Origin of the sequence: Pseudomonas sp. PS1(2021) (assembly GCF_020405165.1) — a bacterium.
GTDB lineage: Bacteria > Pseudomonadota > Gammaproteobacteria > Pseudomonadales > Pseudomonadaceae > Pseudomonas > Pseudomonas aeruginosa.
This window is the reverse complement of record NZ_CP084484.1, coordinates 1119215-1176287: the sequence shown is the minus strand read 5'-3', so window position 1 is coordinate 1176287 and position 57073 is coordinate 1119215. Positions and strand designations below refer to the sequence as shown.

General features: G+C 56.8%; 52 protein-coding genes, 1 tRNA gene and 5 pseudogenes (2 of these 58 cut by a window edge). 23 read left to right on the top strand and 35 right to left on the bottom strand.

Annotated features, from left to right (window positions below):
- A protein-coding gene (locus LE197_RS05845; protein ID WP_096426390.1) for a DUF3085 domain-containing protein crosses the window boundary here: on the top strand, positions 1-257 show its 3' portion. Its footprint begins 109 nt before the window's first position; only the last 257 of its 366 coding nucleotides appear in the window; its start codon lies beyond the left edge, outside the window; the stop codon is at positions 255-257.
- 706 nt (positions 258-963) lie between these two features.
- Entirely contained in the window at positions 964-1902 is a 939-nt protein-coding gene (locus LE197_RS05840) for an ArdC family protein (protein WP_226033876.1), read from the top strand.
- 86 nt (positions 1903-1988) lie between these two features.
- Here the strand turns inward: LE197_RS05840 and LE197_RS05835 are convergent, their stop codons facing one another.
- On the bottom strand, positions 1989-2354 hold the full coding sequence (locus LE197_RS05835; RefSeq protein WP_096426393.1) for a histone-like nucleoid-structuring protein, MvaT/MvaU family: 366 nt from the start codon (positions 2352-2354) through the stop codon (positions 1989-1991).
- 127 nt (positions 2355-2481) lie between these two features.
- Positions 2482-2676, bottom strand: a complete 195-nt coding sequence (locus LE197_RS05830; RefSeq protein ID WP_096426394.1) for a hypothetical protein — start codon at positions 2674-2676, stop codon at positions 2482-2484.
- 221 nt (positions 2677-2897) lie between these two features.
- Here LE197_RS05830 and mobH point away from each other — a divergent pair, with 221 nt between their 5' ends.
- The 3 genes from mobH (at position 2898) to LE197_RS05815 (ending at position 8456) form a co-directional block, all read left to right on the top strand.
- Positions 2898-4616, top strand: a complete 1719-nt coding sequence (gene mobH / locus LE197_RS05825; protein WP_226033875.1) for a MobH family relaxase — start codon at positions 2898-2900, stop codon at positions 4614-4616.
- Positions 4617-5308: 692 nt separating this feature from the next.
- Positions 5309-7204 (top strand): hypothetical protein, encoded by a 1896-nt coding sequence (locus LE197_RS05820; protein ID WP_226033874.1) that lies wholly within the window; start codon positions 5309-5311, stop codon positions 7202-7204.
- A complete protein-coding gene (locus LE197_RS05815; protein ID WP_226033873.1) occupies positions 7191-8456 on the top strand; it encodes a hypothetical protein in 1266 nt (421 codons plus the stop codon). Before LE197_RS05820 ends, LE197_RS05815 begins: the two co-directional genes overlap by 14 nt.
- A 140-nt stretch (positions 8457-8596) precedes the next feature.
- Here the strand turns inward: LE197_RS05815 and LE197_RS05810 are convergent.
- Positions 8597-9575, bottom strand: a pseudogene (locus tag LE197_RS05810) (IS5-like element ISPa41 family transposase).
- 183 nt (positions 9576-9758) lie between these two features.
- Here LE197_RS05810 and dndB point away from each other — a divergent pair.
- Genes dndB through LE197_RS05790 form a run of 4 tightly spaced genes read left to right on the top strand, consistent with a single transcriptional unit; the run spans position 9759 to position 14735 of the window.
- Positions 9759-10841 carry a DNA sulfur modification protein DndB gene (gene dndB / locus LE197_RS05805; RefSeq protein WP_226033872.1) on the top strand — a complete coding sequence of 361 codons (1083 nt, stop codon included), beginning with the start codon at positions 9759-9761 and terminating at the stop codon, positions 10839-10841.
- A complete protein-coding gene (dndC, locus tag LE197_RS05800; RefSeq protein ID WP_226033871.1) occupies positions 10838-12364 on the top strand; it encodes a DNA phosphorothioation system sulfurtransferase DndC in 1527 nt (508 codons plus the stop codon). Before dndB ends, dndC begins: the two co-directional genes overlap by 4 nt.
- The gene (gene dndD / locus LE197_RS05795) at positions 12361-14373 is read left to right on the top strand and encodes a DNA sulfur modification protein DndD (protein ID WP_226033870.1); all 2013 of its coding nucleotides are present in this window, start codon (positions 12361-12363) and stop codon (positions 14371-14373) included. Before dndC ends, dndD begins: the two co-directional genes overlap by 4 nt.
- Positions 14370-14735 (top strand): DndE family protein, encoded by a 366-nt coding sequence (locus LE197_RS05790; protein WP_226033869.1) that lies wholly within the window; start codon positions 14370-14372, stop codon positions 14733-14735. The genes dndD and LE197_RS05790 overlap by 4 nt, the downstream gene beginning before the upstream one ends.
- A gap of 110 nt (positions 14736-14845) precedes the next feature.
- On the opposite strand, the gene LE197_RS05785 is transcribed toward LE197_RS05790, so the two are convergent.
- Together LE197_RS05785 and LE197_RS05780 are read right to left on the bottom strand one after the other, a co-directional pair.
- Positions 14846-15994, bottom strand: coding sequence for a DGQHR domain-containing protein (locus LE197_RS05785; protein WP_226033868.1), 1149 nt, complete (start codon positions 15992-15994; stop codon positions 14846-14848).
- 1 nt (position 15995) lies between these two features.
- The gene (locus LE197_RS05780) at positions 15996-16535 is read right to left on the bottom strand and encodes a hypothetical protein (RefSeq protein ID WP_226033867.1); all 540 of its coding nucleotides are present in this window, start codon (positions 16533-16535) and stop codon (positions 15996-15998) included.
- A 672-nt stretch (positions 16536-17207) separates the two neighbouring features.
- Between LE197_RS05780 and LE197_RS05775 the strand changes: the two are divergent.
- The 3 genes and pseudogenes from LE197_RS05775 to istB (LE197_RS05765) all read left to right on the top strand — a co-directional run.
- Positions 17208-18326: pseudogene (locus LE197_RS05775) on the top strand (IS256 family transposase); the annotation flags it as partial.
- 353 nt (positions 18327-18679) lie between these two features.
- The gene (istA, locus tag LE197_RS05770; RefSeq protein WP_226033866.1) at positions 18680-19702 is read left to right on the top strand and encodes an IS21 family transposase; all 1023 of its coding nucleotides are present in this window, start codon (positions 18680-18682) and stop codon (positions 19700-19702) included.
- Positions 19699-20478 carry an IS21-like element helper ATPase IstB gene (gene istB / locus LE197_RS05765; protein ID WP_226033865.1) on the top strand — a complete coding sequence of 260 codons (780 nt, stop codon included), beginning with the start codon at positions 19699-19701 and terminating at the stop codon, positions 20476-20478. Before istA (LE197_RS05770) ends, istB (LE197_RS05765) begins: the two co-directional genes overlap by 4 nt.
- 587 nt (positions 20479-21065) lie before the next feature.
- On the opposite strand, the gene LE197_RS05760 is transcribed toward istB (LE197_RS05765), so the two are convergent.
- The 10 genes from LE197_RS05760 to LE197_RS05715 form a co-directional block, all read right to left on the bottom strand.
- Positions 21066-21142: transfer RNA gene (locus tag LE197_RS05760), tRNA-Pro, on the bottom strand.
- An 88-nt stretch (positions 21143-21230) separates the two neighbouring features.
- Positions 21231-21587, bottom strand: a complete 357-nt coding sequence (locus LE197_RS05755) for a MerR family transcriptional regulator (protein WP_003090655.1) — start codon at positions 21585-21587, stop codon at positions 21231-21233.
- Entirely contained in the window at positions 21568-21870 is a 303-nt protein-coding gene (gene ihfA, locus LE197_RS05750) for an integration host factor subunit alpha (protein WP_003090661.1), read from the bottom strand. The genes LE197_RS05755 and ihfA overlap by 20 nt, the downstream gene beginning before the upstream one ends.
- Before the next feature lie 3 nt (positions 21871-21873).
- On the bottom strand, positions 21874-24252 hold the full coding sequence (pheT, locus tag LE197_RS05745; RefSeq protein WP_003116602.1) for a phenylalanine--tRNA ligase subunit beta: 2379 nt from the start codon (positions 24250-24252) through the stop codon (positions 21874-21876).
- Between the two features lie 34 nt (positions 24253-24286).
- Positions 24287-25303 (bottom strand): phenylalanine--tRNA ligase subunit alpha, encoded by a 1017-nt coding sequence (pheS, locus tag LE197_RS05740; RefSeq protein ID WP_003090666.1) that lies wholly within the window; start codon positions 25301-25303, stop codon positions 24287-24289.
- Between the two features lie 97 nt (positions 25304-25400).
- Positions 25401-25757 carry a 50S ribosomal protein L20 gene (gene rplT / locus LE197_RS05735; RefSeq protein WP_003099086.1) on the bottom strand — a complete coding sequence of 119 codons (357 nt, stop codon included), beginning with the start codon at positions 25755-25757 and terminating at the stop codon, positions 25401-25403.
- A 23-nt stretch (positions 25758-25780) separates the two neighbouring features.
- Positions 25781-25975, bottom strand: coding sequence for a 50S ribosomal protein L35 (gene rpmI / locus LE197_RS05730; RefSeq protein ID WP_003090673.1), 195 nt, complete (start codon positions 25973-25975; stop codon positions 25781-25783).
- A 61-nt stretch (positions 25976-26036) separates the two neighbouring features.
- Positions 26037-26588, bottom strand: a complete 552-nt coding sequence (gene infC / locus LE197_RS05725; protein ID WP_003119938.1) for a translation initiation factor IF-3 — start codon at positions 26586-26588, stop codon at positions 26037-26039.
- Positions 26588-28510 (bottom strand): threonine--tRNA ligase, encoded by a 1923-nt coding sequence (gene thrS / locus LE197_RS05720; RefSeq protein WP_073666469.1) that lies wholly within the window; start codon positions 28508-28510, stop codon positions 26588-26590. Before thrS ends, infC begins: the two co-directional genes overlap by 1 nt.
- 249 nt (positions 28511-28759) lie before the next feature.
- Positions 28760-29623, bottom strand: a complete 864-nt coding sequence (locus LE197_RS05715; RefSeq protein WP_003116601.1) for an alpha/beta fold hydrolase — start codon at positions 29621-29623, stop codon at positions 28760-28762.
- A gap of 191 nt (positions 29624-29814) precedes the next feature.
- Between LE197_RS05715 and LE197_RS05710 the strand changes: the two genes are divergently transcribed.
- Positions 29815-30141, top strand: coding sequence for a hypothetical protein (locus tag LE197_RS05710; protein ID WP_003090681.1), 327 nt, complete (start codon positions 29815-29817; stop codon positions 30139-30141).
- A gap of 84 nt (positions 30142-30225) precedes the next feature.
- On the top strand, positions 30226-30402 hold the full coding sequence (locus LE197_RS05705) for a hypothetical protein (RefSeq protein ID WP_003099098.1): 177 nt from the start codon (positions 30226-30228) through the stop codon (positions 30400-30402).
- A gap of 326 nt (positions 30403-30728) precedes the next feature.
- Here the strand turns inward: LE197_RS05705 and LE197_RS05700 are convergent, their stop codons facing one another.
- From LE197_RS05700 to LE197_RS05675, 6 genes are all read right to left on the bottom strand, one after another.
- Entirely contained in the window at positions 30729-31016 is a 288-nt protein-coding gene (locus tag LE197_RS05700) for a DUF3509 domain-containing protein (RefSeq protein WP_003090684.1), read from the bottom strand.
- 198 nt (positions 31017-31214) lie between these two features.
- Entirely contained in the window at positions 31215-31454 is a 240-nt protein-coding gene (locus tag LE197_RS05695; RefSeq protein WP_226033864.1) for a hypothetical protein, read from the bottom strand.
- Complete coding sequence (gene istB, locus LE197_RS05690) at positions 31451-32200, bottom strand: IS21-like element IS1474 family helper ATPase IstB (protein WP_126621874.1); 750 nt, start codon at positions 32198-32200, stop codon at positions 31451-31453. Before istB (LE197_RS05690) ends, LE197_RS05695 begins: the two co-directional genes overlap by 4 nt.
- Positions 32088-33773: an IS21 family transposase gene (gene istA / locus LE197_RS05685; RefSeq protein WP_126621873.1), complete on the bottom strand. Its 1686-nt coding sequence runs from the start codon at positions 33771-33773 to the stop codon at positions 32088-32090. Before istA (LE197_RS05685) ends, istB (LE197_RS05690) begins: the two co-directional genes overlap by 113 nt.
- A gap of 376 nt (positions 33774-34149) precedes the next feature.
- Positions 34150-34932 (bottom strand): type I methionyl aminopeptidase, encoded by a 783-nt coding sequence (map, locus tag LE197_RS05680; RefSeq protein WP_073666664.1) that lies wholly within the window; start codon positions 34930-34932, stop codon positions 34150-34152.
- Positions 34929-35150, bottom strand: a complete 222-nt coding sequence (locus LE197_RS05675; RefSeq protein ID WP_003090688.1) for a ParD-like family protein — start codon at positions 35148-35150, stop codon at positions 34929-34931. Before LE197_RS05675 ends, map begins: the two co-directional genes overlap by 4 nt.
- 156 nt (positions 35151-35306) lie before the next feature.
- Here LE197_RS05675 and LE197_RS05670 point away from each other — a divergent pair.
- Positions 35307-35543 (top strand): annotated as a pseudogene (locus LE197_RS05670) (deoxyribonuclease); the annotation flags it as partial.
- Between the two features lie 155 nt (positions 35544-35698).
- Here the strand turns inward: LE197_RS05670 and LE197_RS05665 are convergent.
- Together LE197_RS05665 and LE197_RS05660 are read right to left on the bottom strand one after the other, a co-directional pair.
- Positions 35699-35851 (bottom strand): annotated as a pseudogene (locus tag LE197_RS05665) (IS5/IS1182 family transposase); the annotation flags it as partial.
- 47 nt (positions 35852-35898) lie between these two features.
- A complete protein-coding gene (locus LE197_RS05660; protein ID WP_003090690.1) occupies positions 35899-36087 on the bottom strand; it encodes a helix-turn-helix domain-containing protein in 189 nt (62 codons plus the stop codon).
- A gap of 80 nt (positions 36088-36167) precedes the next feature.
- Between LE197_RS05660 and LE197_RS05655 the strand changes: the two genes are divergently transcribed.
- The 7 genes and pseudogenes from LE197_RS05655 (at position 36168) to LE197_RS05630 (ending at position 42436) form a co-directional block, all read left to right on the top strand.
- Positions 36168-37148 (top strand): IS5-like element ISPa41 family transposase, encoded by a 981-nt coding sequence (locus LE197_RS05655; protein ID WP_003117291.1) that lies wholly within the window; start codon positions 36168-36170, stop codon positions 37146-37148.
- A gap of 251 nt (positions 37149-37399) precedes the next feature.
- Entirely contained in the window at positions 37400-37987 is a 588-nt protein-coding gene (locus LE197_RS05650; protein WP_003090691.1) for a hypothetical protein, read from the top strand.
- Positions 37987-39387, top strand: a complete 1401-nt coding sequence (locus LE197_RS05645; RefSeq protein WP_031634356.1) for a DEAD/DEAH box helicase — start codon at positions 37987-37989, stop codon at positions 39385-39387. Before LE197_RS05650 ends, LE197_RS05645 begins: the two co-directional genes overlap by 1 nt.
- A gap of 90 nt (positions 39388-39477) precedes the next feature.
- Positions 39478-39780 (top strand): hypothetical protein, encoded by a 303-nt coding sequence (locus LE197_RS05640; protein WP_023083424.1) that lies wholly within the window; start codon positions 39478-39480, stop codon positions 39778-39780.
- A gap of 120 nt (positions 39781-39900) precedes the next feature.
- On the top strand, positions 39901-40056 hold the full coding sequence (locus tag LE197_RS37050) for a BPSL0761 family protein (RefSeq protein WP_318840994.1): 156 nt from the start codon (positions 39901-39903) through the stop codon (positions 40054-40056).
- Positions 40057-40148: 92 nt separating this feature from the next.
- A pseudogene (locus tag LE197_RS05635) lies at positions 40149-41419 on the top strand (IS4-like element ISPa45 family transposase).
- A 405-nt stretch (positions 41420-41824) separates the two neighbouring features.
- The gene (locus LE197_RS05630) at positions 41825-42436 is read left to right on the top strand and encodes a DUF6088 family protein (protein ID WP_023083423.1); all 612 of its coding nucleotides are present in this window, start codon (positions 41825-41827) and stop codon (positions 42434-42436) included.
- A 149-nt stretch (positions 42437-42585) separates the two neighbouring features.
- Here the strand turns inward: LE197_RS05630 and LE197_RS05625 are convergent, their stop codons facing one another.
- The 4 genes from LE197_RS05625 to LE197_RS05610 all read right to left on the bottom strand — a co-directional run bounded on the left by LE197_RS05625 (position 42586) and on the right by LE197_RS05610 (position 47984).
- Positions 42586-43836 (bottom strand): TerD family protein, encoded by a 1251-nt coding sequence (locus LE197_RS05625; RefSeq protein ID WP_023083422.1) that lies wholly within the window; start codon positions 43834-43836, stop codon positions 42586-42588.
- A 246-nt stretch (positions 43837-44082) separates the two neighbouring features.
- Positions 44083-45288 (bottom strand): hypothetical protein, encoded by a 1206-nt coding sequence (locus tag LE197_RS05620; protein WP_023083421.1) that lies wholly within the window; start codon positions 45286-45288, stop codon positions 44083-44085.
- A 322-nt stretch (positions 45289-45610) separates the two neighbouring features.
- A complete protein-coding gene (locus LE197_RS05615) occupies positions 45611-46756 on the bottom strand; it encodes a glycerate kinase (RefSeq protein WP_023083420.1) in 1146 nt (381 codons plus the stop codon).
- Positions 46757-46883: 127 nt separating this feature from the next.
- The gene (locus LE197_RS05610; protein ID WP_170869667.1) at positions 46884-47984 is read right to left on the bottom strand and encodes a sugar diacid recognition domain-containing protein; all 1101 of its coding nucleotides are present in this window, start codon (positions 47982-47984) and stop codon (positions 46884-46886) included.
- 426 nt (positions 47985-48410) lie between these two features.
- Here LE197_RS05610 and LE197_RS05605 point away from each other — a divergent pair, with 426 nt between their 5' ends.
- Positions 48411-49670 (top strand): VWA domain-containing protein, encoded by a 1260-nt coding sequence (locus tag LE197_RS05605; protein ID WP_023083418.1) that lies wholly within the window; start codon positions 48411-48413, stop codon positions 49668-49670.
- 109 nt (positions 49671-49779) lie between these two features.
- Here LE197_RS05605 and LE197_RS05600 read toward each other — a convergent pair whose 3' ends face one another.
- The 8 genes from LE197_RS05600 to LE197_RS05565 form a co-directional block, all read right to left on the bottom strand.
- Entirely contained in the window at positions 49780-50973 is a 1194-nt protein-coding gene (locus LE197_RS05600; RefSeq protein WP_023083417.1) for a DUF4236 domain-containing protein, read from the bottom strand.
- 112 nt (positions 50974-51085) lie between these two features.
- Entirely contained in the window at positions 51086-52417 is a 1332-nt protein-coding gene (locus tag LE197_RS05595) for a hypothetical protein (protein ID WP_023083416.1), read from the bottom strand.
- A gap of 376 nt (positions 52418-52793) precedes the next feature.
- Complete coding sequence (locus LE197_RS05590; RefSeq protein WP_003090776.1) at positions 52794-53372, bottom strand: TerD family protein; 579 nt, start codon at positions 53370-53372, stop codon at positions 52794-52796.
- A gap of 35 nt (positions 53373-53407) precedes the next feature.
- Positions 53408-53986 carry a TerD family protein gene (locus LE197_RS05585; protein ID WP_003090777.1) on the bottom strand — a complete coding sequence of 193 codons (579 nt, stop codon included), beginning with the start codon at positions 53984-53986 and terminating at the stop codon, positions 53408-53410.
- 28 nt (positions 53987-54014) lie between these two features.
- Positions 54015-55049 carry a TerC/Alx family metal homeostasis membrane protein gene (locus LE197_RS05580; RefSeq protein WP_003090778.1) on the bottom strand — a complete coding sequence of 345 codons (1035 nt, stop codon included), beginning with the start codon at positions 55047-55049 and terminating at the stop codon, positions 54015-54017.
- A gap of 12 nt (positions 55050-55061) precedes the next feature.
- Entirely contained in the window at positions 55062-55511 is a 450-nt protein-coding gene (locus tag LE197_RS05575; RefSeq protein WP_010792504.1) for a tellurite resistance TerB family protein, read from the bottom strand.
- Between the two features lie 47 nt (positions 55512-55558).
- Positions 55559-56749 carry a TerD family protein gene (locus LE197_RS05570; protein WP_023083415.1) on the bottom strand — a complete coding sequence of 397 codons (1191 nt, stop codon included), beginning with the start codon at positions 56747-56749 and terminating at the stop codon, positions 55559-55561.
- Positions 56746-57073: the 3' portion of a TerD family protein gene (locus LE197_RS05565; protein ID WP_023083414.1), read on the bottom strand. 266 nt of this gene lie beyond the right edge of the window; 328 of the gene's 594 nt are visible here — the last part of the coding sequence; its start codon lies off the right edge, out of view; the stop codon is at positions 56746-56748. Before LE197_RS05565 ends, LE197_RS05570 begins: the two co-directional genes overlap by 4 nt.

Sequence of the window (57073 nt, the reverse complement as noted above, 5' to 3'; positions counted from 1 at the left end):
TAGGCGAAAGCAAACCAGATGGCAACGGCCGTAAACGCGTGGCCTACGCCACTGGATGCAACCCTGAGGTCGACGACTTCGACACTTGGTGGAATCGGGCTCGCGATGAATTCGGCGGCGATGATTTTGCCGAGTATTTCGACATTGATGATCCTGTGCTCGCCAGTCTTCGCAAAACAGCAGGATCGCTGGTGCTGGAGGCCACCTCTACCCACCTGTACATCGCTGCCGAGGTTGCCCTGCCCGGGAAATCCTGAACGCTCTAGTAACCCAGGCGATGTTCCAGGGAAGCACGAGTTTGTGCTTCTCTGGGATATCGCTCACTTCAATCTTTACGCCGGCAGCCGCCGTTCATCTAGAAGTTTCGAATAGAAAGCCTTCGCTGGAAGCGGCTGGAAACTTGACCTGCTCGGTGCCCTAAATTGGGCATTGACCCCACAGGCAAGCGCGTTTTAATGCCTAGACACGCCCAGTCCACAGTGTGAGTTGTGGTGATGGGACTTCCCCAAGTTGTTCGTGAAGCCATCGCCGGATCAGCTCCCGGGAGGCACCAGTGTCCAGGAAGAACCGCTCCTTGCCCGCCATTGTCCTGAGCCCAGGCGTATGGCAATTCATCGCCGAGGTTCGTACGGCTACTGACGCAGTCGATCAATCAGGGCAGCGCTTGCAAGCCGTCTTGGGCATCGCCCTTGAATCGGTAGACCGTTGCCACTTGCGCCAGTCGCTCGAGTTGCTGTTCGGTCAAGCTTCCCAAAGCGACTCACGCTCATCGACGGCTGCCCCTCAGTTACTGGTAAGTCACATCACGCCAGCGACCGGCCCTGTTTTTCTTCACATCAGGTTGCCACATGAGATCGGTGTGGACATCTCACCGGCCTGAAAGTCCGCACTACCCCTGCCCACTTACCCCACCGGGAACCCTTCCCGGCCGGGCAGCGTTCCCCTCTTTGACTGGAGAACGTCATGTCCGATATCTACCTGGACGTCACCAACAAGATTGTCAGCGCCCTGAGCCAAGGGGTCATCCCGTGGATCAAACCCTGGACCACTTCAGGCTCCAGTGCTGACGCACCTTTCCCCATCAACGCGATCACCCGGCGCCCCTACGCCGGCATCAACATTCCACTGTTGTGGGCCGAAGCGCGTCTGCGCGGGTACCGCCAGGATCGCTGGCTCACCTACAACCAGGCCCGCAAAGCCGGTGGCCACGTGCGCAAGGGCGAACAATCGACCCTCGCGGTGCTGTACAAACCCATGAGCAAGGAAGCACACGACGAAGACGGTCAGGTCGTCCGTGATGAGCAAGGCAACGTCAAGATGGTGCAATTCGCGCTACTTCGGACGCATTGCCTGTTCAACATCGAGCAGACTGAGGGACTTCCCAACGAGGAACAGCAGCACGCCGAGGGTGAAGAACCGCTGGCGTTCATCGATCATGCACCTGCCGAGCGTCTGTTGGCCGCCAGCGGCGCACGTATCGAGCATCGCTCTGGGGATGACGCATTCTATCTACCGATCCGGGATCTCATTCAATTGCCCACCAAGGCCCAGTTCGTGGACGTCGGCAGCTACTACGCGACCGCGCTGCATGAGCTGACGCACTGGTCGGGTCACCACGCCCGCCTCAACCGGGAAGGCATCACTGGCGGGCATGGATTCAGCTCTGCAGCGTACGCCTTCGAGGAGTTGGTCGCCGAGATGGGTGCAGCATTTCTCTGCGCCCTCACCGGCACCCAGGGCGAGCTGCGCCACGAGGAGTATCTGGCGTCCTGGTTGAAGATACTCAAGGAAGATAAGCGGGCCATCTTCCGCGCAAGTGGGCTGGCCCGTGAGGCGTCCGAGTTCCTGTTGGCGCTGCTGCCAGATCAGGCTACCGAGGCAACGGAACGGCTCACAGCGTGACTTTTCACCTTCAACAGAAAGGCCCCAACCGGGGCCTTTGTTTTGCCTGCAACGCCGACCATCGGCCGCTGCAATTGAGCGAGCGATTACTGCAGCCAGCTCTCGACGACATCCGAGCCGTGCTCCTGCTTCCACTGCTTGAGGATCTTGTGGTTGCCGCCCTTGGTTTCGACGATCTCGCCGCTGTGCGGGTGCTTGTAGCGTTTGACTTCACGCGGCTTGCGCTGAGCGCCGGTGGCGGCGCTGGAGGTGGCCACGCTCACACCCTTGGACGGGTCGAGAATGGTGATGACCTGGCGCAGGTTCATGCCGTACTCATCCAGCAAGGCCTTGAGCTTTTGTTCGAACTCGATTTCCTGCTTCAGGCCGGAATCGTTTTTCATCGCGTCCAGCTGTTGAAGTTGAGCAGCCAGTTGAGCTTCCAGTGCTTTGAATTCGGCAAGTTTGGACATGTGAAATCTTTCCTAGGGTTGGGGCATGTGTGGTGATATTACCTGAGGCACAACTACTAGCCGAGCGTTAATTCGCTCTTCAGCTAACTTTTAATCCCTCAAAATGTGCACATATCTATGTGACTAATCAGTCCGGCAAGAACTGGCGAAGGTGGCCCACTAGTTTACGAGGTGCAGCACTGTTGCCGATTTTGAAAAGCATATCGCGCTGACTACGTGGCAGCTGTTTCGCACAGCGCTTGGCTGCTGATCGAATGGCAGCATCGGTCCCATGAATCCGGTCGGCCAGTAGCACGATTAAAATGGCATCGTTCAACGTCATCAGGCTACCTCCCCCCAAATAGTGCCGAACAGTCTACCTCCCGAAAAAAGGACAGGCCATTCCCGCACCACACGTAACCCGATGCGCCAGGCTTCGAATTTACGCGTTCGCGAAAAGGGCCTAGAGGGTAAAGGGTAACGGCAGCAATGGAAGGGGGCACAAGGGTAAGAGCTCTATCCGAAAAGGCAAAAGGACCTTCTGAATGCAAAGCAGGTAATGCGATGAAGCGCTGGTGGTTCAAACATCAAAAAGGCAATTCCGCGCAGTCCACACCCGCCCTAGCGCCCGAGGGGTTTTTCCTCCCACTCCCCGCTGAATCCCTGCTGTGTGCCGACCACCGGAAAAAGCTGCTGGAGCACATCTGGCAATACACGGCGCTCTCCGAGCCGCAGTTCGATCAGCTCTACCTTGACCCGATCCGCCGCTATGCCGCTTATGTACAGCAACTCCCCGCCAGCGAAAGCCACCACCATGCCTATCCAGGCGGTATGCTGGACCATGGACTGGAACTGGTGGCCTGCAGCCTGAAGCTGCGCCAGTCGTACCTGCTACCCAACGGCGCCGCGCCGGAAGACCAGGCTGCTCAGGCCGATGCCTGGAGCGCGGCGATTGCCTACGGCGCCCTGCTCCACGACATTGGCAAAATTGCCGTCGACGTGCAGGTGGAGTATCAGAATGGTGAGGTGTGGCACCCCTGGCACGGTCCATTGACCCAGCCCTACCGCTTTCGCTACGTGGCCGGTCGTGACTACAAGCTACACGGCGCCGCCACCGGGCTACTGTACACGCAAGTTTTGACATCCCGTCAGCTTGACTGGCTCAGCAACTATCCAATCCTGTGGGGACACCTACTGTTTCTACTGGCCAACCACTACGAGCACGCGGGTACCCTCGGGGAACTGGTGCTGCAAGCTGACCGGGTGTCCACCGCGCAGAACATCGGCGCCAACCCTACCAAGGCTCTGCAGGCACCTAAACACTCACTACAAAATCACCTGCTCACAGGCCTGCGCCACCTGGTCAAAAACGAGTTCAAGCTCAATCAGCCCGGCGCGACCGGCTGGCTCACCGAGGATCATCTGTGGCTGGTCAGCAAGACCGCCACCGACAAATTGCGCGCCTACCTGCTCGCTCAGGCGGTGGACGGCATCCCCTCCTCCAATATCGCCTTGTTCGATGAGCTGCAATCACATGGATTGGTAGACGCGACACCTGAGGGCAGAGCGGTATGGAATGCCAACGTAACAGACGATGACTGGCAACATCGCTTTACTTTTCTCTGCCTGCAACCGAGCCTGATCTGGGCCGATGCCCCCCGACCAGACTGCTTTAGGGGCAAGGTTGAGCCGATAATAGACGGTTCCCTACCGACTGGTGAAACCAATGAGCCGTCTCCGGATCGGCATCCAGCGGCACCAAAAATCAATCAACCCGTCGCGGTGCTGCGAGATCAGGAATTCGACTACCTCGACGACCTCATGGACATGTTGCAAGTGCCGGGCGAACGCGAGAGTGGATCAGCCGTTGAGAAGACGCAATCCGCCACTGCTCCACCACAGGTTGCCGAGGGGCTGGCCTTTCTCGAGTGGCTGCGCGAGGGAGTTCACAGCCATCGCTTAGTGATCAACGACAGCAAGGCCAACGTCCATACGGTGGACGGTACTTTTTTTCTGGTCACGCCAGGTATTTTCCAACGCTACGTGGCCGAGCATCCAGAGTTGACCAAAACAGATACTCAAAGCGAAGCCTGGCGACTTCTCCAACGTCAATTTGAAAAACTGAATGTTCATCTGAAAAAGTCCAATGGCCTGAATATCTGGACCTGTAAAGTTAAAGGCCCACGCAACACCAGCTCAGTGAATGGTTACTTGCTAATCGACGCCAGCACAATTCCTAGTGACCTTCCCGTTAATAATCCTTTCTTAGCGTTGATGCCTTGACAACCTGCCTTCCGAGTCGCTCCTCTACGAATCGGGCGCTTCTGCTCATCATTGTTGTGGCCGCTGAGGGCACTAATCCGCTTGCTGCAGATCACAAGGGCCTTCTCCTTAGCCGCGCAGGTCATGGCTTCGAGGTCGTTATCCAAAGAATTGCTGAGCCTGAGGTTGGGGTTTAACTGAAATCGAAGTGTCATTTGAACCTAGCCTCAGCGGCAGATGGGCCGGCACGCCGCCTTAGGCAGCGCCTCTCATGGCCCTGAATCTCGATGAGCCGTCGCCGGAGAACCACAAAACGCAGCAAGCGGACACCATAGAGGAGGTGCAAACAAATGCTCGATATAAGGTAAGATTCGCCTCATCCACGAAGAAGGCATCCCCGATTGACAATCGAAGGAGATAGGTGTTGGCGCAGGAAGCACATAGAAGGCACCTTGAGCTGTCAGAGACTACGGCCTCCCGTATCCGCTATCTGCCGCCCAACCCCGTTGGAGCTCAATCCATCTCCATCAAAGCGCGTACCGCGGTCAGCCAGGATAGCACCCAATGCTTACCGGAAAGAATTAAACTTACTAACTAATTTAAGGTTTACTATGACCAGACGACAAACTGCGGCACCTTTCCGATACGAATTTGAAAAGGATGGCGCTTTCGGAATATTCAAAACCAACGGATCCGTCCCAATAGAATATTTGATGACATCTTTCAAGATAGATGAGCTTTCGTATCTATCCTACGCCAAAGACGTCAACACCGACCTAAATTTTGACTACTTAATCCAGCGCGACATTGACGAGGAACGAGCCATTGCCGAAATCAGTCAGTACTTGGCGAAGGAGGAAGGCGTTCAAAAGGACGTCGTCTTTTTACCCCCACTATTAGTGGGCGTCGTCTATGTTGACCAAGATAAACGCCTCGAAGATTATTATCCAGTATCATCATTCAGCTCTGATATTGACGACATCGGAACATTACATACCAGAGAGTGGCCAGGTGTTCTGAAAGTCACAAACTACCAAGTCGACCAAGAAGAGCCTAGAGTATTTTCCTGTGGCGATGGGGACCACCCTGTAGCGATCACAGTAGACAATGCAAAAATCCAAGTAAATATCACCCCCAACGGAGTGAAGGGCGCAAGACTTGTGGTGATTGACGGGCAGCATCGACTATTTGCATTAAACGCATTGCGAGCCAGTCACAGAGATTTGGTAAAAGACCTAACATTACCTATCTGCCTAGTCTATCCACCCAACTCGATTGAGAGTAATCGCGACACACAACCTAAAGTCCCAGAGGTACTTCGACATCTCTTCGTCGATGTAAACTCAACTGTAGAACGTGTCAGCGGGCATTTTCTTACTTTGCTTTCGGAGCAAACCTTAGGCTCCATCATTTGCCGAGAGTTCTGCAAAGCAGTTCTAGAACAGAAGGATGGGGAGGGTCTCGGATTAATCGAATGGAACACGAAAAACCACAAACAATCATTAGAGATCTCTCGTGAACACACCCTGACCAGCATTGGGGTTATTAACAGCGCCTTCGAGGAGCTCTTTAAAACCAAAAATGGCGTCAAGCTGTTGGCTGCTATTTTGGGCATTGATAGGCAATCTAGCGAGTTTGATTTCGGCTCCGACGAGTATGACGAAGAAAAAAGCGCACCAGAGTATTTCCCATGGCGTGACTTCCTATCTCGCCATCGCGCTCGTCTTGTTTCTCTTGTTAACGAATCCATCACTCCAGCACTAGTTGAAATGTTCTTCAGCACCCCCTTCTATGCTGAGTACTGCACCCAATTCAAAAACTACTTTGCCACTACCGAGGAGGAGCTCAGGCGCGAGCGTCGTAACGACCAAAACTTATTTTCTATCGTAAAAGGGCATGTACTGTTCAACGACATCCTGTCCAAACCGGCTCTCGCCATGCATGCGATGGTACGCGAAGAATTGAGAGCATTAATCGACCGAACAATACCAGACTTTTCGCGTAAAACTATTTTCCAAAAAGCCATGATTGAAGCATGGTCCCTCCTTTGCGCGAAATTCATTGCCAATGGTATTCCATTGGCACGAGCTTCCCATTACATAACCATTTTTGTGGCAAATTCATTCCCTCCAAAATCCGATCTTTTCGATGAACGGCACCTTTATCTCCAAGACACAATTTTCAGTGGTTCTCGCATCAAAGTAACCAGATCAGCAAAACGCCAGATTGTTCGACTCCTGCTATCTAACGCAGACAAAACTGATTCCACTGACCCGAAAGAGCAGCAGGTAATATCGGAATTAGCCAAAGAAGAAGTAGGTAGCTTTATCAACCAAATGCGCGAAGACAAGCGCAAAGTCTTCGAGAAATCCTACCGTACTAACTTCAATCTTCCAGCATTTGAGCGCGAGCGACTGTACGCGGCTGAGCTAGATAAACCTAGAGAGATGAAGGAATATGGCGGTGACTCTTCAAAAACTCAGTTCGACACGCTGGTTGGCACACTCATCTCCGAAAATCTGACAGACTCCTTTAATGACTTGGTTCGCACCCTGAAAGCTAAGGACTTTATCTACTCCAAGAGCGAGGAGTTTGATGACGAACTGTAAGGACGTGTTCTTCTCCATCTTGGACGGAGACAACCTTGACCTACCTCGCAAGGAGCTGCTATGCGCTGCAACCTTAGAGTATTCTGAGTTCCTCATAGTCTCTGGCTCTCGCAGCTTGCTGGCCGACCTTACACAGTTTATTTATGCTGCGGTGCAAATCCGCCCCCGCTGCTTGCTGGTTCCAACCAGTACTGTTCTGGCCACGGCAGAGCATTTCTTGGTGCACGTCTATCTACCAGATGACGCAGATCGACGCTTTATTAAATTTGATCTCGATACGGGGGGCTTATCGGAGATCCCCCAGCTGCGCAGTACGGATTTCATCACGAATCACGAGAGCATGACCCGCTATGTTCGCGACATTCAGCATCTACACCCGATTGTTAAATACACTATTGAAGCGACCTGCGGGGAACACAACGAACTAAGCAGTCATGTTAGCCGATTATTGATTGGCTACAGCTTCCTGTCCGACATATTGCTGAGGAGTAAAAGTCTCGGCACCGACCTTGACGGACTTCAACTGCACGAACTCAAAGCATTTGTCGACCATATAGACAGCCTCAAACCAAAGTTCAGCATATTTAAGCACACTATCGATACTCTAATTAGTTACTGCAATAGCCTGCTAATGGTACGCCCCACCAATGCCACTGATCTATCCAATACATACCCCACCGCGGCCCTCCAGAACGGCTTTCCTTGTGTCTACAAGGTGATGTCAGTACTGCACTACTTGGGTTACGAGTTATCCATGCAACGCCAGCTCTACAACAAGGCATTCATGCACATTTTTCGAGCCTATGAATGCTACACGGCAGGCTCCTTATTCTTACATAATGCTACCATCACCAACTACACGGACAAAAGAGGTACTTTTCCGGATGTGTACACACTCGATACAAAGATGGTTCTAGGCTTTAGCCCAATTTACAAAGCAGTCGGAAAACATTTCAATCTACAGCACACCACCGACTACACGTCATGTAAGTTTTACATCGATCTGCGGAATAAGTTCCATTACACCCACGGCGACATTAAACCCAGCAAGTCTCTCGTCCTCGAATTTGCCCGCTCAGTATTGCGACAGATCTTAAGAATCGAGAAAATCGGTAACCAGCAGACCTTCCAGTGGAGAGATGTCTATAAGCAGACCAAGGGTAAATTGCTTACGGATGGCAGAACAGAGGTCGCGGCGGCCATCATCCGCCACCTAGGAATCCAACCACTGGTCACTTTCGTGGAGGTATGATTTCTACGCAGCTAGGGATGCTCCGATCAACTTGTCGTGCAGCCGCGGCAAGTTGCAATTTTCCAGGCACCTACAGCGTCATTGGACGAAAAGTGACCGAAAAATCATGTACGGAGAGCTTTTTCGACCGGTTCTCCGTGTTAAACGCGAACCTCACCCATACCCATGAGCTGTTTTCGAACCCTCCACAGGTTTGCCAGGGCGAACAGCGTGGTCAACTGAGCCGTGTTTTTCATCAGCCCACGAAAACGTATTTTCACGTAACCAAACTGCCGCTTGATCACGCGAAACGGATGCTCGACCTTGGCCCGTGTCTGAGCCTTGCAGAACTCGATCTTGCGCTTGGCTTTGTACAGTACGCTGCGCTGGTTCAGCTTGGAATAGGTGCTGCGACGCGCTGCAATCTGCCAGATCACCCCCGATTTTCATGCTCTTCGCGCCTTTCGACACCGGTGTAACCGGCATCTGCATACACGGCGTTTTCTTCGCCATGCAGCAGTTCAGCCACCTGCGTGACATCGGCCACATTGGCAGCGGTGCCATGGACGTGATGCACCAGGCCGGACTCGACATCGGCACCGATGTGCGCCTTCATCCCGAAGAAATACTGACCGCCTTTCTTGGTCTGGTGCATCTCGGGATCACGCTTGCCTTCTTTATTTTTGGTCGAGCTGGGGCATGAATAATGGTGGCATCGACGATGGTGCCTTGGCGCAGCGACAGGCCTTTTTCCTGCAGATAACCATTGATGACCGCAAGGATTGCCGGTGCGAGCTGATGCTTCTCCAGCAAGTGCCGGAAGTTCATGATCGTGGTGTCTTCGGGGATTGGCGCGCTCAGCGTCAGGCGTGCGAACTGGCGCATGGGCGTGATTTCGTAGAGCGCTTCCTCCATGGCCGGGTCGCTCAGGGAGAACCAGTTCTGCAACAGATGGATGCGCAGCATGGTTTCCAGAGGATAGGGTTTTCTACCGCCGCCGGCCTTGGGGTAGAACGGTTCGATCAGCTCCAGCAGGCCTGCCCAGGGCACCACCTGATCCATTTCGGCGAGGAAGCGCTCTCGGCGGGTTTGCTTGCGCTTGCCGGCGTACTCAAAGTCGGAAAAGCTCATCTGGCTCATGGGCGGCTCGGATCAGGTGTTGCGGGGATTCTCGCATAACTGAAGGCTTGTTCGGAGATTCCCTAGGGTGACCGAGGCGCCAGCTCCGAAGCTCCCAGCCGACCAGCATAAGGCAAGCCCGCCTTGCGTGTACGTTAAAAATGTGCAAAATAACGTACTCACAGTGAAAAAACGTTCTGAACCATGAATATTTTCGTCCATTCCTTTCCATGCGTCAGGGGCATCCAGGCCGGACGGCCTTGCTACATTGCAATGTGCCCCATGCGCCTTGTGCCCAAAATATTCATTTTTAACGAGGACAATGTGCCAGCAGACCTGCGTGCACAGCGCACATTAAACCTCGCCAGAGTCCCAGAAATTTCAGCCTACTTGCTGGATAATCGCGACGATTACACCCTATCCGCGATCACGGCATCAGTGGATGGCGTTGTCCAATTCACCCCTGCTTCCGACACTGGCCTTGCGCAGAGCATCGGCACGCTAACTATACCGATGGAAGCTCCGATATTGATTAACGACGGTCAGCATCGCCGCGCGGCCATCGAGCAGGCGATCCGTGAGAACCCAGAACTTGGCCACGACAATATCCCGGTCCTATTCTTTATCGATGAAGGACTCAATCGCAGTCAGCAAATGTTCGCTGATCTCAACAAGCATGCCGTTCGTCCGAGCAATTCAATCAGTACCCTTTACGATCACAGAGACCAGATTTCTGACTTGGCTAGGTACCTGGCAAAAAATGTAGAAGTCTTCTCCAGAATGACTGAGCTGGAGAAGTCCAGCCTATCCCCTCGCAGCTCCAAGCTCTTCACCCTCAGCGCCATCAAGAATGCGTCCCGAGTCCTATTGAGAAAAGGAAAGGGTGACATCATCGCGCAGAACGAGAGAGAGCTCGCGAAGTCATTCTGGGAGGAGGTTTCTCTCCAGATGCCCGATTGGATCAGGGCAAAAAATAAAGAGCTGTCGACGTCTGAGCTACGAGACAACTACATCCATGCCCACGGGGTAATGCTACAAGCAATCGGACTCGTCGGTGCCGAGCTGATAATCCGCAAAGAGTCCGAATGGAAAAAAACCATCAGCAAGCTGCGAAGTGTCGACTGGTCCAGGGCCAATCCTGAGTGGGAAGGCCGGGCCATGGTTCACGGTCGGATCTCTAAAGCCACCACGAACGTTACACTCACCGCCAGTCTTATCAAGAAGAAGCTTGGTGTCCCGCTCTCCACGATTGAACGAGAGCTAGAAAGTAGGTTTTCTCAACAATGAGTCATGAACAATTCCTCTATCCATCACACGATGACTTCGTCCGAGAGGCGATCATTGCTGGTAGACCATTAGCGGATGCTGTGCGCGAGCTTCAGAGCATTTACAAGGCCGATAGTCGGCCGTGGGTAGTGGGATTTAGCGGTGGTAAAGACTCCACCGTAATTCTTTCGCTCACGTACTACGCGTTGAAAAACTTGCCGCCAGAGGAACGCCATAAACACGTGTACGTGGTCTCCTCTGACACTCGAGTGGAAACCCCTGTAGTCGTAGACATGATCCGCCAAGTGCTTGATTCAGTGAATGCCCAGGCGATTCTGGACCAATTGCCAATGACAGCACACTCTGTCACTCCAGAAGTCGATCAGACGTTTTGGGCCAATCTCTTGGGTAAGGGCTACCCTGCCCCGACCAAAGCATTCCGCTGGTGTACTGAGCGAATGAAAATTGACCCTGTGAGCGAGTTCATCAAAGACAAGGTCGCTCGTTTCGGTGAAGTCGTGGTTGTGCTCGGTTCCAGGCGAGAAGAAAGCTCCACGCGCGCCCAGGTAATCACACGCCACAAAATCGATGGTTCTGCACTCGGTCGACACACGACCTTGCACAATGCATATACCTACATGCCCATTGAGCTTTGGCACGCTGATGATGTCTGGGAATACCTCATGAGCGCGGCCAGGCCTTGGGGTGGCTCCAACCGAGTACTCTTTGAGCTCTACAAAGACTCCAATGCTGGAGAATGTCCGCTCGTCATCGATACAAATACGCCCTCCTGCGGAAACTCGCGTTTCGGATGCTGGACCTGCACAGTCGTGACACACGACAAAGCGATCGAAGGGCTCGTAAACAGTGGTGAGAGTTGGATGTTACCGCTGCTTCAGTTCCGCAACCAACTGCACGCCAGCTCCCTACCCGAAAATAAGACTGAATTCCGTAACTACAAGCGTCGTACCGGGAAAGTTACCTTCGCCAGAGGGGCTATCGATGACGACTCCAATATCGCCGCCAAGCATGTGCCTGGTCCCTACTGGATGAAATATCGCCGCGAATGGCTGAAGCTGCTTTTAGAAATTGAGAAGGGCATTCGTGAGACTGATCGCGAGATTGAGCTGATTGGCCGCGATGAGCTGCAAGTGATCCGTCAGCAGTGGCTCAAGGATCCAAATGAACCGGACTGGATTGACTCGCTCCCTAAAATTTATGGAGAGGTTTATCCCGAAGATACAGTTGAATGGATCAAAAATGATGCCGGTGCGTTTACTGAACCAGATGCTGCCATTCTCAACGCACTCGAGGCTGAGCGCGGCGTTCCAGCAGCGCTGATCATGAAGCTCATCGATACAGAGTTGTCGTTCTCGGGGCTGTCACGTCGAAAAGGCATTCTGGACGAGCTGCAGAAAGTTCTGGAGCAAGACTGGGGTGGATTGGACGAAGCGATGGAACGACGCGCCATACCTAAAGTTACCGATACGTACAAGACTGCTTTCGAATCTCTGAAAGCCGAAATAGATGGCTTGCTACAATGATTATTGACTCCCTTTCAGTACTAGATTTTCGCGTATTTAGCGGAGCCCACGACTTTGATCTGGTGCCCAAGATCAAAAGAGGCAAAAACGCGCCTATCGTTTTATTTGGCGGTCTAAACGGCGGTGGCAAAACAACCATCCTTAGCGCGCTGAAGCTTGCCTTATACGGTAAAGGCGTACTGGGCTCCGGTGCTACGCTTACCGAGTACCATCAGTATCTTCGTGAATGCATACACAGAGCACACAATAGCATCGCCAAGCCTACGCGAGCGGCTGTCGAACTGACCTTCCGCTATGCACAATATGGCGTTATTTCGAGCTATCAACTGACACGTGATTGGTTTGTTGATCACGCTGGCAAGGTAAAAGAAGGCCTGATCATTTCAAAGGACGGACATACCCTGACCGAACTTTCCTATGATCAGGCACAAGCTTTTCTCAACGAACTGATCCCGATTGGGGTTTCTGAGCTATTTTTCTTCGACGGCGAAAAAATCGCGAGTCTTGCCGAAGAAACATCGGGAGATACTTTACGCGAGTCGATCAACAAGCTTCTGGGATTGGACCTCATTGATAGATTGCACTCCGACCTTTCCGTTATTGTCAGAGGGCGTTCGGTCAAAAAGGCTTCAGAAGATCGCAAGCAAAAAATTGCCGATGCCGAGCGGAGCTACAAAGACCTGAAAGTGCAGCTTGCAGAAATACGCGAAAAGCTTTTCCTCATGCGCGTGAATACTGTCGAGGCCAAAAAGAACCTTGTTAATATCGAAGCGAACATCAATGCACGCGGTGGCGCCTGGAGCGCCTCTAGACAGGAGGAAACGGTCTACCTCGACGCATTAGTTAGCGAAAAAAAGGCTATAGAGCACACCCTGCATGACATGCTCAGCGGCTTGCTACCTTTCGCAATAACTCAAAGCCTCAACGAGAAACTGCTGGCGCAGATAGGCGCTGAGCAACGCGCGGAAAAAGCGCAAGTACTATCCGAATACCTACAACGCCAGCAAAGCAATTTTCTGGCCGAAGTCGAATCTGCGTTTGCGATGACGAAGGAGCAGCTTCCTGCCCTTCAAGATATTTTTCTGCGGACCTTCGGCTCAGAGGTCTCGAACAGCGGTGAACAACAAGTTTCAGTACACGAGCTCTCAGACACTCAACGCTTCAGTATCACTCATCGCCTACAGAACGATTTAGGTTCGCTCCAACAGCGTGCTGCTGGCTTAGTGATGACGCTTCAGGAAGTTGATAACAAAATCGAATCCGCCAGGGAAAATATCGCTAGAGCACCTGACGAAAAAGTACTGATCCCACTTTTTAACGAACAAGGAAAACTACAGGGACGGCTATCAGCTCTTGAGGAGCAAAAGTCTGTATTGGCTGAAGAGGCAAAGTCTCTCCTCTCCCGTCTATCGGTGCATGCACGCCAGTTAGATGATCTCTACACAGAAATAGCTGAGTCGCAAGAAGAAGAGCGCCTGTCCGGACTTGCACAAAACGCCAAAGATGTATTGAAAGAGTTCTCCACACGCGCTCGAATTGAAAAGCTCAAAGAGCTTGAATCGCAGTTTTACACATCATTCAATGGCCTCGCCCGCAAAGAAGATCGAAATCTTAGCATCAAGATCGATCCAAATTCTTTCGAGGTCTTTCTGATTGACGATGAAGGTGTGACACTCCGTAAAGAAGAGCTGTCAGCAGGCGAGAAGCAGATCTTTGCGATTTCTATTTTGGAAGCGCTGGCCCGAACCTCGGGGCGAAGCTTGCCAGTTGTGATCGACACACCACTAGGCCGGCTGGACTCGGTTCATCGGAAAAAGCTCGTGAAAAACTACTTCCCCAAAACGAGTCACCAAGTAATCATTCTATCTACAGATACGGAAATTGATTACGCCTTCTATGAGGGCCTACAAGGCAGTATTTCGCACTCTTATCATCTGGTATACAACTCAGAAACTCGCTCCACTCAAGCAGAGGAAGGCTATTTCTGGCGGTGGGCACACGACGCATGAACGTATTTCCGCACAAATTTAAAGTCTCAGCATCGTCCACAGCGAAACTGAAGTTCCTAAAATCGAAAACAGGACTGACACCTAATATTCTGAGCCGATTTGCGATTGCGCTCGCCTTGGCTGATGAAAATGGACTCGGCAATGCCAGCCTGTCAGACTTGGACGGCCAAGAATTCAATGCTCCTACTCTATTTGGCGAGCACTTGGACATCTACGAAGCGCTGCTCAGGCAGTTCACGCATCAAAGTGCTCTGGAGTGGGACCCCGTCAGATATGTCGCCTCTCTAATTGAAGTAGGGCTACATAAAATGGGACATGTACGCTCCCTTAAAGACGTGGCCATGCTATTAATGAAAAATTGATTTAAGCCCGCCTCGCAAGATGGGCTTCACATCAAGATATATTTAACGTTCGCCACAACAACAAGTTGGCGAACGTAACTGCTATATAAGCTACAATTGCACCCACATTGTCACAAGGTGAGAGCGCTTAGTATTTGATTCTTGATAAATGTCCGTCCAGCACCAGATGCCTGAGCCCCCGCAAAATCAATATCGGCTTTAGCAGCAGGTTCTAATTTTTTGACGAAATCAGCTACATCACCATCAAGATTTCTTTCGAAGTTGTCGAGCAACTTCAGAAGCACGTCAAAAAGAGCCTGAACGCCCACAGTCTTTTTAATATAAGACCCCGGCACCGCTGCATCCCAAAAAGTCAATTTCACAGCTTCAAAATAATTACTGACCACTTCATATATTACCTCATCGAAACCTTCTCGATACAAGAATCGCAATGGAGAACCATCTTCATCCAACGCCATTCTTTCCCTCTTATCCTTAGGAACAGACATCATTTTAGATCTGTCCGACTTAGGCCTCTTAGAGTATAGCTTTAGAAGCCCATCCACTATAGTTGCCATTGAAACCTTAAACTCTTGAGAGTCCGCACCACCACCAATAACGCCTAAAGATATCGCCCCTTTAAGTGGGCCACTCTCAATATTTAATCTTCTTGCTATAGACACTGCCAGGGTCTCTGGCACCCAAGCCTTAGGATCAGTAGCCTCGATATCAAAACCAAAGAGATTGTAAGCGAGGCTTTTATCGACTTTTTTCTGATTGAAGTTAATCGTGGAAAATAAGTATGCGTGATATGGAATGGGTAGATCCAAATACACTGAGCATAACAACTCGAAGTCCTCTCTTCGATCAGGGTCTGCATACCTAAAACTTCTGAGACGATGCTGACCATCTATGATCGATGCCATTTTTATTTTTGAAGGTATTATTAGCTTGAAAAAACCATGAGCATCCTCTTCTACACGCCAAGACATCTCCGATTCGATGTAGTTCCCATCCTCATCGTAGTTCGCTCCCAGAATAATCGTATTCGGAAAGGCTGCTTCCTCAGTACCTATAAAATCTGAAATCTCTCTCTGTCTTTTTTCGTCTTCAATTCGCTGAGTCCCTGTTACGTTAAATCGATCTTCGCTGAGCTCGGCTTTATCTGAATAACAAAGATGGAGCAGCTTCTCTGCGGATATACTTATTACGTAAAACATACCTAGCGGCTGTCTAACACGGAGAGCGGCGCCTTCGAAGAAGCAATCAGTAGAGATCATGTCAGTGGGCCTCGTTGTTTCTTGCATTCTTTAGCTCTTGCAGAGTTTTCCCTGCCGCTCCAGTAGGTGGCTGCACCGAACCAATAGTTGCTGCTTTTATTTCATTCAGCGGTATTCCGAATTTTTGTGGCTCTAGCAAGACCCACCATAAATACCAGACCAGTAACGCGGATATAACCATTGCAGCCCACGCCCAGAAACCACAACCAATGACTGATGCAACCACAGCCAAAACTGTCACAAACACAACCAAGCTAACAACAAAAAACGTGAAATCTTTCTCCATATCGGACCAGCTTCCTAGATAGTCACTCCCCCTAGATGCTGCAAAAAAATCAGCTACAACCGCAGCTAGTAATGCAAATATGTAAGTCACCGCAGAGCTCATATCTGCCGGTTTCCCACTAATAATCGGCAACCAAAATCCGACCCCACCAGCGACCAAAATAATCGAAACAAAATAAAACAAAGGCGCCGGTTTATGGAAGCCTCTCTTTGTTAAGTACCATATAGCATTGAAAAACCTGCCCCACTCACTCATGCAACCCCCTTCACCTTAAGTTAGCAATTATTACTACAAACAAACTACAAGTCATAAAATATGCGTCTAGCCTTCAACTAACTCTGTAGCATTTCCTGTACATTGACCTTCAAGCCAAATACATTTATTCCAACCATAGAGTGGATACTTTACTTTCAGAATAGTCTTGCCATGGGAACTGAGATTGAACCCTTCCAACAAGCCAAAATTTAAGGAAGCAAATTATCGGCAACAGTTCATGAGGGGGCACGCTAGTGCGTTCAAGCACCCATTCAATTCCCCGCGCAGGGATTTCATCAAGGACTTCGAGCAATGAGAGAACCCTCCCAACTGATCGAGAATGCTTTGATTGAGAGTTAGCGCATAGAGTGGGACTGGGACATGTACACGCAAGCTGCCCTTAATGACGGACGTGTATTGGCTATGATTCGTCAATCGTCGTACCTGACTGCGTTCGAAAAAACAATGACATTCTGATATCATCATAGCCGTGTGACGCCATCTTTGCAGCTCCGAGCGATACCTTTTTTGGCTGGCTAGGTCACTCTCTGCCGCCCGGCTTCTTGTAGATAATCATTCAGAAATTCCGGCAGCAACGCGACTTGCGCCCGAGACCACCTTCAATGAATCGCCTGCTGACCTTACCCACCACCTTATCGACGATCAGAAGAGTTCGTTGCCCAGCGCATGATGGAGTTCGATGTCGAAGACCTGTGCGGCGCCGGCTTCGATGTCAAAAGCCCTGACCGGACAAACAGCCGCAATGGCTACCGTGATCGCCTGTGGCAAACCCGCGCAGGCGATGTCGACCTGAAGATTCCCAAGCTGCGCCAAGGCAGCTACTTTCCAGGCTTCCTTGAGCCACGACGCACTGCCGAGAAAGCGATGGCGGCGGTAATCCAGGAGGCCTATATCCAGGGCGTTTCAACGCGCTCTGTCGACGAGCTGGTCAAAGCCATGGGCATGACGGGCATCTCTAAGAGTCAGGTCTCGCGGCTGGCCGGAGAAATCGATGAACGTGTTCACGCGTTCCTAGATCGCCCTCTTGAAGGTGATTGGCCCTACCTGTGGATTGATGCCACCTACGTCAAGGTGCGGGAGGCCGGGCGCATCGTCTCGGTCGCCGTAATAATCGCCGTAGCCGTGAACACTGACGGTGGCCGCGAAGTCCTGGGCATGCGGGTTGGCCCGTCAAAGGCAGAGCCGTTCTGGACAGACTTCCTGCGTAGCCTGATGCGGCGGGGTTTGCGAGGTGTGAAACTGGTCATTTCCGATGCCCACGAAGGTCTCAAGGCAGCTGTTTCCAAAGTATTCAACGCAACCTGGCAGCGCTGCCGCGTCCACTTCATGCGCAACGCCATGGCCCACGTCGGCAAAGGTCAGCGCACCATGGTAGCGGCGCTGCTGCGCACAGCCTTCGCACAGGACAGCCGTGCTGAATGCCATCAGCAATGGCACTTGGTCGCTGATCAGTTGCGCGAAAAATACCCCAAGATCGCGGCGCTCATGGAGGGCTGCGAGGATGAAGTGCTGGCGCACATGGCATTTCCCAAGGCGCACCGTCAGCAATTGCACAGCACAAATCCACTCGAACGGCTCAACGCCGAGATCAAGCGGCGCACCGATGTCGTGGGCATTTTCCCCAACGATCCGGCCGTCACACGGCTGGTAGGCGCAATGCTGTTGGAGCAGAACGACGAGTGGTGCCTGCAACGACGTTACATGCAGTTGGACGCCTTTGAAGCAGTCAGTGATAATCCACAGGCCAAGCTGTCGGCCGTGATCAACTAAACGGCAAACTCAGTGGCCAGAGCCATGATGAGTTACACCACTTCCTGGGACACGATCCAGACGTGCGCCACACCGGTGGGAACCACGCTTGTCGGTGATAGGTCGCGAAGCTGCCCCTATGTTCAGGCGCCAGGTCGATAGCTGCCAGCGAGAGCCAAGCATATCTCCCACCTACGCTACCTTCGAAAAATCGCCCCGACCTAACGACAGCCATTGTTCAACCCTGCGCCGTGGCTGAAACAGCACTCATCCTCGCCAGAATCAGTAGTGTTAGTGCCGATGCAAAACTGACCCACCCCAGCGAAGTAAAACTGACCCACCTGGGCTAACGTCGCAGCCATTTGAGGCTGCCCATGTTGATCCAGGAGCAAGCAGTGGAGATCAGAGTATTGGCCCGCCAAGGGCATAGCATTCGGCAGATCGCCAAGACATTGGGCGTGTCCCGCAACACTGTCCGGCGCTACCTCAGAGAACCTTCCGTACCGCGCTACTCGCGCGAACCCAGACCCACCAAGCTCGATGCTTTTCATGCCTACCTGCACGAGCGAGTTCAGCAGGCTCACCCGCTCTGGTTGCCCGCTACCGTGCTGCTGCGTGAAATTCGTGAGCGCGGTTATGACGGCGGTGCTTCCCAGCTGCGTGCCTGGCTGGCCAAAATCAAACCTGCCAAGCGCGACGATGACCCGATCGTGCGGTTCGAAACCGAGCCAGGCAAACAGATGCAGGCCGACTTCATCGTGTTTCGCCGAGCCAAATCCCCGATGTCAGCCTTCGTGGCCACGCTGGGCTATAGCCGGATGACCTACGTCCATTTTGTCCCTGATGAGTCATTCGAGTCGGTGCACGACTCGTTGCTGCTGGCCTTCGATTACTTCGGCGGTGTGCCTGACGAAATCCTGTTCGACAACATGAAAACCGCAGTCATCGAGCGTGATGCCTACGGCGATGGCCAGCATCGCTTTCATGCCGGGCTATTACAGATGGCCGACGACCTGGGCTTTCGCATACGACTTTGCCGCCCTTACCGTGCCCGCACCAAAGGCAAGGTCGAGCGATTCAACCGCTACTTGCGCGAGAGCTTCTACAACCCGCTGAACAGCCGGGTCAGTTCTGCCGGCTTGCTGGTGGACTGCGGCACTGCCAACCGCCTGGTCGGCGAATGGCTGGCCGAGGTGGCCAATGTACGCCCCCATGCCACGCTCAAGGAACGCCCGATTGACCGTTGGCGTCAGGAGCAAGGGTTGCTGACGCCTTTGCCTCAGGCCGTGCGCCAGACCTGGAAAGCCCTGCTAGGAAATGCGCCCCGTCCGATCCCGCATGAGTCGCTTCAGCATCCGCTATCCATCTATGAGGCGATTCGGGAGGCCTGCGCATGAACCTCCAACATCAGGCCATCGTCGAGCTGTGTCAGGCGCTCAAACTCGAATGCACAGCCGAGCATTACCCGATGCTGGCTCAACAAGCGGTCAAGGACGATCTGAGCTTCAGCGACTTTCTGGAGCAACTACTGCGTCATGAGCATGGCTTTCGCCAACAACGCAGTCGCGAATTGCTGACGCGCATGGCGTACTTTCCCGGGATCAAGACGCTGGAGGAATATGATTTCAGTTTCAGTCCGGACGTTCCGAAAGTGTTGCTGCAAGAGCTGGCAGCTCTGGCGTTTGCCGCACGCACCGAGAACGTGGTGCTGATCGGCCCGTCCGGCGTCGGCAAGACCCATCTGGCCATTGCCTTGGGATATCGGGCGGTGCAAAGCGGAATCAAGACGCGCTTCATCACAGCCGCCGATCTGATGCTGCAACTAGGAGCCGCGCAGCGCCAAGGGCGGCTCAAGGCCTATCTGAACCGCGCCATCCTGGCCCCTAAACTGCTGGTGATTGATGAAATCGGTTACCTGCCATTTGGTCGTGAAGAAGCGAATCTGTTTTTCCAGGTGGTTGCCCAGCGCTACGAAAAAGGCTCGATGATCCTGACGTCGAACCTGCCGTTCACCCAGTGGGCCAATGCTTTTAGCGACGACGCAACGCTGACAGCGGCGATGCTAGACAGGCTACTGCACCACGCGCACATCCTGACCCTGACAGGTGAAAGTTACCGACTCAAGGACAAACGTAAAGCGGGTGTGATCCGCCAGAACCGTAAACCCGAGTGATCTGGGTGGGTCAATATTACTTCGGCAAATCAGGCGTTAAGTGGGTCAGTTTTAAGTCGGCGTTGACATAGCTCCCATGAGCGCAGCAAGTCCACCACAATCCGCAAAGCACCAGGGGAAGCCGAAATAAAAGTGGGGGACCAGATGGGGGACTAAAAACACACAGCCACAAAAAAGCCCTGATAAATTAGGGCTTTAATGACAAATAGTGGCGGAAGCGTAGACATTCGAACTCGAAAATCGCTTAGCGATACCTCCCCTCGCCCCACACCAACTAGACGGCATCGCTACGACGCTCCCGCGGCATACCACAGAGACAGAGACTGAGGCGAAACGCATGCGTTGGTACCCACCGGGAGCGAAGCGGGCTTCGATTATCCAACTCGACAATTAACTCCAGATTCTCACGGGATTGCGGCCAAGGGACGTGGTTAGCGATAGCACCACGGTAGGGCCAACAAAAAATGCCAGAGACATCAAAAATCTTCGGTGGGGCAAAAAGTGGGGCAAAAAAGCGCATCGCCGAATAACGTATAGGCATAAAAAAATCCAGTCACCGCTAAGTGACTGGATTCCTTGGAGTATTTTGGTCGGGACGGAGTGATTCGAACACTCGACCCCTTGCACCCCATGCAAGTGCGCTACCAGGCTGCGCTACGCCCCGACTGTACTTCCGAGCTCAGTGGCTGTGCTTCCGAAGTGAGCCGCACTATATACTAAGCTTCTGATAAGTGGAAGTTTTTTTTCTTCCGTCACTTCTTCAGGACCAGTAGGACTTCCTCCAGCTCGGCGATCATCTGGCGGATGAGCTGCTTGTACTGGGTGACGTCGTCCTTGGCCTCGTCGCCGGAGAGGCGCTGGCGCGCCCCGCCGATGGTGAAGCCCTGGTCGTAGAGGAGCGCGCGGATCTGGCGGATCATCAGCACGTCCTGGCGCTGATAATAGCGGCGATTTCCGCGGCGCTTCACCGGGTTGAGCTGCGGGAACTCCTGCTCCCAGTAGCGCAGCACGTGGGGCTTGACCGCGCACAAGTCGCTGACTTCGCCGATGGTGAAGTAGCGCTTGCCGGGAATCGGTGGCAGCTCGTCGTTATGACTTGGTTCCAGCATATGCCTCAACCCTGGCCTTCAGTTTCTGCCCTGGACGAAAGGTGACAACGCGGCGGGCCGTGATCGGGATTTCTTCGCCGGTCTTCGGGTTGCGTCCGGGGCGCTGGCGCTTGTCGCGCAGGTCGAAGTTGCCGAAACCGGACAACTTGACCTGCTCGTTATGCTCCAGCGCCTGGCGGATCTCTTCGAAGAACAGCTCCACCAACTCCTTGGCTTCCCGTTTGTTCAGGCCCAGCTCTTCGTACAGACGTTCCGCAATTTCAGCTTTCGTCAGAGCCCCCATACGCTATTTCCTTAACGTGGCATTGAACCTTTCTTCCAACGACGTGACGATGTTCTGCGTCGTGCTATTGACTTCATCGTCATTAAGAGTGCGCGATGGATGCTGCCAGGTCAAGCCGACGGCAAGGCTTTTTCTATGCGGATCAATGCCTTTACCGTGATACACATCAAACAGCCTGAGGTCCGTCAGCCATTCGCCGGCCGCCGCACGGATTTGTGTCAGGATGTCTTGTGCCGGCACGTCCTGATCCACCAGCAGCGCCAGGTCGCGGCGCACTTCGGGGAAGCGCGACAGCTCGCGGAACTTCGGCAGGTGGCCGTCGACCACTTCGGCCAGCAGCAGCTCGAAGAGGAACACCGGCTGCTCGAGGTCGAGTTTCTTCGCCAATTCCGGATGCAGCGCGCCCAGGTAGCCGACCAGCCGCCCGTCCCGCTCGATGCGCGCGGTCTGCCCCGGGTGCAGCGCCGGGTGCTCACCGGGCACGAAGCTGAAGTCGCCGAGGGCGCCGGCACTGGCCAGCACTGCCTCGACATCGGCCTTGGCGTCGAAGAAGTCCACGCCGTCACGGCCGTTGGCCCAGCCTTCCGGCAGGCGCTTGCCGCAGATGGCGCCGGCGAGCATGGCTTCCTGCTTCAGGCCTTCCAGTTGACCGACGAAGCGCAGGCCGCTTTCGAACAGGCGGACCCGCGACTGCTGGCGGTTGAGGTTGTGCTGCAGCGCCTTGACCAGGCCCGGCCAGAGGCTGGAACGCATCGCCGCCATGTCGGCGGAGATCGGGTTGGCCAGGGTCAGCGGCTGGGTGCCCGGATCGAACAGTTCGAACAGGGCCGGATCGATGAAGCTGAAGGTGATCGCTTCCTGGTAGCCGCGGGCGACCAGCAGGCGCCGCAGCAGCGGCAGCGCGGCGCGCGCTTCCGGCTTGTTGTTCGGCGCCAGGCGCGCCTGCGGGTAGCGCACCGGCAGGCGATTGTATCCGTAGAGACGGGCCAGTTCCTCGATCAGGTCGACTTCCAGGGAAATGTCGAAGCGATGGCTCGGTACGCCGACCGACCACTGCCCTTCCCCGTCGGCTACCACCGTTAGTTCCAGGGCTTGCAGCAGGCGCACGATCTCGGCGGCGTCCAGCGGCATGCCGAGCATCTGGGTCACGCGCTCGGCGCGCAGGGTGATCGGCGCGACCTTCGGTAGGTGCGCTTCGCTGACCTGCTCGACGATCGGCCCTGGTTCACCGCCGACGATGTCGAGGATCAGGCGCGTCGCGCGCTCCATGGCCTTGCGCGCCAACTGGCTGTCGACGCCGCGCTCGAAGCGATGCGAGGAGTCGGTGTGCAGGCCATAGGAGCGGGCCTTGCCGGCCAGGGCGATGGTGTCGAAGAACGCGGCTTCGAGGAACAGGTCGCGGGTGCTGTCGCTGACGCCGCTGTGCTCGCCGCCCATCACCCCGGCGATGGCCAGGGCGCGCTGGTGGTCGGCGATCACCAGGGTGTCGGCGCGCAGGGTGATTTCCTGACCGTCGAGCAGGACCAGTTTCTCGCCGTCCTCGGCCATGCGCACGCGCACGCCGCCGTTGATCTCGGCAAGGTCGAAGGCATGCATCGGCTGGCCCAGTTCGATCATCACGTAGTTGGTGACGTCGACCACCGGGTCGATGCTGCGGATGTCGGAACGGCGCAGGCGCTCGACCATCCACAACGGGGTCGGCCGGCTCAGGTCGACGTTGCGGATCACCCGGCCGAGGTAGCGCGGGCAGGCAGCCGGCGCGGCGAGTTCGACCGGACGGGTCTCGTCGTGCTGCGCGGCGACCGCGTCCACCGCCACCGGCGCCAGCGGAACGTCGTAGATGGCGCTGACTTCGCGGGCCAGGCCGGCGAGCGACAGGCAGTCACCGCGGTTCGGGGTCAGGCCGACCTCGATGGTGTAGTCGTCCAGCTCCAGGTAGGTGCGGACGTCCTGGCCGACCGGCGCGTCAGCCGGCAGCTCGAGCAGACCGGCGTTCTCTTCGCTGATCTGCAATTCCTTGGCCGAGCAGAGCATGCCGAAGGACTCGACGCCGCGCAGCTTGGCTTTCTTGATCTTGAAGTCGCCCGGCAGTTCGGCGCCGATCATGGCGAACGGAATCTTCAGGCCCGCGCGCACGTTGGGCGCACCGCAGACGACCTGGAAGGTCTCGCTGCCGTTGCTGACCTGGCAGACGCGCAGCTTGTCGGCGTCCGGATGCTGTTCGGTCGAGAGCACCTCGCCGACCACCACGCCGCTGAAGGCGCCGGCGACCGGCAGGTCGGCGTCAACCTCGAGGCCGACCATGGACAGGCGAGCGACCAGCTCGTCATGGGAAACCTGCGGATTTGCCCAGCTCCGCAGCCACTTTTCACTGAATTTCATCCTGTTCTCCTAAGGAATCCGGTTGCGTTCTGGCCTAGCGGAATTGTCCGAGGAAGCGCAGATCGTTATCGAAGAACAGACGCAGGTCGTTCACCCCGTAGCGCAGCATGGCCAGGCGCTCGGCGCCCATGCCGAAGGCGAAGCCCTGGAATTTCTCGGGATCGATGTTGGACATGCGCAGCACGTTCGGGTGCACCATGCCGCAACCCATGACTTCCAGCCAGCCGGTCTGCTTGCACACGCGGCAGCCGTTGCCGCTGCAGATCACGCACTGAATGTCCACTTCGGCCGAGGGCTCGGTGAAGGGGAAGAAGGACGGACGGAAGCGCACTTCAAGCTGCTTCTCGAAGAAGGCGCGGAGGAATTCCTCGATGGTGCCCTTGAGGTCGGCGAAGCTGACACCCTCGTCCACCAACAGGCCTTCCACCTGGTGGAACATCGGCGAGTGGGTCAGGTCGGAGTCGCAGCGGTAGACGCGCCCCGGGCAGACAATGCGGATCGGCGGCTGCTGGGACTCCATGGTCCGCACCTGCACCGGTGAGGTGTGGGTACGCAGCAGCATGTTCGCATTGAAATAGAAAGTGTCGTGCATGGCACGCGCCGGGTGGTGGCCCGGAATGTTGAGCGCTTCGAAGTTGTGGTAGTCGTCTTCGACTTCCGGGCCTTCGGCGACTTCATAGCCGATGCGGCTGAAGCACTGCTCGATGCGCTCCAGCGTGCGGGTGACCGGATGCAGGCCGCCGCTCAGCTGGCCACGACCGGGCAGGGTGACATCGATGCGCTCCGCGGCCAGCCGGGCGGCCAGCGCGGCCCCTTCCAGCTCGGTCTTACGCGCGTTCAGCGCATCCTGGACCTTTTCCTTGGCCACGTTGATCAGCGCGCCAACCTTCGGCCGCTCTTCGGCCGGCAGGTCGCCCAGGGTCTTCATCACCTGGGTCAGTTCGCCTTTCTTGCCGAGGTAGTGAACCCGGATCTGCTCCAGGGCATTGACGTCTTCGGTGTGTCGCACAGCCTCCAATGCTTGAGAGACCAGCGCATCCAGGTTTTCCATGTATGGACTCCAGATACAAAATAGGGGAAGAGCGGTAAGGCTCTTCCCCTATCGGTGACGTTACGTCCGGACCGAAGTCCGGTGATTGTCGTAGGGCTTAAGCCAAGCTTGCCTTCGCTTTCTCGACAATCGCGGTAAACGCCGCTTTTTCGTTCACTGCCAGATCGGCCAGGACCTTACGGTCGATCTCGATGGCCGCCTTTTTCAGGCCAGCGATCAGACGGCTGTAGGACAGACCGTTCTGACGAGCACCAGCGTTGATACGGGCGATCCACAGTGCGCGGAACTGACGCTTGCGCTGACGACGGTCACGGTAGGCGTATTGGCCAGCCTTGATCACCGCCTGCTTGGCAACGCGGAACACGCGCGAGCGTGCACCGTAGTAGCCCTTGGCGAGCTTCAGAATTTTCTTGTGACGACGACGGGCGATAACGCCACGCTTAACACGAGCCATGAATTAATCCTCTACCTTAATAATCAGCGCAGACGCAGGGAGCGTTCTACGCGCGCAACGTCAGACTTGTTCAGCATCGAGGTGCCGCGCAGTTGACGCTTACGCTTGGTGGTCATCTTGGTCAGGATGTGGCTCTTGAAGGCGTGCTTGTGCTTGAGGCCACCAGCAGTCTTCTTGAAGCGCTTGGCCGCGCCACTTTTGGTCTTCATCTTTGGCATGTTCGGATACTCCGCATTGAGTGATTACGCATAACCGCAAGGCCTGCCAGTGCCCTGGTGGTTACTTTTTCTTCTTGGGAGCGATGACCATCATTAGCTGGCGTCCTTCCAGCTTAGGATGCTGCTCGACGGTGCCGTACTCCACGAGGTCGGCTTCGACCCGCTTCAACAGCTCCATCCCCAGCTCCTGGTGAGCCATCTCACGGCCGCGGAATCGCAGGGATACCTTGGCCTTGTCCCCTTCACTAAGGAAACGTACCAGGTTGCGTAGTTTTACCTGGTAATCCCCTTCTTCCGTCCCTGGACGAAACTTGATTTCTTTGACCTGCGCCTGCTTCTGGTTCTTCTTGGCGACCGCAGCCTGCTTCTTCTTCTCGAACAGGTGCTTGCCGTAGTCCATGATGCGGCAGACAGGAGGCACCGCGTCGGCCGAAATCTCAACCAGGTCCAGCTTCGCCTCTTCGGCTAGGCGGATCGCCTCATCGATCGAAACAACACCAACCTGCTGGCCATCAGCTCCAATCAACCGTACCTCACGAGCCGAGATGTTCTCGTTGATCGGGGGTTTCGGTTGAGCTCGCTTATCCTGTCTCATTTCACGCTTAATAATGATTACTCCGAGTCTTGGCGACCACGCCGGGAAACCGCCTGTGCCAACAGCTCAGCGAACTGGGTGACGGGCATGGAGCCCAGGTCTTCCCCTTCGCGCGTACGCACCGCGACGGCCTTCGATTCAACTTCCCGATCTCCAATAACCAAGAGATAGGGAACCTTGAGCAAAGTATGCTCGCGGATTTTAAAGCCGATCTTCTCGTTTCTCAAGTCGGACTTGGCACGGAATCCGCTTTCCCCGAGGATCCGCACCACCTCGGCGGCGAAATCGGCCTGCTTGTCGGTGATATTCATCACCACTGCCTGGGTCGGCGCCAGCCAGGCCGGGAAGGCTCCGGCGTAGTGCTCGATGAGCATGCCGATGAAGCGCTCGAAGGACCCGAGGATCGCACGGTGCAGCATCACCGGGCGCTTACGGTTGTTGTCCTCGGCGATGTAGCTGGCGTCCAGGCGCTCCGGCAGGTTCGGGTCGTACTGCAGGGTGCCGCACTGCCAGTTACGGCCGAGGCAGTCCTTCAGGGTGAACTCGATCTTTGGCCCATAGAACGCGCCCTCGCCCGGCTGGTATTCCCAGGCCAGGCCGGATTCGTTCAGCGCATCGGCCAGCGCGCCTTCGGCGCGATCCCACAGCTCGTCGGAACCGACGCGCTTGGCCGGACGGGTCGACAGCTTCATGGCGATGTCGGTGAAACCGAAGTCGCGGTAGACCTGCAAGGTCAGCTTGATGAAATCGGCCGCTTCCTTCTTCACCTGCTCTTCGGTGCAGAAGATATGCGCGTCGTCCTGGGTAAAGCCGCGTACACGCATGATCCCGTGCAGCGCGCCGGACGGCTCGTTGCGGTGGCAGGCGCCGAACTCGGCGAGGCGCAGCGGCAGGTCGCGGTAGGACTTCAGGCCCTGGTTGAAGATCTGCACGTGGCACGGGCAGTTCATCGGCTTGACCGCGTAGTCGCGGCTTTCCGAGGAGGTGGTGAACATGTTCTCGGCGTAGTTCGACCAGTGGCCCGAACGCTCCCAGAGGATGCGGTCGACCACCTGCGGGGTACGCACTTCGACATAGCCATGGTCGCGCTGGACCTTGCGCATGTACTGCTCGAGCACCTGGTAGACGCTCCAGCCATTCGGGTGCCAGAACACCATGCCCGGCGCTTCTTCCTGCAGGTGGAACAGGTCGAGCTGCTTGCCGATGCGGCGATGGTCGCGCTTCTCGGCCTCTTCGATGCGCTGGATATAGGCCGCCAGTTGCTTCTTGTCGGCCCAGGCGGTGCCGTAGATGCGTTGCAACTGCTCGTTCTTCGAGTCGCCGCGCCAGTAGGCGCCGGAAATCTTGGTCAGCTGGAACGCCTTGAGGAAGCGGGTGTTCGGCACGTGCGGGCCGCGGCACATGTCCACGTACTCCTCATGGAAGTACAGGCCCATGGCCTTCTCGTCCGGCATGTCGTCGATCAGGCGCAGCTTGTAGTCTTCGCCACGGGACTTGAACAGCTCGATGACCTCGGCGCGCGAGGTCATCTTCTTGATCACGTCGTAGTCCTTGTCGATCAGCTCGCGCATGCGCTGCTGGATCGCCGCCATGTCCTCGGGGGTGAAGGGGCGCTCGAAGAAGATGTCGTAGTAGAAGCCTTCCTCGATCACCGGGCCGATGACCATCTTCGCGGTCGGATAGAGCTGCTTGACCGCATGGCCGACCAGGTGGGCGCAGGAGTGGCGGATGATCTCCAGTCCTTCCTCGTCCTTGGGCGTGATGATCTGCAGGGTCGCGTCGCGATCGATGGTGTCGCAGGCGTCGACCAGGCGGCCGTCGACCTTGCCGGCGAGGGTCGCCTTGGCCAGGCCCGCGCCGATGGATTGGGCCACCTCGGCCACGGAGACCGGGTGATCGAAGGAACGTTGACTGCCGTCGGGAAGAGTAATGATGGGCATGGCGCCTCCTCTCCTAGTGGTGACCCCTACCAAAGGCCACGTGGGTTGGGATGTGCCAGTAAGCGTCGCCCGCCGGGCCGGCCTGCCTCACAGTGGCAGGCGCCTTGCGGCACCCCTGCGCCGAAGCGCGCGGACGGAGATCACTGGGAATGGATACTGACGAAAAACGCCGGAGCTGATCCGGCGCGAAGCGCCCATGGTAAAGCATCCGCGGCGAGCTGACGAGCGGTCAGTTCGCCCGGCCTCGCTTCAGGACGTTTCCACGTCCGGCGCAACGCCATCGACGCGCGCCAGGAACTCCAGTACCGACCGGTTGAAAGCCGCCGGACGGGTGGCATTGAGGCCATGGGACGCGCCCTGGATGCGTTGCAGCTCGGCGCGCGGCAGGGCCGCCGCCAGCGCCTCGGCGGTGGCCGGGAATGGCAGCGGGCTGCGTTCGCCATTGAGGATCAGGCTCGGCAGGTCGATCGAGCGCAGTTCCGTCAGCGCCAGCGCCGGCGGCTGGTCGGCCACCTGCCCGACCAGGGTCATGGCGTTGTCCAGGGTCATTCGGCGGAACGTCGCCGACGAGCGTTTCCATACCCCGGCGCCGCTCACCGTATCGACGAACAGTTCCAGTCCCCGTTCCGCCTCGCCGCCACGGATCAATTCGAGCGCCTGGCGCCGGAACTGGTTGCGTTCCAATGGCTCCTCGGGCGCAGGCAGGCCGGCGTGGGCGTAGACCTCGGCGGCATAGTCGCCGCCGGGATCGGCCAGGCTCAGCGAACGCAGGGCGTCCGGAGCGGCCAGCGCCAGGCGCAACGCCAGGTTGCCGCCACGGGAATGGCCGAGCAGGTGTACCGGCTCGCCGAGCCGCTCGACCAGCGCCAGCAGGTCGGCGACGTGGCGGGCGCTGGTGAAGTCCGCGCCCTGCCCGTCCCAGCGCTCGGGGTAGTAGTGACGCAGGCTCGGCACGATCAGCCGGTGGTGCTCGCCGAGGCTGCGCAACTGCCATTGCCAGTAGCGGTAGTCGCACAGCGAACCGTGGACCAGTAGCACCGGCGTGCCCTCGCCCAGGTCCTGATAGACCAGTTGATACCCATCCACCTCGAACGAGGCGAGTTCGCCACTCATGCACGCAACCCTTTCGGTTTCTTTTTCGACTCAGCGCGACGAACGGTGAGCGGGCCCACAGCCCGATGCACGGCATCGCCTGGAAAAGATGGATGTTAACGGCCTGAGGTCACGCCCCGTAATGACAAATAGGTCTAGGGCCGTCTCGCCCGCTGGACTAGGCTGGAAGTTCCCTTGCGGAGGTGACGCCGATGAATACGCCGATCTTCTACGAGCTATTCCGCAACCACCCGCTGCATGCCCCGTCCGCCCGGACCCTGGCGAGCATGCTGGCCCTCGGCCTGGCACTGGCCGGGGTATGGGCCCTGCTGCTGGGCTGGGGCATCGGCCTGGGCATCGACAACTTCGCCATGTACTTCGGCTGGACCGCCCTGCTCATGACCATCCTCCTGGTCGCGCTGTTCCTCGGCGCCACGCTGTTGCGCATGGAGGCCATCTGGCTGGCTTTCCTGCTCGCCCTGCCCCTGCTGACCAGCCTGACCGGCTGCCTGGCCCTGGTCGGTGCCGGCCCCGAATGACCGCGTTTCAGACCATGGTCGAAGACCGATTGCAGTAATTCCCCTTCCCGCAGGGTCTATCCTTGGGTAAGAGGAGGACGAACCATGACTCCCGAATCCTTCGTCACATTGCTGATCGTCGCCTGGCTGGGCCTCGCCGGCGTCACCCTGTGGGCCTTCCTGCGCGTGCCGCGTCGGCGCGCACGCCTGCAACGCAAGGCACGGCAAGCCGAAAACCGGCATCCCGCACGGCCGCCACAGCCTCTTCCGCAGCGCAGCTGAAGCCGCCATGCCGACCGGTCACGGCAGGAAGGCGTGCTGGGAAACCCCCAGCAACAGATAGGCCGCCAGCACGGTGAACGCGAGAAAACCCACGACGTAACGCAGCATCCCGACTCCTGTCAGTCATTTCATCCCTGATGCTGACCCGAACGACCTTGCATCGTTCTGCGCCAGCCTGCCGAAGCACCGAACGGGCAGGCCAGCCCTGGCCTTCCCTTCCGACACGAGCGGGGGCCGGTCGATCCTCGCCCAGCCCCCTCGAAGCTTCACTCTAGCACTCTCGCCCGCCCTGCCGGAGGTCTCCGCCAGGATTCCGGACGAACCGTTCAGCCCGCCATGTAGCTCGGCAGGCCGCGCTCCTGCAGACGACGCAGGGTGCCGACCACATCCACCGGCAGGCTCCCCGCCTCCAGGGCCAGGTCACGGCGCACGGCGTTGATGAACCAGTACATGCGCTTCTCGTCGGCCAACTGGGCGGCGGACACCACGCGACGGGTCACGATCTCTTCGCCGTTGCGCAGGGTCAGCAGGGCGCCGCCGTCCGGACGCATCTGGGTGGATACGGCAAAGGTGGCCTGGAAGGCATCGAACAGCATCTTGATGGACTTTTCCATGATCGTTTATCCCCTCTTGCATGAAAACCGACCGCGAACTTCAGCGCAGCCGCAACACGGGGAAAGGTGGCAGCTTTCATGCCAGCCACATGGAAAATTAAAACCATTCAAAATCAATAACTTACGAAAAGACCCAGCGAAGCGGTCCGTGCAAACTGCAAGATCGTGCGAAATGCATCATGCGATTTGCCAGCAGGCTCAGTCGGAAAACAGCGGCCGGCCCCGCGCATCGAAGCCGCGCACCCGGTACAGCGCCGCTTCCGCCAGCGACAGCGCGGCCGCCGGACTCTCGCACGGCGGCTGGCCCGGCAGCACCAGCCATTCGGTGCGTCCGTCGTCGATGCGGATTTCGGTGAACGTGACCGAGCGTTTCGCTAATACGTGACCGGTGCTTCCGCCCCGGTTGCGCGGGTTGTGGATTGTAATCGCATCGGTCACGATGCGGTTTGCTCCTCAGCTTTTTTCCGGCGCAGTGACTCGCCCTTCAACGTCAGTCGGTAAGCGCTGTGCACCAGGCGGTCAAGGATGGCGTCGGCCAGGGTCGGGTCGTTGATCCAGCCATGCCAGTGTTCGATTGGTAACTGGCTGGCCAGGATGGTGGAGCGGTTGCCGGCACGGTCGTCGATCACTTCCAGCAGGTCGTGCCGGGCACCTTCTTCCAGCGGGGCCAGCGCCCAATCGTCCAGCACCAAGACATCGACCTTGGCCAGCTGTTGCAGGGTACGGCCGAAGCTGCCGTCGCCATGAGCGATGCGCAGTTGCTCCAACAGGCGCGGGGTGCGCAGGTACAGAGTGCTGTAGCCCTGGCGGCAGGCCTGGTTGCCCAGGGCGCAGGCCAGCCAGGTCTTGCCGGCGCCGGTCGCGCCGGTCAGCAGCAGGTTGTGCTGCTGGCGGATCCAGTCGCCGCCTGCCAGGCTGGCGATCAGGCGCTCATCCAGGCCGCGGCCAGGGCGGCGGTCGAGGTCTTCCAGGCAGGCGTTGGCATATTTGAGCTTGGCCTTCTTGCGCAGCCGTACCAGGCGCTGGTTGTCACGCCAGGCCAGTTCGCGGTCGAGCAGCAGGCCGAGGCGCTCATCGAAGCTCAGGCTGTGGCTGGCCGGCAGCGTCCATTGCTCTTCCAGGGCGCGGGCCATGCCGTCCAGGCGTAGCTGGTGCAGTTGATTCAGGGTGTGTTGCAGCATCATCGAACAGCTCCTGTTGCGGGGGGTGGTAGTAGTCGGCGCCACGGACGTTCTCGTGGTCGCTGGGTAAGCTCGTTTCGGCGGTGCGCGTGGGCAGCGGCTGCTGATCCAGGCCTTGCTGGAGCAGGTTGCGCACGCTGCGCCCGGTGAAGGCGCGCAGCTGGACGGCCCGTTCGGCGGCGGCTTCCAAGCGTGCATTGCCGTAGCGACGAGCCAGCGAGAGCAGGCCGAGACAGGCGCGGTAGCCCATCTCCGGATGCGGCTTGTGGGTCAGCTGGTGATCGATCAGTTGGCGCGTGTAGGGGCCGATCCGCGCGCCCCAGTCGAGCAGGCGTTGCGGCGTCCATTCGCGATGGGCCTGGTGTGCGGCGGGCATGTGTTCGCGCTGGGTGCTGTAGGCGCCGCGACGGCCCAGCAGCACATGGCTGGCCACGCGCCGGTTGCCATGCAGCACTTCCAGGGTGTGCGCTGTCAGCCGCACCTCGACGCTCTGCCGGGCCAGGGCGGAGGGCACGCTGTAGAAGCTGCCATTGACCTCGATGTGGTAGTCGATGTTGACCTTGCAGCGCTTGAAGCTGGCGACCTCGTAGGGATGTACCGGCAGCGCTCGCAAGGCCGGGCGATCCAGGCGCTCGAACCAGTCGCGCCGGCAGCCATCGAGGCGCTTGAACGGGCGTCGATTCAGCTCCTCCAGCAGCTCGGCGATGGCCTGGTTAAGCGCATGCAGGCTGAAGAACTGCCGGTGGCGCAGTCGCGCCATGATCCAGCGCTCGACCACCTGCACCGCCACCTCGGCCTTGGCCTTGTCCTGGGGTTTGCGTGGCCGGGCCGGCAGGATCACCGTCTGGTAATGCCGCGCACACTCCAGCGTTGCCCGGTTCAGACCCGGCTCGTAGCGATCTGGCTGGGCGACCAGGGCGCGCGGATTGTCCGGCACAACCATCTCCGGCACACCGCCAAAGTAGGTCAGTGCCTGGCCCAGCGAAGTCAGCCAGTCCACCTGGGTTTCGCCCGGCGTCGCGCAGGCATAGGTGTAATTCGAGGCGCCCAGGGCGGCGACGAAGATATGCGCCCGGCGGACTTCGCCGGTGGCCGGGTCGACCACCGGCAGCGTCGGCCCTGCATAGTCGATGAACAGCTTCTCGCCCGCGCGGTGCACCTGGCGCATCGAACGTTTGAGCGTCTGGGCGTAGCGCCGGTAGTGCTCGACGAACTGGGTGTAGCGGTAGGTCGGCTGGCCCGCATGCGCGGCGAGATATTCCTCCCACAGCAGCTGCAAGGTCACGCCCTTGCGCCGCAGCTCGCGGTGGATGCTCAGCACGTCGGGTGGCACCCGCTCACCGCGCGGCTTGTTTGTCGGCGCCGACGCAAACAAGGCGGCCGCCAGTGCGGCCTCGTCCATGGCCGCCAGCGCCGGCCAGTCCAGTCCGGCCACGCGCGCCGCCGTGACGTATTTGCTGACCACGCCTTTGGACAACTGCAAGGCGCGGGCGATCTTCTCGTGGGACAAACCGGCCTCGAACTTGAGGCGCAGACATTCTTTGATGTTTCGCATGGCTACTCGCGGCGCCGCCATCTTCCCCTCCCGAAATCGGGCGAGGGTGACGGCGCATCAGGTCATGCGCAACGAGAGGGAAGGCTTTCGCTAAGCCGTGACCGGCGATTTCGGTAAGCCGTGACCGCCGGTTTCGGAACGGGCGGAAAATCGGTCACGTTGCTACCGAAATGAGCGGTCACGCGTTAGCGAAATGACCGGTCACGATCTACCGAAACGGCCGGTCACGATGCTCCGAAATCCGCATCGTCGATGCTGGTTATCTCGATCTCGGCCAGATAGCCACTGTCCTCGCGCAACCAGGTGGCGCGCAGTTCGAACTCGCCAAAACGCCTGCCGGACACCCGCCAGCCTCCCTTCGGAAAAGTCGTCTCAGTGTAACCAGGCCGGGCGTCGATCAGCCAGCCAGGTCGGCCAGCGCCTCGCGCTCCTCGTCGCGCAGGGTCAGGACCCGGCAACCCCGCTCGGTGACCAGCACGGTGTGCTCGTACTGGGCCGACAGGCGGCGGTCGCGAGTGGTCACGGTCCAGCCGTCCTTGTGCAGCTTCACCGCGTGGCCGCCCTGGTTGATCATCGGTTCGATGGTGAAGGTCATCCCGTCCTTCAGCCGCGCACCCGCGCCAGCGCGACCGAAGTGCAGGACCTGCGGCGCCTCGTGCATCTTGCGGCCGATGCCATGCCCGCAGTATTCGCGGACCACCGAATAACCGTTGGCTTCGGCGTGACTCTGGATGGCATGCCCGATATCGCCGAGGGTGGCGTCCGGGCGCACCACGCGGATCGCCCGGTACAGGCATTCGCGGGTGACGTCGAGCAGCTTCTGCGCCTGGCGGTCGATGGCGCCGACCCGGTACATCTTGCTGCTGTCGCCGAAATAGCCGTCCTTGATCACCGTGACGTCGACGTTGACGATATCGCCGTCGCGGAGGATCTGCTGCGCCGACGGCCAGCCATGGCAGACCACCTCGTTGACCGAGGTGTTCACCGTGAACGGATAGCCGTACTGCCCCTTGCTGCCGGGAATCGCCGCGAGGGTGTCGACGATGTAGCGCTCGCAGAAGCGGTCGATCTCTGCCGTGCTGATGCCTGGCCGCACCACCTCGTCGAGGGCTTCGAGGACTTTCGCGGTGAGCGCGCCGGCCACGCTCATGCGCTGGACTTCCTCCGCGCTCTTGATCATCCCGAGATCCTCGCCGCGTCCTGCTCGCGGCGGTCGCTTTCGCGCGCTTCGTCCATCAATTGGCGTAGCACCTGCGCATAGGTCAGGCCGGGATTGGCTTCGATCAGCATGCCGATGCGCATCCAGTGCTCGGCCTGGGCATTGATCGAGCGCGACATGGCCTTGCAGGCGATGCGCGCCTCTTCGTGCAATTGCTCGGAAATCTTCACCAGGCCCACACTACACCTCGACTACAAAACATATACGGAACGTATACTAACCATCGCATGGACGCGGCGCAAACGGGAAGGTCCGCCCTCGCCTGGCCATGGACTGGCCACGATTGGCATCTCCTGCAAAATCAGTAACATGCGGATTTTTTTGGAAGTTGCCGCATGCTTTCCCGTTTGTTTGTAGGCCTTTTCGCCCTCCTCCTCGCCAGCGCCGGCCAGGCCAACGCCCCGCGCACGTTCTCCGAAGCGAAGAAAATCGGCTGGAAGCTCTACGCCCGGCAATCCGTGGAGTTCTACTGCGGCTGTCGCTACTCGGGAAATCGTGTCGACCTCGCCAGTTGCGGCTACAAGCCGAGGAAGAACGCCAACCGCGCGCGGCGCATCGAGTGGGAACATGTGAAATATGCCGGTTGTAACATGTTACAAATATAAGTGCATGATTCTAATCATTTTTTATTCTGTAACGCTTTTACCACCTTCCAGCTATTCGCTTACACAGAACTCCAGTCGCTCGACTCTTTCAGAAGATCTTGCCGACAGTAGAGACACCTAGCCCAGTTCTGAATCAGATGCACGCTCAGCATTGCCATCAACGGGTACGCCGGGCGAATGCCCTTCCCCTTTGGGTAGTGCGAATCGATCAGGGCAATTAGATTCTTCCACGATACCACCAGGCCCATCTCAATCAGAAACAGCTCCCTGCGGATCTGCTTGCGCTTGCCGACGTACTCGGCTTAGCGCCAGTATTACTTGATCAGCTCAGAATCTCAGATGGCGGTGGCAGAAGGCTTGAAGGATCGCAGGCGAGTTCGCCTGCGATGCGGTAGAGCTTCTCGACGGTAATGTTGACCTCGCCACGCTCGATGCGACCTACATAGCTGCGGTCGAGACTGCACGCCAGCGCCAATGCGTCTTGGGAAATCCGGCAGACCTTCCTCTGCATTCGGATGCGTTCCCCTAAGGAATCTCCGAACAAGCCTTCAGTTATGCGAGAATCCCCGCAACACCTGATCCGAGCCGCCCATGAGCCAGATGAGCTTTTCCGACTTTGAGTACGCCGGCAAGCGCAAGCAAACCCGCCGAGAGCGCTTCCTCGCCGAAATGGATCAGGTGGTGCCCTGGGCAGGCCTGCTGGAGCTGATCGAACCGTTCTACCCCAAGGCCGGCGGCGGTAGAAAACCCTATCCTCTGGAAACCATGCTGCGCATCCATCTGTTGCAGAACTGGTTCTCCCTGAGCGACCCGGCCATGGAGGAAGCGCTCTACGAAATCACGCCCATGCGCCAGTTCGCACGCCTGACGCTGAGCGCGCCAATCCCCGAAGACACCACGATCATGAACTTCCGGCACTTGCTGGAGAAGCATCAGCTCGCACCGGCAATCCTTGCGGTCATCAATGGTTATCTGCAGGAAAAAGGCCTGTCGCTGCGCCAAGGCACCATCGTCGATGCCACCATTATTCATGCCCCCAGCTCGACCAAAAATAAAGAAGGCAAGCGTGATCCCGAGATGCACCAGACCAAGAAAGGCGGTCAGTATTTCTTCGGGATGAAGGCGCACATCGGTGCCGATGTCGAGTCCGGCCTGGTGCATCACGTCCATGGCACCGCTGCCAATGTGGCCGATGTCACGCAGGTGGCTGAACTGCTGCATGGCGAAGAAAACGCCGTGTATGCAGATGCCGGTTACACCGGTGTCGAAAGGCGCGAAGAGCATGAAAATCGGGGGGTGATCTGGCAGATTGCAGCGCGTCGCAGCACCTATTCCAAGCTGAACCAGCGCAGCGTACTGTACAAAGCCAAGCGCAAGATCGAGTTCTGCAAGGCTCAGACACGGGCCAAGGTCGAGCATCCGTTTCGCGTGATCAAGCGGCAGTTTGGTTACGTGAAAATACGTTTTCGTGGGCTGATGAAAAACACGGCTCAGTTGACCACGCTGTTCGCCCTGGCAAACCTGTGGAGGGTTCGAAAACAGCTCATGGGTATGGGTGAGGTTCGCGTTTAACACGGAGAACCGGTCGAAAAAGCTCTCCGTACATGATTTTTCGGTCACTTTTCGTCCAATGACGCTGTAGGTGCCTGGAAAATTGCAACTTGCCGCGGCTGCACGACAAGTTGATCGGAGCATCCCTAACGCTTTCGCCAACTTATCCATGACCGTCTCAATTCAACTTGAGGCGGCACTATCGTGCGTTTGCGGACGCAGAGGCCACGGATTATAATCCGCATTTTCGCGCTAATTCTTCTGGTGCCTCAATGAAATCGGCCTCGCTTATCTTCGACAGGCGTCTGTATGAGCTGCTTCAGGAGCCAGGGCGTACAACGTTTACGACCCGTGAACTGCGCGATGCTTATGCCGCTCGCTTGAGTGGCACACATTTCCGTATCGCCGATGTGCGCCGCTATGTGTATGAGCAGATCCGCCGATTAGTGCGCGCAGGCTGGGTTGTGCTGGATAAGGATCGTCGTGTTCGAGGACAGGTCTACCACCTGCAGCCGATTCCAGTACATCTGCAACTGGAACTGATCGACAACGGTTTTGAGAACAGCCTTATGGTTGCCGGAGTGCCCGAACCAGACACGGCAGTACCCGACGTGGAAGCTTTGCCACTTAAGTCGTCAGCCAATACGGATTTGCAGTTGGAAGCGCTCCACAAGGAAATCCGCTTGGACTTTCTCACCTCAATGGGCGAGGCAGAGCGATTCAAACTGCTTCTGGACGAAATGCCGCATTTCCGGGACAAGCTTGAAGGCGATTACCTGGAAGCCAGGGATCGCAGTTCTCGCCTCTTGGGGCATCTGCGCGCCATCGAAAAGGCCCTCAAAACGCTCGCTGCACCATGATGAGCAGTTCGCTACGGAGCTGGCAGGACAGCTGCATCACTCGGGCGTTGGAGCACTTTACCGTCACGCCGCACTTCTTCTGCCAGGCTACGCCGGGAGCCGGAAAGACACGCATGGCTGCAGAACTGGCCAGCCGACTGCTTGAGCAGGACAGAATCGATTTGGTGCTGTGCTTTGCGCCGTCCTGCCAGGTCGTGGAGGGTTTTCGTTCGACCTTTGCGGCTGTGCTAGGCAGGCGTCTCGACGGCCAGATAGGTGCCGTGGGCGCGGCTTATACCTATCAGGCCATGGAATACCGTGATGAGGGATTCTGGCAGCTTCTCGATGACTACCGGGTGTTCGTGGTCTTCGATGAGATCCACCATTGCGCCGGCCACGATCCGCTGTTCAGCAATGCTTGGGGGCAGCAGATACTGCATCGGATACAGGATCGGGCTGCCTTCACGTTGGCCCTGTCTGGCACGCCCTGGCGTTCGGACGATAAGGCCATCGCATTGGCTCGTTACTCTTCGCCCGAGGGGCATTTGATCTGTGATTACCGTTATGGCTTGAAAGATGCCATTGCCGACGACGTGTGCCGATCACCTCGCATAGTGTTGCTCGACAATCAGAAGGTGAAACTTACGGAAGAGCTTGGCGCAGATAGCTCCGTGAGGCTGTTTCCCAGCATCGCCAAGCTTTTAGGGGACTCACCTGTCACCTATGAGGAACTTCTGCGTCATGACGAGGTGATCAATCCAATCCTCGATCTTGGCTGCAGCAAGCTGAACGAGCTACGCCAGATCAAACCTGATGCTGCTGGTTTGGTGGTGGCCACAGACATCGAACACGCCCAACAAGTTGCACTGGCTCTAGAAGCAATGGGTGAAGAGTGCCGCATCGTGACCAACAAAACCCCGGATGCGCAACAGGTGATCAATGCATTCCGGAGCAGCGCCTGCCGCTGGATTGTGGCCGTCGGAATGATCAGCGAAGGTACCGACATTCCCCGCCTGCAAGTGTGCTGCTATCTCAGCCGTATCCGCACCGAACTGCATTACCGGCAAGTGCTGGGACGAGTGCTGCGGCGCACAGGTGAGTCCGACGACCAAGCGTGGCTATTCATGTTAGCGGAGTCAACGCTTCAGGGCTTTGCGGAGCGAATATCGAATGACTTGCCTGATGACCTGGCAGTTTTGAGCGATGTGCAGATGCCTGGTTTTACTCCAGTGTCCAAACCTGAGCCGATGGGCACTTTGGGTCATGTCGAAGGTTTCGGCGGTGCGGGGTTAGGTAGTGCAGAACCGGGTATTGGATCGCAGCCTACGGACATCATTTCGCTGGATGGCTTTGCAATTGAGCCCGCTTACCAGGTCAGCTTTTCCCAGCATTATCGGCAGCAGCTACTGGCTTGTTTTTGATGCTCAGCCAGTCGAGGCAGATCCAATGATGTTGGTGTTCATGATTCCATACCCGGCCGGCGTCGTTTGGAACGTAATCGTGAGGTGTACATGGAGATTAAGTCGCAGGCATTGGTCGATGTCGTTGAGGATGTGATCTGCGACGTGTGCCGCTCTGGCACGGGTATTCCCGGCTACGGTCCCCAATACGGCAAGCTTGAAGCCCAATGGGGATATGGCTCCCCGCATGATGGGCAGCACTACCGGGTGCATCTCTGTGAGCCCTGCTTTTTCAGGGTGCTGAGTGGGTTGCGTCGGGAGCGCATGGTCAATGGTATGTTCGATGATGATCAGCCATTTGCTTCTGAAGATTTTGGTCTGGTCAGCAAAGATAACTACTGGGAAAAAAACTGATTGTAGGGCTGAAAATCCATCAGCCGCACCACGTCGAATCGCGGACAAATTAGGGGTAAGCGCGCGACTTGCCCGTTCTGGTCTCGTAGATTGGAATAACCGAATAAGGAGGTAGCCGCTTTGACCCTTCCGCATGAAAGAACCCGGAGTGTCGTCAAGACCGAAGCTTTTCTCCGCGACCTCTCTCGTAACACCGAGCTACCTGATGACATTCGCAGCTATGCGAAAAGCCTGCTTAGACACCAATGTCATCAACTTAAGGAATTTTTCCTATAAATATCATATAATTAGCGCTAAATTCAGCGCATAGGAGAAACCCTTTTGGCCCCTCATTCCACACCGTTTGACACCGCCCAGCAAACCCTGGCTTGAAAATTGTACAAAAAATAACCAGTCAGCTCGATTGTCCCGACTTCATCGATACCCACCGCCAGCGCCCTCACGACTTTACCCGCCGACGCCAACTGACCTTCAAGAACCTCGTCCTGTTTTTGCTCAATCAGCCACGCACCGCCCTGCAAACCGAGCTCGATCAGTTCTATCGCGTGCTCAACCAGGCCTCGGCCGAGACCCAGGTGGTCACCGCGCAGGCCTTCAGCAAGGCGCGCGGCAAGCTCAAGCCCGAGGTCTTCGAGAGCCTCAACCAAACCCTTCAGCAACAGCTCGACAGCCTCGGGCTGCGCCAGACGTGGCGCGGGTTACGGGTACTCGCCGTGGACGGCTCGACCGTCCATTTACCGCTGGAGTCGGTCATGACGCGCTTTTTCGGCTGCCATAGCGAGTTTCCCGTTGCCCGTCTGTCCATGCTCTACGACGTCGCCGACGGCCAGACGCTACACAGCCTGATCGTGCCATCCGCAGTCGGCGAGCGCGATTGCGCCCATCTGCACCTCGAGCATCTGCCCGCTGACAGCCTGACGTTGTTTGATCGCGGCTACCCCGGACACTGGCTGTTTGCGCTGTTCGAGCAGCACCGGCGACATTTCCTGATGCGCCTGCCGTGTGGCTACAACGCGCAGGTCAAACAGTTTCTCCGCTCGGGGCAGACAGAAGACACGCAGTTCTTCTCTGCCAGTCATCCCGAGGCGCGCCTGTTCTGTACCGAGGCCGGCGTCGATCCCGCGGGCCGGGTCGAATTGCGCCTGATCCGGGTCGAGCTAGCCAGCGGTGAAAGCGAAGTGCTGCTGACCTCCCTGCTGGATCGACAGGCCTTCCCGGCCGAGGTGTTCGCGGATCTTTACCACCGCCGCTGGGGCATCGAAACGGACTACCGCCGCCTCAAGCAGACCCTCTGCCTCGACAACTTTAGCGGCCGTAGCGTGACGGCCGTGAAGCAGGACTTTCATGCCGGGCAACTGCTGAAAAACCTAGCGCTGCTGATGCAACATCTGCTGCAACCGGTCATCGAGCAGCGCCACAAAGGCCGCAAGCTGCGCTGGAAGGTCAACTTCACCCAAGGGTGTCACGCCTCAAGAACACCCTGGTCGACCTGCTGGTACGCCCCGGTGTGCAGGGGCTGGCCAACGTGATGGAGTTGATGGCCAACAGCCTCAGCGCTGTGCGCCCGGGCCGCAGCTTCCCGCGCCAGCGTATGCGCCTGGCCAGTCGCGGCTGCGAGGGCTACAAACCGACGCGCTAAGAACAAGCAGCACCCGAACTGCACCGCAAAAAAGCTGGCCAGACAGCGGCCGGCACGCGCTCGCCCGGAAAACGAGAAATCCCGCCCGCCGAGGCGAACCGGCATCCATTAAGCTGGCGTCTGGGTCGCACATGCGCTGAACTGGGGAGCAAAACCAGTGAAGGCACTGCTGCAACCGCGCGTCCAAGCCCCGGGATTTCTTGCCCCGGCCAGGGCTGGGGGCTTAAGTTGATGACATTGGCTTAGACACTCCCCCTCCGCCGATCAAGTTTTCTCGCTGGGGCGCCTCGAAGAGTGCCTAGTAAATGACGCTCAAGATGATGAATATCGGCGAAGGGTGATTGCGTTCCATCAGCCACTTTTCAGTTCGTCGTTAGACTTCACGCTATAGGCGTAAATGCCACGATGCTCAGCACTGATCAAGCCCAGTCGGTATACGCCCGGATTACGCAACGAGTCAAGCGACTACCTAAAGGGCAGCCGTTCAGCATTAGCCGTTTCACAGGGTTTGGAACGAAAAATGCCGTATCCAAGGCAATAGCTCGACTGGTCAAACGAGGCGAACTCGAACGGGTGTATCGTGGGATTTATATGCGCCCGAAACCCGGACTTTACGTTGCCAGGGCTCGTCCCAACCACTGGCAATTGATCAGCGTAATTGCCAGGCAGAAGCACTTGTCTTTACAAATCCATGGTGCCAATGCCGTCAGGAGGTTTGGGCTCAGTACCCAGATGCCGCTTATTCCAATCTTTTACACTAACGGCGCCAGCCGCTCAGTATTCATAGGAAACGCTGAAATCAGGCTAATACATGCGACAACGATGGTCATGCAGCATGCAGGAACTGAGGTAGGGGTGGCTATCAGCGCACTGTATTATCTCGGCAAAGAAGGCTCCACTCCGGAATGCATAGCAGCGATCAAGAAAGGACTCAGACCTGAAGACTTTGTCAAGTTGCTGGCCTGCAAACTACCAAAATGGATGAGCACGGTGTTGAAGGTTGAAAGTGTGAAATAGCGGAATCGCTACCTTACGATGAGCTGCCCGCGCATGGGGGCATTGTCGTCAACGATCCCGCGGCGATCTCCCTACCTACCAGTCCCCTTGGAGGGTCAAGTAGCACGAGCCCGGTGCAAGGCGAACGCCTGGGCACCGGGCTATCGCCATCACACGTAATGCTTGTTCCCTTTGCGCTCAAGCGGACGGCCTTTAAATACATGCGGGCCGTCCATCGTCAACTCGACCCTGTCCCCTTTGCGGGTTAGCCAAGGCGTGGCTTCCGATCCAGTTTTGGAGGTAACGCCACTGGGGCTGATGCGAATTTCGTCGCCATCGATCTCGATCATCCCCAAGACGTAGGTGTAAACCAGGCTACTGAAAAATCCTCCTTTGAATTCGAAGGCACACTCTACGACCTCGTCCCCGTACTCCATCCGCATTTTCGGCTTGAGGGAGGCAACCGACACTGCTCCGTTGTCGACGGCGGAATAGACGCTGCAGACCAGCGCGACTTTGCCGCCCATAAGATGAGAGATGGCTGCATTGATCTCGACGGTTTCGATCCCTGGGGCAGAGGTGCTCGCGCTTACCACATCGCCGGTATGTAACACGAAGGGGTCAGCCTCGAAGGAACCGCGCTTGTCAGGCGCCTGAATGATGGACATCCGACCGTCTGGGCGAAGGATACCGATTCGCAGGTCAAGGTCGTCGTTGTCTCGACCGTCTCCGTTGTCCACCCACCTGGCGCTGACCTTGATGACCTTCGGCGCGGCCGCGCCTTTCTCCAGAGAGACCTTGTGCGTGCTCCCGGGTTTGTCCAAGGTGATCACCGTCTTGGTGATGCTGACCGGTTTCGCAGGGGGCGCGGCTGGGATCAGGGCAGTTGCCGGCTCATCGTCGACCTCGACTCCATACATGCCACAGAGCCCGACCAGGCCCGAGGCGAAACCCTGCCAGACAGAGCGCGCCTTCGCTTGACCGTTTCGGACGTAGAGCTCGAGTACGATGATGCCCGTCTCCCGCTCAAATGCCCCAGGCGCAAGATCCAGCACCTGGTCGCCGGCAAGAACACGTGCGCTGAGGTTTGGTACTCCTGCGAAACCTCCTCCGGTGCCATCTTGGGTCAAGGTGATGGCGATCTTCGAGATAGAGGCTGGCAGGCGACTCAGATCAAAGCTGATGCTGTGACTGATCGAGCCGGCCTGGATGATGGGAGGCGAGAATGCGGCCGCGCCGGACGCATGCTCCGGCGCATTGAAGAAGACCATCCCACTGTCATCGACCACTTTTCCGGAGTCAGTGATGAGGAAGGCCGTCAGGTTCACGTCGAGGTTTGCGCCGGCAGAATGCGTTACCAGCACCTGACCTTTCGACTGGTTGATGGTGGTGTTCTCGCCGGGCTTGAGGGATTGATTCAATTCTGGTCGCCTATTCCTTGGTTTATGTGCAGGCAAAGTAAGCCTGGATTGCATGAAGCGAGGTCCCACACTCGTCCATTCAGGGCCGAATCTCCAAAGTGAAGTGTAACTAGAGAAGGGAAAGGTTGAAGCCAATCCGGGCTGCAGGATACTGAGCAATAAAACTGATTTGTGGGATGCGGAAGACATTGATGCCGCCGAGGCTGAATCAGCATGAGGCGCGATGACCGCGTCTCATGAGTTGACTTAAGCAACGCTTGCGGTCGAGTCAAAAGCTAGGCATTCAGAAACAGAGATGAACTCTTGCCGTCGGCACAGCCAAGCCGAAAGGAAGGTGTAGGCAGTAGTGAGCACGGAGATCATGGCCATCGTTTCTTTCTTCTCCCGTCGGTTCCTTGCATTCGCTCTCGCCTGGGACTCCCCTTTGTACTTGGTGCTTAAGAATAGCGATGCCACCAGTGCGCCTATTACTGCATAGAATACTGACACCAGAGTCATCTTGGCGATGAGCGACAAGCTGATGCTCATCCATCCCTGATTGGTTCGCACAGACGCATACACCGCGAACATCAATGCAAACATGAAACCCGTGAGGCCTGCCACCATTGCGAGTTGACGAGGCAGCTCGAGCCAGTTCATCAAGAAGGCCAGTACCACGCCTGCAGCCGGCAAGAGGTTCGTAATCGCGGCATCCGTGTAGTCGTTGTAGATGGTTGTTTGCCCCTGATGGTGTCTCCACATCGCCCAAGCTGTCAGAAGTGCCCCCGCCAGCAGCAAGTACTTCCAGGCCGGGCTAGATTTGAACTGCTGCCACAGACTTTTCTCCGGCGAGCGGTATGACGGCGAGGACGAGGTTGCACTCGAAGCTGGCGCAACCTTTTGAGGGGGTTGGTACTGCGGCATCTGGGCTGGTACCTGCTGGTGCTCTCCAGCACGTTGAGTTTCGAGCGCTTGGGCGGCCTGAGCACGCTGCTGGAGTTCGATGATTGCCAACTGGCGCTGATTCTCGATCTGCGCCTGTCGAGCTGCTTCTTCAGTCGCTAGACGCTCCGCAGTTTGCCGCTGCCTGATGGCCTCCGCTTCCTGGTGCTTGTTCAGCTGGGCATGGGCTAAAGCCGATGCAGCCTTACCCTTCTCCGCCGTCACATATTGATCAAGCGCCTGGATGCGGGCGCCGATAGTGCTGTCGAGGCACTGCTGGTCAGTACACGCATTCCTTGTCGCGAGCCATTCACGTTGCGACTGACGGACCGCATCAGACTGGCCAGGATTTACCTCCAGGGCGGCCTTATAGGATCTAGCTAACCACTCGTCCAACCCGGACAGGTAGCCATCACGGCAGATTTCTGTTTCGGGGAAGCTGCTGGCCTTGGAGCAGTCAAAGCTTGCTGCCACAGTTTGGCCGGCCAGGAGGGCCAGAAGCAGACCGGAGACTGCTGCACGAAGTTGCATCGAGATCATCCTTTACTTGTTGATCGCCTATCTGCGTTATTGGCGGCCCAGGGTGGTTTATGCACCCCGTTAACCATAACGCCCGAGCCGAATGATGCCAGTTAGCCGGCATCTGGCACAGTCTCCCCTTGTGCCGTTACAGTGAAGGCTCAAGTCGCGAAGGATAATCTCCGATGTCAACCGAATTCTCTAGCCCCGCAACCACGTAAGCAACTGCACATTGGCTACTTCCGGGGGGTGATGCTGCACTGGCCGCATACGTGGTTGCTTTGCACAACACCACCCGCGGCCCTCATTAGCTCCTAGCGGCTGGAGGATATCCTCAGGAACCCCCTACTCTGGCAACCTTCCACAGTTGCACTAAATCCGATGCCCTATCCCGGAGAAGAGTTGCGGCGTCGGAGCACGCTGATTCGAGCGTCATGGGCCCAGAGGTGATGGAGAAGGCTGCAACGATTCCAATGTCGCGCAGCCGCTGATATCCGACTCCCAGCGTGCCAGCGATTGCCACGACAGGCACTCCCGCAGCAGAAGCGATGACAGCCACCCCGGCAGGGGTCTTTCCGTACAGCGTCTGTTCATCCAACCTCCCTTCGCCGGTGATCACAAGGTCTGCTCCTTGAACAGCCTGACTCAGTCCAGACAAATCCGCGATCAGTTGAACACCAGGCCGGAATTCCGCATGTAGAAATGCTTTGGCGGCGAACCCGATTCCCCCCGCCGCGCCAGCCCCAGGAAAGTCACGTACGTCTTTCTGAAGAAGCGCGGCCACAATATCGGCATACGTATTCAGAGCCTCATCCAAAGCCAAGACCTGATCAGGCGTTGCACCTTTCTGCGGGCCGAAAACGTGTGAGGCTCCGTGCAGCCCGGTCAATGGATTGTTGACATCACATGCAACTTCAATCCGGACTTTATGTAGCCTCTCATCGAGTCTGTTCAAGTCGATCTGGCGAAGAGCTTTGAGCGCCAGGCCACCCTCCTCGATCTCATCGCCGGCAGAGTCGAGAAACCTGGCACCAAGCGCTCGCAGCATTCCGGTACCGCCATCATTGGTCGCGCTCCCCCCAAACCCCATGATGATTCGTTGCGCGCCAGCACTCAGGGCTTGCTGGACCAGTTGACCGGTTCCGAAGGTGGAAGCGCGCGTAGCGTCGCGTTCCGCGGCCAGAACCAAGTGAATGCCACTGGCTGCCGCCATTTCAATCACAGCGGTGCGAGACTCGTTAAGCCAGCCCCAAGCTGCTTGGACTTCCGCCCCAAGTGGTCCTTGGACGGTACTGACCCGCCGCTCTCCACCGGTGGCAGCCAGGACGGCGTCGACGGTGCCCTCACCGCCGTCTGCCATGGGCATGCACACGATTTGAGCGTCTGGAGCCGAATCCCGCACTCCTTGAGCAATGGCTTCTGCAACGAGCTCTGCAGGTAGGCTTTCTTTGAACGAGTCCGGCGCGATCACGACTTTCATGCATTTCCCCTCAGGCTTCGCGATGTTGTTGAGAGGGATTGTTTCTGCACGAGCTCTGGTGCGGATAGGTTGGAATCACAGATTTTTCGTTGTCCTTTTGTGCAAATTCATAAGGACGACGAATGTCTTACTCTGCCGCCAGGATCATCGCCAGGTAGAGTTCAGTCGTACCTTTCGGTGATGCGAGGTCGACCCCGGAAATATCGGCAATTCGCTCAAGTCTGTAGCGAAGGCTATTCCGGTGGATATTCAAGGCCTCGGCGCAGGCCTGGCCGTCACTTCCATGCTCGAACCAGCATTTCAATGTCCTGCGAAGCTGCCCATTGCTGTCCTCTTGCTGCAGAGCGACGTAGGGGAGTGCCAGTTGCAGAAAGCCGTTCTCAGAACGAAAGCGCCACACCGCCACCGGAATTCTGTGAGCAGCCAGGTCCAGCCATTGTGCATCTGGCATTTTGGCTTGGGCATAGGCCATCAAGTCCGATAGCTGCTCAACTTCAGAATGTAGAGCCTTCGTTTCGGTGTTAGGAGTTCCGATCGCTACCCGGGTAAACGGAATTCCAGCGCGGGCTACCCGCTCACGAAAATCCGGTGGTGCTGACCGGGGCGGACACCAGACTAGGCCCAAGGCATGTAGAGGAACACACCAGGCGTCTGCGGCCTGGTGCCGAATCCATTCGGCCGCCAGGTCAAGGTCTTCTGGGGTTGCCATCTCGAGAAGGACTGCCGTGCGGCGAAGGTCAGGTCTCAGCCCCAATCGTTGGGCCTCAACGATGGCCCGTTGAGCAGATTGGCCAGACAGGAGGATGGCTGTCAGAACGTCTTCGATCCGCTTCTGGAGCCAAATCCGGTGCTGCTGATCATTTCGTTGGGCGACCAGCATCTCAGCGGTCATTCGAACCATCTCAGCGAACGTGCGTACCTCATCAGGCGCACCAGATACGCCAATAACGCCGATCACCTGGCCATCCAGGCAAAGCGGGAAGTTCACCCCTTCTTGCACGCCCCTGAGAGCGCCAGCGGCTGCGTTGTCGATCTCAACAGCCCTGCTGTTGGCGAGTACCAGCTGGGCCCCTTCGTGGCGGGTATAGAGGCGCTCAGCCTCGCCCGTCCCAATGATCAAGCCCTGGCTATCCATCACGTTCACGTTTCGCGGAAGGATGGCCATCGCTCGGTCGACGATTTCCTGAGCGAGGGAGTGGTCAAGATCGAACATGTCGGCGGCCTTCATTTTGTTTCAGGCCAGTGTACCGAGGTCGGTGCTTGCCACCAGCCTTTCGAACAATCATTTAGCAGGCAGGAGGGACAGCAAGCGGTGTAAGTCCACAATACTCAGGTAACCTCTGCCGCTGAGAGTCTTGGGATCAGGGTACAGCAGTAACGCCTGAACACTCAGCCGGTACGCTTCAGGATTTGGCGTCCGGTATACATGACCGAGAAACAGCTAGCAGCCACAAAGGCAAAGCCAAAGAAGCAGAGAGCTGATCGTCAACGATGACACGTTTATGTGCTGGCTTGGTTGATCAATCTGCGCCGTTATGGTCAAGCTGGCGCGTTAGTTCCTCTAGGCTGCACATTCCTGCCACCGGAGCCCCCAAGGCACGGTACTATCCTGTGCTGCACCTGGTGCATGATAGAACTCTCAAGGAAGCACTAAATGCAGATCAGCCAGGGGCAACGTATCCCGTTATCGAATCTTATGCAGGGTCAGTTCCTGTCCCTCGCTATCCAGATCAACTCCCCTTACACGGTCGATCTCGCCTGTTTCGGTCTGGATGTTGCAGGGAAGCTGTCGGATGATCGTTACATGATCTTCTTCAACCAGCCAAACTCCCCTTGCGGCAGCTTGAAGCAAGCTGGCGCGGAGTTCAGTCTGAACCTCGCAGGGCTCCCCTCTTCTATTGATCGCCTGGTGTTCACCGCTGCAATCGACGGCGTAGGAGCCATGTGCGACATCCAGTCTTCATCCTTCACCATCAAGGATGCGACCGGAATGATCGTTGCTACCTGCCCCTTCGCTGGCAACACCTTTGCCACTGAAAAAGCCATCATGGTGGCGGACGTCTACCGTAAAGATGGCCAATGGCGCCTGGCGTCGAATCTCCAAGGTTTCAACGAAGGGCTCAGCGCCCTGGTGAAGCATTTCGGTGGCGAGGTTGCAGATGACGCACCTCCCGCCGATCCACCTGAATCGGCACCCGTTCAAGCCACTATCTCGTTGGAGAAGAAGGTGGCGGCCGCCGCTCCGCAGTTGATCAGCCTGGCCAAGAAAGCCCAGGTAAGTCTCGAAAAAGCGAAGCTGACGCATGTGAAGGCACGCGTAGCGTTGGTACTTGATGCCTCGGGCTCCATGAATTCTCAGTATGCCAAGGGCCGCGTGCAAGAAGTGGTCAACAGGCTGCTTCCCCTGGCTGTCCACTTTGATGACGACGGCTCGATCGACTGCTGGGCTTTCGCAGCACAACCGCAGAAGCTCTCCGAGATTACCCTGAGTAACTTCCAGAACTTCATCAATACCGACAACTATGGTTGGCGTGACTGGAATGTTGGTAGCAGGATCAACGACGAACCCAAGGTAATGGAACAGGTGATCAAGCATTACCTCAGCGACGGCGACCGCTCACCAGTCTATGTGCTCTTCATCAGCGATGGTGGCGTCCATGAAAACAGGAAGATCACCAAGCTCATGACCGATGCCGCGCAACTGCCCCTCTACTGGCAGTTCGTGGGCCTTGGGGGCAGAGGCTACGGGATCCTGGAGAAGCTCGACGACATGAAAGGCCGAGTAGTGGACAACTGTGGCTTCTTCGCGCTGGATGACCTACACCAGGTCACTGAGGAAAGGCTCTACGACCAGCTCATGGAGGAATTCCCGAGCTGGATCAGGGAAGCTTCGGCGAAGGGGATCATCGGCTAGCGGAGCGCCAGAAACCCAAGGAGGTCTTTACTAGAATGTCCTTCAAAACAGATAACCCGCCTTGATGGCGGGTTTTCTTTTTTAGGAGCCGTGACCTTGATTACCTGGTTCAGCCAAGGGTGGCTAAGTCCATTGGGGTGATTTCTCGGAACCGCGATGTTCTGTCGACGCTCACCACGGCCCCGAATGCCTTCAACGTCGCACCTGGATCTATCGCCTCCAGCCGGCTGAAGTCCAAGGTTTCCCATTGATCACGAGAGATCAGCGCCGAGATTACATACTGATCCCCGATACTCCCCGTTGCCAAATCTGTGCGCTGAATGTACCCGGAAGCAAGGCACTTTTGGATGCCTGGGAGCAAGGCAAAAACCTCCCCAACCACGCGGAAAACGGTGCCGTAGCAAAGTGAGACGAAGTCCTTACGAGTCTGAGCTTCGGACCGGGTTTTAAAGGTGAGCTTGCCATTGCCCCTGGCTTCAGCAGTTCGGTTGGGCACATCCCCTTCACCAGGCAAATCTATGTCCAGAGCAATGCCCGAAACGTCATGCGAGAACTCGTACTCGAGGAGCGTTTCTTTCGGCCAGGCAATGCCGGATAGGACATAATCGAGGGCACGCTCCATCTGAGCGCTGTATCCCTTTGCGGCAAGTCGAATGGCCTTATCAATGTCGGATCGCGCCTTCTCGTGAGCATCACGTGCAGCGTTCCACTCGACAAGATCTTGCTGGTACTGTGCTTCTAGTTCCTGAGCCTCCTTTTCCATCTTAGAACTCCGCAGGAGCATCTTGTCGAGCAGCCCTGGAGCGTCCGTTGAAGGTCGCCGCGGTTCGTCCAGATCGAATGCCTGTGGTAGCGCCGGCAGAGCACCCGGCCGAGGGGTCATCATATGAGCCGATAGGCACTCATTGAGCGCCTGGTTGATCTTGGCTGCAGCTTTTTCCAGAAGCGCCTGGATCTCGTCACTCTTCTCTACCTTCACCCTCTTCACGATTGCCGGCGGAAGGGGAGCGTCTTCCAAGTCGGTGATAATCAACGAACCATCATCGTCGACTTTGACCTTGATCGGCCCGGAATAGCCTGCCGAGTCTGCAGCAGGGTTTGGCGCGTTCCTTGTCCCCGATCGGTCCAGCCGTTCACGATACGCGAGGCCGGTCCCGGGCAGGCCAGCGTTGAGGTAGGTACCACGCTTGCCCATCGTTAAGCTTAGTCCACGTGGCCCAACAGAGGTGCTGATGCCCGACCCGCTGATGTTGAGCCGAACACCAGGCACGATCGTAATTCGTTTGCTGAAGCGAAATCCCATTTCTTCCTCCGAGGTCCTCTGGAAATGCCGGGCTGCTCACTGACTGGCAGAGATCTTGGCCAATCTATGGGCTATACGTGCGAGTTCAGTGAAGCTGGATACTAGACTGAGACTAATCGGCTGGGACATCGGAAACCTGAATTGCCGGCTGTTCGTGGAGCTTATGGCAGAATTCAGAATTATAGATCCCCACTAAATACTCATCTTGGCTTGCTCGATTCATATCTTTTAGCGACCAATCCTTTTTAATCATCTGATGGTAATCGGCCATAATTTCTGGATTAGGGTTAATAGCATTGGCCAACCCAGTCTGATTAATCTTATCTGCGATGATGTCTATCGACGCTAACTGCCCAACAAGTTTTGAGGCCATGCTGCACTCCAAAACTCGCTTGGTCGTCACTTCTTTTTCGTCCGATGAATCATTCAGCGTAAGCACTGAATAGAAAGGCGGTTCAGCAAGAGGTTTGGATGATGCCTGTGTCGGCACTACACCATCACTTTTGTACTCCTGTAAAATAGAGCCATTCCACTTATACAGACGCTTTGTCTCCATGGATGGGCAGCAATCTGCATCATCTGGGCCGTGCGAGAGCTCGACATAGCTGAGAACGCCATTGCCTTCGTCAGCCAAATCAGAGGCGGAGTTCATGATATCGAGGCGTGTCTTAGCTTCCCACGCATCACCGTTATGGATGAGGGGAACAAGATATTGGTTGCTGTAATTACCGCCATTAATTGGCTCAAGAGTGTACATCACAACTGCATCAGTGCTGCCGTTGCCGTCGAAATCGACCTGCAGGTAACGGCGGGCTTCGCCGTATTCACTGGCGGCATTCTGCTGTGCGTGCTCAATAATCGCCGCGTCAACCGCTACCTTAAGCCCATTAGCCTCAACATCCTGCGAAGCAGATTGAACAGGCTCTTCTTTGAGAGACTCGACAGGCTTTGGCGCTTCGGAAACCATATTCGGCGCTTGCTCCCAAACTTCCTGTAGCTTCTTTCTGTTTTCTAGGAGCCGCTTCGTATACTCCTCAAGGATGGCACTAAAAAGTTCGTCTGCATCTGATGCCTCAATAATTCTTACAGACTTCCCATCAAATGGCTCGAACCCCCCCATAAATACACGAGTAAAAAAGCCCGGCCTCATGACTTCAAAAGTCTCGACCATTTTTCCGATGGATTTTTCTACATGCTCTTCAAATCTCTCGGCACTTTCCCCTTTGAGATCTAGACGCTCAGGCCCTGCCGCAATCATTTTGCCCTTAATAACTTCCAGAAGCATGATGTTGTAGTCGATCGCTTTGTCGTTACAACTATTGGAAAAAGTGGCAAAGCACTCCTGCATATACTCCTGATGAGCAAAATTGAGCTTCTGGTCGTTAACGAAGTCGCAGCCAGCCAGTGCTAAAGGTACTGCCATTGCCAGTGATTTTAACTTCATTCCATTCCCCATCACGGTAATTTCACAGGTCTTAAAATCCAACCAACCAGAGCCGACAGGAACTGGTCACTTACATGCTATCTGAATCGCCTACGATTTCGTAAAACCCTTCAAGCCTCAAATGAACATACACTACTGATCGGCCGTTTCAACTCAATGTAGCTACGAAACCAGGGGCGATTCAATTTAATATGACATGCATTGGGCGGTCTAAATCGCGCATGCTGCAGTCTTTGCTGTTATAGATCTTAACGAGATCAACCGAGTTGCGATCATCCGGCTATCTAACGCATTATCTTGCCGACCACGACACTCGTTCTCTTCCTGCAGATATGAAAAAGCCCCGGTAATTCCGGGGCTTTTTCCGCCTTTCGGCTTAGCCGATGCTCACGCCGTGAGCTTCAGCCAGAGGCTTCAAGCCGCCAGCAAAACCTTGGCCGATCGCCTTGAACTTGAACTCGTCGTTGTGACGGTACAGTTCGCCGAAGATCATGGCGGTCTCGGTGGAGGCGTCTTCGGACAGGTCGAAGCGAGCAATCTCTTTGCCGTCGGCTTTGTTCAGGACACGGATGTAGGCATTACCCACCTGGCCGAAGGACTGCTTACGAGCTTCGGCGTCATGGATGGTGACGGCGAAGACCAGCTTCTTCACGTCTGCGCCCAGGCCGTTTAGTTTGACGTTGACTTGCTCGTCGTCGCCATCGCCCTGACCGGAGCGGTTGTCACCCAGATGCTCGATGGAGCCGTCAGCGCTCGTCTTGTTGTTGTAGAAAATGAAGCTGGCGTCGTTGAGAACTTTACCGTTTTCGCCAGTGACGAAAACGGAGGCATCGAGATCGAACTCGGTGCCGTCAGTTACGCGCGGATCCCAGCCCAGGCCCACGATGACCTCGGTCAGACCTGGTGCTTCTTTGGACAGACTGACGTTGCCGCCCTTTTGGAGAGAAACTGCCATAATGTGATTCCTTGATTCAGTTTATTAGATGGAGGTCAGTTGACGGTCAGACCGTAACCGTTGGCCAGGGCCTTCAGGCCACCAGCGTAGCCTTGACCAACAGCACGGAACTTCCATTCGCTGTTGTGGCGGTACAACTCGGCGAAGATCATCGCGGTTTCAGTCGAGGCGTCTTCGGCCAGATCGTAACGAACAATCTCGGAGCCGTTGGTCTCGTTAACGATACGGATGAAGGAGTTGCCGACCTGACCGAAGTTCTGGCGACGATTTTCAGCGTCATGGATCGTCACGGTGAAGGCGATCTTGTCGACGTCGACCGGCACGCGGCTCAGATCGACCTTGATAGCCTCGTCGTCACCGTCGCCGGCGCCATCACGGTTGTCGCCGGTATGCTCAACGGAACCGTCCGGACTCTTGAGTTGGTTGTAGAAGATGAAGTCTGCATCGCCGCGGACTTTACCGGAGGCGTTTAGCAGGAAAGCGCTGGCGTCGAGGTCGAACTGGGTGCCATCGGTGGAGCGAGGGTCCCAACCCAGGCCTACCAGAATTTTGGTTAGGCCAGGCGCCTCTTTAGACAGGGAGAGGTTGCCACCTTTTTGCAGAGACAGTGCCATGTATACAGCTCCTTGTGGTTGCTACTGATTACTGGTTTTCGACTTGCGCTTCTTCCTTTTCCGGGAAGATCACGCTTGCGAGGATGCCGACTGCCAGAACTGCCAGGACGATAAGCAGGCTGGTATTCGGATCGATACTGATGCCGTGATGGAACAGGTGGTTGGTGGCGTTCAGGCCGAGCTTGGCAGCGATGAAGAACAGCAGCACGATGACCGCCTTCTCGAGGTGCACCAAATAGCGCTTCAGTGCTTCGAGAACGAAGTAGAGGGTGCGCAGACCCAGGATGGCAAACAACATTGCCGAGTAGACGATCAGGGGTTCACGGCTCACCGCGATTACGGCCGGAACCGAGTCGAAGGCGAACAGAACATCGGACACCTCAACTACCACCAAGCACAAGAAAAGCGGAGTGGCGAAAAGACCACCTTTCGCCGCCAGGCTTATGTCTTTGTTCTCGGGTTTCTGCACTTCGACTTCTAGCTTCTTGCGGCTCACAAAGAAGTTATGACCGTACAACTTCGGCCATACCGGGAAGAGCTTTTTCGCGAAGCGGTAGGCAAGATGTTGGGAGTAGTCCTCCTCTTCATCATCATCGTCACCGCCCTTGAGCATCATCACAGCGGTCCAGGCAACGATCAGCGCGAAGACGATCTCGACCCAGGGGCCAAATGCCAGCAGGCCGGTACCGATGACCACGAATACTCCACGGAAGACGATAGCGCCGATGATGCCCCAGTAGAGAACTCGGTGACGGAGGCCATCCGGCACCTTGAACCAGGCGAAGATGGCCATGAAGACGAACAGGTTGTCGACCGACAGCACTTTCTCCAAGGCGTAGCCGGTGACGAACAGGCTGGCGACTTCAGCGCCGTGCTGCACGTAGAGGAAACCTGCGAACGCCAGAGAAATCGCCACCCAGAACACGGACCAGATAGAGGCGCGCGCCAGGGTGATCGGCTTGTCATCGCGATGGGTAACCATGTCCAGCAACAGCGCGGCAAGTGCAAGGCCGACGAATACCGCCATGGTCAGCGGTGGGAAGCCAATGTGAGTCGTTTCCACGTTTAAGTTTCCTTACAGTTCGAAGTCTGCCGGGTTCAGACCCAGCTCTAGGCAAATCAGGCGGCATGCCGCTTTCTCTTTATCATCGAAGTCACCGTCGGAGGCGCCGATGGCGCAGGCCACACGCACCAGTAGCCGTGCTTCGCCGTCCTTGCCCTTGACCTTGCTGATCGCCTTCAGGGCTTCAGCTTGACCAATCTGGAAGTCGAACTCGAACTTGCCGCAGGCGTCGCTGAAGACTTTGATCACGTCGTTCAGGTTGAAGACCTTCAGTTCCGGAGAGTTATTGATGAAGCCGGTCATCTTCATCTTCTCCTCGGATTTGATTTCACCATCCGCCGCGGAGATCAGCGCGCACGCATTTGCTACTGCCTCCATGAAGGTGCGATTTTTGAACTTGGCGACCTCAGTCGTCAGAGTCTCGCGAGCTTTCGTCGCGTTGGTTTTCAGCCATTCGAGCATGTGTTCCTCTCAGTGAGCGGGGCCCTTCGGCCCCGCCGGATCAGTGTTTACTTGGAGCCCGCCGTCCAGCGCATCCCCCAGCCGTAGGCTTTGTCCATATCTTGGTGCCCACGGTGGAAGTCGACTCTGCGGGAGACCTTAACGGCCCCGTTTACGTTTTCAAGCAAGGCGATGGCGCACATCCCATAGCGTCCACCTTCTTCGTTCAGGCGAACTTCGATTTCTGGCTGGCCCGGGATGAAGATCGTCACGACGCCGTCGGTAGCTTTCCAGTTCGGAGCACCTTCGTAGATGAACGCGAAGACCAGGATGCGTTTGATCTCGCTCCACTGCCGGCCGTTGATGTGCATCCACTCGCCGCCAGCAACAGAACCAGTTCGGTCGTCGCCCATCAACTGAATGTAGGGCTCATCGTTCAGATCACCGAAGGCCTCCCCCAGGGCCTGAACAACTCCCTTGTAGCCATCTTGCAGTTCGAAGAGACACCCAACGTCGAGGTCGACGGACTTGCTCTTGCCAAAGATGCCGCCGAGTACACCGCCACTTCCACCTTGGTTCCAGTTCAAGTTCACCTTGATCTCACCAAACCCTGCAGCAGGCTTGTCCAGGCTGATGCTCGAGCGAGACTTGTCGAGCGTTACCTTGCTGAGGCTGATGGTCGGCTTCGGCGGGGCTGGAGGTACTTGAGGCGGCGCAGGCGCCGCAGCGGGAGTCGGTGCCGGCGCGGAAGGCGGTGCAGCGATTTCGACGCCGAAGTGCTTTGCCAGCGGTCCCAAGCCTCCCGCGAAGCCCTGGGCGACACAACGAAACTTCCACGCTCCCTGCCGAAGGTAGAACTCACCGAGGATGAGGGCGGTTTCATTCATCCCGTGTGTTGGGATCTGAGCTTCGATCCCTCCAGTGAGCGCTAGCGATAGCGTCGACACGCGATCAAAGGTTGCCTTGTTCTCGTAGATGGTTGCGGTGAGGGCAACTTTCTCCACGGCAGGATCAACACGGCTGAGGTCGACTGTGAACTCAGCACGACCGGCCGAATTGGCGGTTAGCTGAACAGCCCCACCTAGAATACTAGTTTGACCGTAGAAGCACATGTCGCCATCGCCGCGAACCTTCCCCGAGGTGGTTAGGGCGAATGCAGAGATATCGATGTCTGCGCCTGGAGCCGGCGTATAACTGATGTCCACACGCAGTTGGCCGGTGGCAACCGGCGCATTACCGCCAGGTACCAGGGTTGTCATGCGCGTACCGCCTGAATAGCCAGGTTGACGAGGTCGTCCGCAGTGCGGCCGTTAGTGGACTGGCCGATCGCCTTGAAGTCCCAATCGTTACCCTTGCGGCTGAGGCTAGCCATTACTACGCCGGTGTGCTGGCCCTTCTCGGCGAGGTTGAAGCGCGCCAGCTCCTGGTTCTTCGAGTTGTTCACGATTCGGCAATAAGCATTTTCCACCTGGTCGAACTTCTGACCGCGGAAGCTGTTGACGGTGAACACCAGGTGCTGGACGGAGGCTGGCAGACGCTGCAGGTCGACGTTGATGGTTTCATCGTCGCCATCGCCTTCACCG

Excerpts from the sequence above, each read along its gene's own strand:
- LE197_RS05840 (WP_226033876.1), top strand. The coding sequence starts at position 964 with ATGTCCGATATCTACCTGGACGTCACCAACAAGATTGTCAGCGCCCTG.
- LE197_RS05835 (WP_096426393.1), bottom strand. The coding sequence starts at position 2,354 with ATGTCCAAACTTGCCGAATTCAAAGCACTGGAAGCTCAACTGGCTGCT.
- LE197_RS05830 (WP_096426394.1), bottom strand. The coding sequence starts at position 2,676 with ATGACGTTGAACGATGCCATTTTAATCGTGCTACTGGCCGACCGGATT.
- mobH (WP_226033875.1), top strand. The coding sequence starts at position 2,898 with ATGAAGCGCTGGTGGTTCAAACATCAAAAAGGCAATTCCGCGCAGTCC.
- LE197_RS05820 (WP_226033874.1), top strand. The coding sequence starts at position 5,309 with ATGACATCTTTCAAGATAGATGAGCTTTCGTATCTATCCTACGCCAAA.
- LE197_RS05815 (WP_226033873.1), top strand. The coding sequence starts at position 7,191 with ATGACGAACTGTAAGGACGTGTTCTTCTCCATCTTGGACGGAGACAAC.
- dndB (WP_226033872.1), top strand. The coding sequence starts at position 9,759 with ATGAATATTTTCGTCCATTCCTTTCCATGCGTCAGGGGCATCCAGGCC.
- dndC (WP_226033871.1), top strand. The coding sequence starts at position 10,838 with ATGAGTCATGAACAATTCCTCTATCCATCACACGATGACTTCGTCCGA.
- dndD (WP_226033870.1), top strand. The coding sequence starts at position 12,361 with ATGATTATTGACTCCCTTTCAGTACTAGATTTTCGCGTATTTAGCGGA.
- LE197_RS05790 (WP_226033869.1), top strand. The coding sequence starts at position 14,370 with ATGAACGTATTTCCGCACAAATTTAAAGTCTCAGCATCGTCCACAGCG.
- LE197_RS05785 (WP_226033868.1), bottom strand. The coding sequence starts at position 15,994 with ATGATCTCTACTGATTGCTTCTTCGAAGGCGCCGCTCTCCGTGTTAGA.
- LE197_RS05780 (WP_226033867.1), bottom strand. The coding sequence starts at position 16,535 with ATGAGTGAGTGGGGCAGGTTTTTCAATGCTATATGGTACTTAACAAAG.
- istA (WP_226033866.1), top strand. The coding sequence starts at position 18,680 with ATGTTGATCCAGGAGCAAGCAGTGGAGATCAGAGTATTGGCCCGCCAA.
- istB (WP_226033865.1), top strand. The coding sequence starts at position 19,699 with ATGAACCTCCAACATCAGGCCATCGTCGAGCTGTGTCAGGCGCTCAAA.
- LE197_RS05755 (WP_003090655.1), bottom strand. The coding sequence starts at position 21,587 with ATGCTGGAACCAAGTCATAACGACGAGCTGCCACCGATTCCCGGCAAG.
- ihfA (WP_003090661.1), bottom strand. The coding sequence starts at position 21,870 with ATGGGGGCTCTGACGAAAGCTGAAATTGCGGAACGTCTGTACGAAGAG.
- pheT (WP_003116602.1), bottom strand. The coding sequence starts at position 24,252 with ATGAAATTCAGTGAAAAGTGGCTGCGGAGCTGGGCAAATCCGCAGGTT.
- pheS (WP_003090666.1), bottom strand. The coding sequence starts at position 25,303 with ATGGAAAACCTGGATGCGCTGGTCTCTCAAGCATTGGAGGCTGTGCGA.
- rplT (WP_003099086.1), bottom strand. The coding sequence starts at position 25,757 with ATGGCTCGTGTTAAGCGTGGCGTTATCGCCCGTCGTCGTCACAAGAAA.
- rpmI (WP_003090673.1), bottom strand. The coding sequence starts at position 25,975 with ATGCCAAAGATGAAGACCAAAAGTGGCGCGGCCAAGCGCTTCAAGAAG.
- thrS (WP_073666469.1), bottom strand. The coding sequence starts at position 28,510 with ATGCCCATCATTACTCTTCCCGACGGCAGTCAACGTTCCTTCGATCAC.
- LE197_RS05715 (WP_003116601.1), bottom strand. The coding sequence starts at position 29,623 with ATGAGTGGCGAACTCGCCTCGTTCGAGGTGGATGGGTATCAACTGGTC.
- LE197_RS05710 (WP_003090681.1), top strand. The coding sequence starts at position 29,815 with ATGAATACGCCGATCTTCTACGAGCTATTCCGCAACCACCCGCTGCAT.
- LE197_RS05705 (WP_003099098.1), top strand. The coding sequence starts at position 30,226 with ATGACTCCCGAATCCTTCGTCACATTGCTGATCGTCGCCTGGCTGGGC.
- LE197_RS05700 (WP_003090684.1), bottom strand. The coding sequence starts at position 31,016 with ATGGAAAAGTCCATCAAGATGCTGTTCGATGCCTTCCAGGCCACCTTT.
- istB (WP_126621874.1), bottom strand. The coding sequence starts at position 32,200 with ATGATGCTGCAACACACCCTGAATCAACTGCACCAGCTACGCCTGGAC.
- istA (WP_126621873.1), bottom strand. The coding sequence starts at position 33,773 with ATGGCGGCGCCGCGAGTAGCCATGCGAAACATCAAAGAATGTCTGCGC.
- map (WP_073666664.1), bottom strand. The coding sequence starts at position 34,932 with ATGATCAAGAGCGCGGAGGAAGTCCAGCGCATGAGCGTGGCCGGCGCG.
- LE197_RS05660 (WP_003090690.1), bottom strand. The coding sequence starts at position 36,087 with ATGCAGAGGAAGGTCTGCCGGATTTCCCAAGACGCATTGGCGCTGGCG.
- LE197_RS05655 (WP_003117291.1), top strand. The coding sequence starts at position 36,168 with ATGAGCCAGATGAGCTTTTCCGACTTTGAGTACGCCGGCAAGCGCAAG.
- LE197_RS05650 (WP_003090691.1), top strand. The coding sequence starts at position 37,400 with ATGAAATCGGCCTCGCTTATCTTCGACAGGCGTCTGTATGAGCTGCTT.
- LE197_RS05645 (WP_031634356.1), top strand. The coding sequence starts at position 37,987 with ATGAGCAGTTCGCTACGGAGCTGGCAGGACAGCTGCATCACTCGGGCG.
- LE197_RS05640 (WP_023083424.1), top strand. The coding sequence starts at position 39,478 with ATGGAGATTAAGTCGCAGGCATTGGTCGATGTCGTTGAGGATGTGATC.
- LE197_RS05630 (WP_023083423.1), top strand. The coding sequence starts at position 41,825 with ATGCTCAGCACTGATCAAGCCCAGTCGGTATACGCCCGGATTACGCAA.
- LE197_RS05620 (WP_023083421.1), bottom strand. The coding sequence starts at position 45,288 with ATGCAACTTCGTGCAGCAGTCTCCGGTCTGCTTCTGGCCCTCCTGGCC.
- LE197_RS05615 (WP_023083420.1), bottom strand. The coding sequence starts at position 46,756 with ATGAAAGTCGTGATCGCGCCGGACTCGTTCAAAGAAAGCCTACCTGCA.
- LE197_RS05610 (WP_170869667.1), bottom strand. The coding sequence starts at position 47,984 with ATGAAGGCCGCCGACATGTTCGATCTTGACCACTCCCTCGCTCAGGAA.
- LE197_RS05605 (WP_023083418.1), top strand. The coding sequence starts at position 48,411 with ATGCAGATCAGCCAGGGGCAACGTATCCCGTTATCGAATCTTATGCAG.
- LE197_RS05600 (WP_023083417.1), bottom strand. The coding sequence starts at position 50,973 with ATGGGATTTCGCTTCAGCAAACGAATTACGATCGTGCCTGGTGTTCGG.
- LE197_RS05595 (WP_023083416.1), bottom strand. The coding sequence starts at position 52,417 with ATGAAGTTAAAATCACTGGCAATGGCAGTACCTTTAGCACTGGCTGGC.
- LE197_RS05590 (WP_003090776.1), bottom strand. The coding sequence starts at position 53,372 with ATGGCAGTTTCTCTCCAAAAGGGCGGCAACGTCAGTCTGTCCAAAGAA.
- LE197_RS05585 (WP_003090777.1), bottom strand. The coding sequence starts at position 53,986 with ATGGCACTGTCTCTGCAAAAAGGTGGCAACCTCTCCCTGTCTAAAGAG.
- LE197_RS05575 (WP_010792504.1), bottom strand. The coding sequence starts at position 55,511 with ATGCTCGAATGGCTGAAAACCAACGCGACGAAAGCTCGCGAGACTCTG.
- LE197_RS05570 (WP_023083415.1), bottom strand. The coding sequence starts at position 56,749 with ATGACAACCCTGGTACCTGGCGGTAATGCGCCGGTTGCCACCGGCCAA.